Source organism: Streptomyces mirabilis, assembly GCF_018310535.1.
In the GTDB taxonomy this organism is placed as follows: domain Bacteria; phylum Actinomycetota; class Actinomycetes; order Streptomycetales; family Streptomycetaceae; genus Streptomyces.
The window spans coordinates 5381492-5439162 of sequence record NZ_CP074102.1 but is presented as its reverse complement, the minus strand read 5'-3'; the positions used below and the strand labels follow the sequence as shown (position 1 = coordinate 5439162).

Below are 57671 nucleotides of genomic sequence, written 5' to 3'. Positions count from 1 at the left end.
CGTGGACGGGCTCCTCGTCGGGGGTGACGTGCACGGGCTCGTCGTCCGGGGTGACGCCCCCGGAGGCCGCCCCCTGCCCCGTCCGCTCCGCGATCAACCGGGCCGCGAGTCGTGGGGTCCCCGCCTCCTCCAGGATCTCCCGCATTCCGATCTCGATCCCGAACTCGGCCTCCAACTGCCGCAGCATTCCTATGAGCTGGAGCGAGTCCGCGCCGAGCCCGACGAACGTCCGCTCCGCCGTGATCTCCTGCGGCGCGTATCCGAGATGGCGAGCGCTGAGTGCCAGCACCCGTTCCAGTACGGCCTGTTCGGTCATGCCGTCCTCCGTCCTGCGGTCGTCGGCCAAGGGGGTGGGCGGCGGTCCTGTCCAGTACGACCGGTGCTGGAAGGGATACGGCGGCAGCGGGATCCGGCGGGCGTCGCAGCCGTCGAGCAGGGCCGCCCAGTCGAGCCGGTGGCCCGCGCAGTGCAGCCGGGCGACGGCCGCCCAGAGGGTGCCCAGGCCACGGTCGTCGCGGCGCTGGGTGGGGACGGCGGCGGTATCCGGCCGGGCGCGCCGGACGAGCCCGGTGAGGGGCGCGTCGGGGCCGATCTCCAGCTGGACCGGCCGCCCGGGTGTCCGCTCCAGCGTGCGCAGTACGGCGGCGAAGTCCACCGGCCGCCGGGTCCCCCGTACGAGGTGGTCGGCGTCCGGCAGCCAGCCCACCGGGTGCCGGACCCCGTCCGGACCACTGACGAACTCGGTCCTGGTGGGCCGCAGTCGTATCTTTCCGCAGGCGTCCCGGAACTCCGCCAGGACCGGGTCGAGCAGCGCGGTGTGGAACGCGCGGTCCACCGGCAGAGGCTCCGCGTGCGTGCCGCGTTGCGCGAGCCGGGCGCGGGCGGCGGCCACCGCCTCGGGCGGTCCGCCCACGACGTACTGCCCCGGCCCGTTGACCACGGCGAGTTCGAGTCCGTCGACCTCGGTGACCAGCCCCCGTACGACGTCCTCGGCGGCGAACACCGCGAGCATGCCCCCGGCCGGGGTGCCGTCGCGCATCAGCCGCCCCCGTTCGCAGACCAGCCGCAGCCCGTCCTCCAGCGTCAGCGCCCCGGCCACGCACAGGGCCGCGTACTCCCCGGCGCTGTGCCCGGCCACCGCGACCGGTTCGACGCCGAACCGCCGCCACAGCCGCGCCTGCGCGACCTGCAGGGCGAAGAGCGCGGGCTGAGCGAAGGCGGTGTCCCAGACCCGCGCTCCCTGCGGGGGACCACCGTGGGTGTCGCCCAGCAACCGGTCGAGGAATCCTTCCTCGCCCGTCTCGTCCCGGTGGATCCCCGCGCACTCCTCCAACGTGCGGTCCACCACCGGGAACCGCTCGGCGAGCGCCGCGCCCATCCCGTCGTACCCGCTGCCCTGGCCGGTGAAGAGGAACACCGGTCCACCGCCCGCCTCCGCCCCGGCGACACCGTGCGCGTACGCCCCCGCCTCGCCCCGTACGAAGGCGTCCAGCGCCGCCGCCGTGTCACCGGCCTCCGCGGTGACCACCAGTCGGTGTTCCAGGTGCCGTCGCCCGAGCGCGGTGGTGAGGAGCAGGTCGGCGGGGTCGGTCTCGGGATGTTCGGTGAGGTGGTCGCGGAAGGCCCGTGCGGAGGCGAGGAGCGCCTCTGGGGTGTGGCCGGACAGCGGCAGCAGTGCGGGGGCCTGCCCACGGTCCGGCGGGCGGGGGGCCGGGGCCGGCGCCTCCTCCAGGATCACGTGGGCGTTCGTCCCGCCCATCCCGATGGAGTGCACCCCGGCCCGGCGCGGGCGGCCCTCCTCGGCGGGCCAGGGCAGCGCGCGGGTGGGCAGGACGAAGGGGCTCCCGGTCACGTCCAGGGCCGGGTTGGGGCGGGTGTGGTTCACCAGCGGCGGTATCTCCCCGTGCCGCAGCACCAGCGCCGCCTTGATCAGCCCCGCAAGACCGGCCGCGCTGTCCAGGTGGCCGATCGCCGACTTCGTGGAGCCCAGCGCGCAGAAGCCGGTGCGGTCGGTGTGCAGCCGGAACGCCTCGGTGAGGGCGGTGAACTCGATCGGATCGCCCTTGAGCGTGCCGGTGCCGTGCGCCTCCAGGTAGCCGACGGAGTCGGCGGGCACCCCGGCCGCGCGCAGCGCGCCGAGCACGGCGTCGCGCTGGCCGCTGGAGCCCGGCGCGGCGAACCCGGTCCGGTCGGCGCCGTCGTTGGTGACGGCGGACCCGGCGATCACCGCGTACACGGTGTCGCCGTCGGCGAGCGCCCTCTCCAGCGGTTTGAGGACGACGGCGGCGATGCCGTTGCCTCCGACGGTGCCGTCCGCGTCGGCGTCGAAGGCGCGCACGGCCCCGGAGCGCGAGATCGTCGAGCCGCGTACGTGCCGGTGCCCGGTGACCTGGGGCACGTGCAGGGCGGCCGAGGCGACGACCATGAGGTCCGCGTCGCCGAAGTGCAGGGCCTGGCAAGCGAGATGGACGGACACCAGGGACGACGAGCAGGCGGTGGCCACGTTCAGGGCCGGGCCCGTCAGTCCGAGCCGGTGGGCCGCCCGAGGGGCCGCGAAATCGGGGTAGTTGCCGACCTGCGCCTGCTTCTGCCGCTGCCACTCCCCCGAATCCGCCTCCTCCCGCAGGTTGTTGGCGAGATAGCCGTGCAGCGAGTACAGCCGGTAGCCGGTGCTCCCGCACACCCCGATCCGCACCCCGGCGCGCGGCTGTGCGTACCCCGCGTCCTCCAGGGCGTGGTGCGCGCACTCCAGGAACAGCCGCTGCTGCGGATCGGTGACCGTGGCCTCGCGGGCGCTCATCCCGAAGAAGGCCGCGTCGAAGCCGTCGATGCCGGGCAGCGGGGCGCTCGCGGCCACGAAGTCGGGCGCGCCGTACTCCTCGGGGGCGAACCCGGCCGCCGCCAGCTCGGCGTCGGTGAACCGCCGTACGTGCGTCACGCCCGCCCGGATGTCCCGCCAGTACCCGTCGGGGGTGTCAGCTCCCGGAAATCTCAACGCCATCCCGACGACTGCCGTACGCACCGCTCGTCCCCTCCTTGCCGGCGCCGTGGACCGCGTACAACCGGAGCAGGTAGATCCCCGCGACCACGATGGCGAGGCCGTGCGACCAGGCCACGACGGTGAACGCGGAGAACGATTCGAGGGCCGCCGACACCCCGATCATGCCGATCCCGAAGCCGAGGTTCTCGACCGTCGCCGTGAGCCCGAAGGCGTGGCCGCGCAGGGTCTCCGGCAGGGTCTGCAGATGCGAGGTGTACGACACCTCGGTGAGCCCGTCCGCGGCGCCCGCGACGAGGGCGATCAGCACGGTCGCCGCCATCGGGAACCCGGCGAAGCCGAGGATGAACGCGGAGGACATGACGATGGTGCCGAGGCCGAAACCGAGCGCGCCGACGGCCCGTCCGGAGCGTTTGGCCCAGCGTTGGATGACCTGTTGCGCCAGGACGTTGCCCAGCGCCCAGAACAGCCAGAAGCGGCTGACGAACGCGGCCGGGTCGTCCGGGTGGAGCGTGCTGGAGTAGACGGGCAGGGCCGCGTTGTGCGAGGAGGAGCCGAGGGCGTCGACGGTGCGCAGGCACATCATGAGGCCGAGCGCGGGCACGGTGGCCAGCGCCGTCGTCGCGGCCCACATGCCGCGCTTCTCGCGGGGTTCGTCGGACGCCCGCGGGGGCTCGGGGGCGCGTTCGATGCCCGGCAGCCACGCGACCGCCGCCGCGCACACCACGAAGCTCGCCGCGTCCACCAGGAACGCGGCGGTGAAGCCGAGCCAGGGCACCACCACACCGGACGAGGCGAACCCGGCGACCATCGCCAGCGAACGCCCGCCCACCATCAGTGAGTTGGCCCAGGCGCGCCGGTCCGCGCCGACCAGGTCGGGGATGGAGCTGCGCAGCGCGACCATGAACACGGTGCTGCACGCCCCGACGGCCGCGGACACCGTGAACAGCACGCCGGTCCGCAGTCCCCCGTCCGGCGTCACTACCAGCAGGAACATGACAACGGCTTGGGTGATATTGGCCCACAGCATGACCGGCTTGGCCCCGAACCGGGCCTGCACGCGCCCCGCGACCGTCCCCGCCAGGAACCCCGCGCCCAGCCGCACCGCCATGAACAGTCCGATGGCGAGGGCGCTGTGGGTGGTGGCGTAGACGAACAGGTTGAGCGCCACCATGTTGAGGAAGGTGCCGTACGAGGAGACGGAGTAGCCGGCGACCAGGACGCGGTAGCGCCCCTCGGCCGTCACCGGTGCCGCGCCACGAGCCGTCCCCGGACCGCCGCCCGCCCCCACGCGCCGGATGGCGGCGCGGCACCGGCGATGTTCACGACCCGGATCAGGTGACGCATGTTCCCTCTTTCCTCGGCGCGGACGGCACAGGTGTCCGGAGGCATCCTCCCCCTGTGGGGCGGAGGGGATTCCTCTGTCCCGGGACTCCCTGAGACGGGACGTCCGCCGGGTCGCGGAAAGTTCCGGCCGGCGGGCACCCCCGCGCGGGAAGCGCGCCCGGAATCTACCCGGTCGGCAGCAACTTCTCGCGTCCGCGGGCCCGGTACTCGGCCAGCAACCCCTCGATGTCCGGCTCGCGCAGTCTGCGGTACGCGGACTCCCCCGGCGGGCGCCACCACACCGGGTCGGCACAGCGGAAGCCCTCGCGGCGCAGCCCCACCCGGTGGATCTTGTTGGTGGCGGTGACGGGCATCCGCGTCACGATCCGGACGAAGCGGGGTGCCATCTTGGTCCCCAGGTCGGGCTGGGCGAGGAGGAAGGCCGCGAAGGCCGACGGGTCGAAGCCGGCCCCCTCGCGCGGCGCGATCGCCGCCATCACCTGGTCCCCGGCCACCGGGTCGGGGATCGCGTACACCGCCACGGCGGCGGCGTCCTCGTGGCGGGCGAGGATGTTCTCGATCATCGCGGCGGCGAGGTTCTCGCTGTCGACGCGCAGTCGGTCGTCGGCCCGCCCGGCGAAGTAGAGGAAGCCATCGCTGTCGCGGTAGAAGAGGTCCCCGGTCCAGTACCAGCCCTCGCGGCGGCGGTCGGCGTCCGCGGCGGGGTTGCGCCAGTAGCCCTCGAAGGGGTTGGGTCCGCGGTTCACCAACTCCCCTATCGCCACATCCCCGTTGAGAAGCCTCCCGTCCTCGGCGAAGACGGCGGGCGGGCACTCGGCCCCTGTCTCCGGGGCGACCACCGCGAGGTCGTCGCGGGGCGCCGCCCGCCCGATCGCGCCGGCCGGGGCGCCGGGCGTCCACTGGATGGCGGCGCCGCCCTCGGACGAGCCGTACCCCTCCACCAGCCGTACCCCGAAGCGCTTCTCGAAGGCGGCCGCGTCCACGGCCCCGGCCTCCGTCCCGAACCCCATCCGCAGCGGGTTGTCACGGTCGTCGCCGCGGGCGGGCGTGGCCAGCAGGTACTGCACCGCGCGGCCCACATAGGTGAAGTACGTCGCCCCGCAGGCCCGTACGTCCGCGAGGAACCCCGACGCCGAGAAGCGCCGCCTCAGCGCGATCCCCGCGCCCGCCGCCAGCGCGGGCGCCCAGTCGGCGATCACCGCGTTGCCGTGGAACATCGGCATGCAGATGTAGTGCGTGTCGTCCGGGCGCACCCCGAACTGCTCGACGAGCGAGCGCCCGGCGGCGGCCAGCCGTCCCTGGGTGCAGATCGCGGCCTTGGGGGCGCCGGTCGAGCCGGAGGTGAAGTAGAGGAGGAGGCGGGCGTCCGGCGACACGGAGGGCGCCGCGTCCGGCTTCGCGCCCTCGTACGGCGCGAGGAGTTCCCCGTACGCCTCGGTGTCGCTGACCAGGACGCGTACGCCGGGCAGTTCGAGGCCGTCGAGGAGCGGCAGGTGGGTCCGCTCGGTGACCAGGACACGGCACTCGGTGTGCAGGATGTCGCGGGCCAGTTCGGGGCCGCGCCGGGTCGGGTTGATCCCGGCGACGGCGGCACCGGAGAGGGCCGCCGCGCTCAACCACATTGGATATTCGGGGGTGTTGTCGAGCAGCACCCCGACGTGCGGTGCGGCGCCGGGCGGCAGCAGGTCGGCGAGGAGCGCCGCCCGCGCCGCCGCGCCCGCCGCCACCCCGTGATGGCTCAGCACCCGCCCCTCGAACCACAGTCCCGGCCGGTGGTCGCCCCACCGTTCCTGTACGAGTTCCGCGACGGTACGCCTCATGGACCCCATGGGGGCGCACGATAATTGACGGATCGTCAGAAGGGGAGGTCCGTGCCTTCGAAGCCGTCTCCGCCGGACGAGTCGTCCATCGAGAAGAACCCGTGGACACCCACCATGAAGCCGATGCAGAAGAGGATGATCACCGTACAAAAGATCAAGATGCCCACGGTTCCCGCAGCCAGCTTGCCCCGGCTCGGCGTGCGAGCCGTGGCCTTCTCCGGGCGCTCGGCGACGTAGTGGACGGTGACGATGTCGCCCTCGATGATCGTCGCCGGGCCATTCTTCTCCTCGAAGCGGACCGTGCGGCCGTCGCGCGCCATGAACTCGTACACGTGGTGCAGGGTCGTACTCACAGAGGTGTCGCCCCCGCCACCGCTGGTCGTCGTGAAGGACCGCAAACAGCGCGCCTCGGCGGTCAGCCCGCTGCTCCAAGCCCGGTTCATGTCCAGTGAGCGGCGGATCACCGCGACCGCCATGGATATGGCAACGGCCATGATCAGTCCTGGCACGGCATAGAAGAACACGTCCACGACATTCCCCCGTTGTCCGGTACAGCTCCACGCACGCCGTCATGGTCATGTCGACGTGCGTGGAACCTACCCGTGGGGGGTGCGCGAGCTCCTCAAGAGAGGCTCAGAACATTTCCGGTCGGGACGCGCTCAGAACGTGACGTCCGCGCACGAGTAGAACGCGTTCGCGGTGTCGGCGATCGTCCACACGCCGAGGATGACATGGTGACCGCTCAGTCCGGAGGGCAGCGTGCCGGTGTGACTGAACGTGGACGGCGGGCGCTGCCCGTTGTACGGGACGGTCAGGAACGGGGTGGTGTTCAGGTCCGCCCTGGTCAGTGCGTGGTTCTGGTTCCAGCCGGACTTGGTGACGAAGTACTTGAAGTCGGTCGTGGCGTGCACGGCCGTGAACTGCCAGCGGAAGGTGTAGCTCTGCCCGCCGGTGACCTTGGTCGTCGGCCAGGCCGCACCCGAGGGGGTCTTGGGCTGGTCGAGCTGGCCGAAGTTGGTGTGGTTCGCGGAACAGATCTGACCGTCCGCGGGACCCGCCGCCGGGAAGCCCTTCGGGCCCTCGACGCTCTGGGGCTCCCACTGGATGTCGCCGCAGTTGGCAACGCTGCCCCCGTTGGCGGCGCACAACTTCTGCCGGCTGAGGGGCTGGTCGGTGTAGCCGTGGGCGTCGGCTCCGCCGGTGGAGAGCACGAACGTGCCCGCCGTGGCGAGGCCCACGACAGCGGCGTACACCTTGGCTTTCCTGGTGGTACGGACCCTTGTCGCATGGGTCCCGGTCGTCCGTATGCGCATGCTGCCGCTCCTGGAGGACGTGGGGGAGGTTCTCGTGAGCCGTGCGCGCGATTTTCAGGTCTAGACCAAGTCCCAGATTATTGCCGCGACTTGAACATGTCCAGACCAATCACCAAGCTGTCGGTCCCCGTCACGGCCCCGCTGTCGGACCCCTTCACGGCGAGGCCTCCCTGCGCCCCGTGTAGAACGCCACCGTCAGGTCCTTCACCAGTGCCTTGCGCTCGTAGTCGTCGAGTTCGACCAGCCCGCGCATGGTCAACCGGGTCACCGTGTCCTCGACGGAGTCGACGACGGAGGTGAGCACGGTGTCGCGGTGCTGGGCGTCCAGGGTCGCGATCCGGCGGCGCTGCATCACGGCCGCGACCTCGGGGGCGTACTCGATCCGGGTCGGCTGCGCCGAGAACACCTCCAGGCCGACCGGCGCGGTGTCCGCGGCGATCATCCCGGTGAGCACCTCGCCGACCGCGTCCGTGTTGCGCAGAGTCGCCACGTCCTTGATGACGGCGGGCGGCGCCTCGGCCGGCAGCTGCGAGAGCATCCTCGACATCGCCGCCTCCACGCACTCGCGCAGATACGTCTCGTGGTCCTCGACGCCGAGCACGGCCCGCGCGGTGTCCTTGACCCGCCACACCACGAGCACCACCACCCGCAGCGCGACCCCGTTCGCGTCGACCACCGACATCGGCTCACTGCGCCAGTGCCGCAGCCGTACGTCGACCCGGCGCCGCAGCACCATCGGGTTGATCCACAACAGCCCGGTGCGCCGGACCGTGCCCCGGTAGCGGCCGAAGAGGCCGAGCACCCAGGCCCGCCCGGTCCGGCCGCGGGAGAGCCCGCCGAACCCGAACAGTCCGAGCGCGCCGGCCCCGGCGTACGCGGCCCACTGCGCGGGGCCGAGACCGGCGCCCGCGTACCAGGGCAGCCCGATCACCCTCCCCGCACTGTGCGGAAGCACACCCGACCACCAGGTGGTGAGTACACATCCGGCCACCCCGCAGGCCCCGGCCAGCACACCCGCCACTCCGGGCAGCACCCGTGCGGGGCGCTCCACCAGTTCGGGGTCGACCTCCGGCACCGGGCGCGGGGCCCGGCCCAGCATGGGACGCCGGATCCGGGGCTGTTCGCCCGTGCCGCGCCGCCGCCCCACCACGGCGGGCGAGAGCGGCACGGACACCGGTTCGGGGTCGTCCCGGAAGAGCAGATGGACGGGGATCTCGGTGGTCGCCTCGTTGTGGATGAGCCGGGCGGACCGGGAAGCGCCGCCCTCCGGCGTTCCCCCGGACTCCGGGGTGGGTGAAGTCGTCGTACTCATAGCTGCCTCCATGCCTCCGCGCGTGGAAGAGTGATCCCGGCCCTGTCACAAGAAGAGCCGGCGCCAGGTCTCCGGCCCCGGACAGCCGTCCGCCGCGCCGCCGCGCCAGCCCTGCGCCCGCTGGAACGCCTCGACGCCCCGCCGGTCCGCCTCGCCCCAGCGCGGCCCCGGACCCGACGTGTAGTACTTGCCGAACCCCTTCTTGACGAGTTGCTCCCCGAGCCGGGTGACGAACTCGTTGTCGGCGCCCGGCCGGAACAGCCCGCGCCCCGGATAGCCGGGCACGGACGGCACGGACGCCGCGGACGGAATAGACGACACGGACGGATTGGTCGGGACGGAGGGGGCGGCGGCGGGGGCGGCGGGCACGGACGGGGCCGAGAACCCCTTCGTCCCCGGTCCGCCCACCGACGGGGCCCCCGGCGCGGGCCTCCCCGTCGCCGAAATGTCCCTGCCCTTCCTCCCCACCAGGTAGGACCAGGTCTGCGGCCCCGGCAGCCCGTCCGCGTCCGTGCCGCGCCAGCCCTGCGCCCACTGGAACGCCTGGGTGGCCCGCCGGTCCGCGTCCGACCAGCTCGATCCGGATCCGGCCGAGTAGAAGCGGTCCGCGCCGCGTTCCACGAGGAGCCGGCCCAGCCGGGTGACGTGAGGGTTGTCCGCGCCGGGGCCGAAGAAGGACCGGCCCGGGTAGCGGCTGCTCGTGACCCCCGGCGCCGAGGCGGCCGCGCCGCTCTTCCCCTCGGCCAGCCCCTTGTAGCGGTAGGGCACATAGCGGTCCGAGTTGGTCCAGTAGGCGTACGGAGTGGACTGCCCGCGGGTGTGCGGGCGCGTCTGTTCATAGGCGAGGTAATACGTGTGGGTGTAGTCCGACCAGCCGCCGAAAAGAACGACGTGCGAGCCTTTCTCGGGATCCGCCGGATTGTGGAAGAGGAGTATGTCGCCGGGCTGCAACTGGTCGCGCGAAATGCGTACGCCGAACGTGTTGAGACTGCCCGTCCCCTCGTTTCCCGGCAGGTTCCAGGCCATCGAGACAAAGCCCGAACAGTCCTGCCGGTATCCGTCGGCCCAGTACTCGGACATGCTGTACGGCACCCGCGAGGCGACCCACTTCTTGGCCCGGTTGATGATCGCCGCCCGGGTGGTCGCGGGGAGCTCGCCCCCGACCCCGGGCCTCGCGGGCCCCGCCGGGCCCCCGTCCACGCCGTGCAGCGGGGCCTTGTCACCCTGCGGGGTGGGCTCGTCACCTCGGGGGTCGCCCGGCCGGGCGGGTCCGTGCGCCGCGGCCACGGCCGGCACCGACTGGCCCGCGGCGAGGACGGTGCCCGCCGCCGCGGCCAGCAGCAGCGCGCCCCGCGCCGCCGGGTGTCCCACGGGCCCGGGCAGTGCGGAAGGGGGAATGACGCGCCGCCAGTGCTCGCATCCGGGGCAATCGCAATCGCTCGCGGGATCGAATTCCTCGAACACCGGAGTCTCCATGAGATTCCCCTCACACCACAGGTCCATATCTCCGCACTTCTGCACACTCGCCAGTTTCGCAACTGTCGTCTCTTGTCGCATGTTGACGGTCCGAATGATGTACAGGGACCACTTTCGGCCGGTCCGGGACGCCTCACCGCTCACTTCACGGCACCCCCGTGGTCCGGAGCACCCTCCCCGGTCAGGTAGAGTTCTCGGGTCAGCAGGCGCCGCTAGCTCAGTTGGTTAGAGCAGCTGACTCTTAATCAGCGGGTCCGGGGTTCGAGTCCCTGGCGGCGCACCGACACCGAAGGGCTCCTCACCAGCGTGAGGGGCCCTTCGGCTTTACGGGCGGGGCGAGTCCGCCACGGGGACAACCAGTACAAAGAGGTGCACAGGAGCGCATACGGGTCGGTCATATGCGCCCGGCGTATGGGGCGGTGACCCCATCTTCGTACACGCGTCCCAATTAGCGCGTATGACCGGTTAACACCGCGTTTCGCATCTTGCGATCATGATGAACACCGTAGAACCCTGGGCTTCAAGGGACTGTCGATACCTGACAGTTGGGGGTATGGCCGGTTGCGACCATGGGGGGTTGGGGGCCCCGTTCATGAACCGATGCCGAGGGGGGCATCATGCAACCGGAAGGTCGCATTTCCATGTCTCCGTTGTGTGGAGGATGTGGTGATGCCGACCTGCCAGCATGCGTCCGTGACGGTCAAGGGGGACTCGAACGGGCGACAAGAACCGACGAACACGCACCTGGACGTGCGTGCGGGGGGAATGACTCATGACGTCGACGCCGACGGGCGCCCGGCAGAACTTCGACCCGTCTGAGACGACCCAGCTCCGGATGCCATCGCACCGGACCGGCAGCAACTTCCGCAGGATCAAGAAGACCCTGCCGAGATACGACTACGAGCACTACAGCCGACTCGCGGGTCCCCTCACACAGCCCGATCCGAACAAGCCGTACAAGGTGCAGTACCGCTCGCTGCTGTCCCAGGAGCCGCACCGCATACGAGCCGCTCTGATGCTGGGCGCCGCGCCGCTGCTGTCGCTGATCCTGCTGGGCTGGCTGCTCCAGCCGGAGCACTGGACCGAACGCGACTACCCGGCCTACGACTTCCTGCCGGTGCTCGACATCGTGATGCTGGTCTCGATCGGTCTGATCGAGTTCTTCCGCTGCATGAACGTGCTGTCGAACGCGCACGCCACCCTGGTCGCCCGCGACCCGATCCCGGTGGTCCCTGAGACCGGCACCAGAGTCGCCTTCCTCACCTCCTTCGTACCCGGCAAGGAACCCCTCGCCATGGTGACCAAGACCCTGGAGGCGGCCGTCAAGCTGCGCCACCGGGGCCTTCTGCACATCTGGCTCCTCGACGAGGGTGACGACCCGGAGGTGAAGGAGGTCTGCGAGCGCCTGGGCGTGCACCACTTCTCCCGCAAGGGCGTCGCGAAGTGGAACCAGGCCAAGGGCCCGCACCGCGCCAAGACCAAGCACGGCAACTACAACGCCTGGCTGGAGGCGCACGGCGACGAGTACGACTTCTTCGCCTCGGTCGACACCGACCACGTGCCGCTGCCCAACTACCTGGAGCGGATGCTCGGCTTCTTCCGCGACCCGGACGTCGGCTTCGTCATCGGCCCGCAGGTCTACGGCAACTACGACAACCCCATCACCAAGGCCGCCGAGTCCCAGCAGTTCCTCTTCCACGCGCTGATCCAGCGGGCCGGCAACCGCTACGGCGCGCCGATGTTCGTGGGCACCTCCAACGCCGTACGCATCAAGGCGCTCAAGCAGATCGGCGGTCTGTACGACTCGATCACCGAGGACATGGCGACCGGCTTCGAGATGCACCGCGCGAAGAACCCGGCGACGGGCAGGAAGTGGCGCTCGGTCTACACCCCGGACGTCCTCGCGGTCGGCGAGGGCCCGAACGCCTGGACGGACTTCTTCACCCAGCAGCTGCGCTGGTCCCGGGGCACGTACGAGACGATCCTCAAGCAGTACTGGAAGGGCTTCTTCTCGCTTCCGCCGAGCAAGCTCTTCAACTACACCATGATGATCATCTTCTACCCGATGTCCGCCCTCAACTGGATCCTCGCGGCCCTCAGCTGCGCACTCTTTCTGGGCCTGGGCGCATCCGGTGTGAACATCGACCCGACGGTCTGGCTGATGCTGTACGGCAACGCCTCCGCGCTGCAGATCGGCCTGTACGTGTGGAACCGCCGGCACAACGTCTCCCCGCACGAGCCCGAGGGCTCGGGCGGCGTGGCGGGCATGATCATGTCGGCGCTCTCCGCGCCGATCTACGCCCGCTCGCTGATGGACGCGGTGCTGCGCCGCAAGAGCAAGTTCGTGGTGACCCCCAAGGGGGATTCGGCCAGCCCCGACACACTGTTCGGGACCTTCCGGATCCACCTGTTCTTCATCCTGGTCTTCGCCGGCTCGATCGTCGCCGGACTCCTGCTCGGGCACTCCCACCCCGCGATGATCACCTGGGCCTCCTTCGCCCTGCTGATCACCGCCTCGCCGATCCTCGCCTGGCAGTGGTCGCTGCGCCAGGCGAAGAAGAAGCCGTCGGTGCCGCCCGCCTCACCCGAGGAGACGGTGCCGCTGCCCGCTCAGGCCTCGGCACCCCAGCAGGAGCAACACGCGCCGCACGCGCCGCACGCGCCGCACGCCCCGCAGCACAAGCCCAGCTGGGCGGCGGCACAGGGCGGCGGGAGCGGCGGAGGCAATGACCAGACCATGCAGATTTCCCTTGGGGGACGTAAGAAATGAAAGACGGTGCCCGTCGCCGCCGTGCTCGTCGTCTTGCGATAGGCGGGGCGGTGGTGCTCGCGCTGGCCGGGATGAACGGGCCGTGGGTGTACCGCTTCAGCACGGAGAAATACCACGACTACACGATCAACAAGCCCGAGTACAAGGCCAAGAACGGGCACTGGGACATCATCCAGTTCCCCAAGGAGTACAGACAGAACACCATCCACGCGGCCCTGCTGCACACCGGCAAGATCCTGTTGATCGCGGGCTCGGGCAACAACCAGGACAACTTCGACGCGAAGAAGTTCGACACGCGGATCTGGGACCCGGTCAAGGGCACCATCAAGAAGATCCCGACGCCGGCCGACCTGTTCTGCACGGGCCACACCCAGCTCGCCAACGGCAATCTGCTGATCGCGGGCGGCACCAAGCGGTACGAGACCCTGAAGGGTGACGTCACCAAGGCGGGCGGCCTGATGGTCGTCCACAACGAGAACCCGGACAAGCCGATCACGCTGCCCGCGGGCACCAAGTTCACCGGCAAGGAGAACGGCAAGACGTTCGTCTCCAAGGACCCGGTGCTCGTCCCGCGCGCGACGAAGGTCTTCGACAAGGCGACCGGCAAGTTCCTGCGCAACGACCCGGGCCTCGGCCGTATCTACGTCGAGGCACAGCGCAGCGGCCAGAAGTACGAGACGGGCACCCAGGACAACTACCGCATCCAGGGTCTGACCGGCGCCGACGCCCGCAACACCTACGGCATCGCACAGAAGCTCGCCCTGGACAAGAAGGACTTCCAGGGCATCCGGGACGCGTACGAGTTCGATCCGGTCGCCGAGAAGTACATCAAGGTCGACCCGATGAACGAGGCCCGCTGGTACCCGACGCTCACCACCATGAGCGACGGCAAGATCCTCAGCCTCTCCGGTCTGGACGAGATCGGCCAGCTGGTCCCGGGCAAGAACGAGGTGTTCGACCCGAAGACCAAGAAGTGGACGTACACCAAGGGAATCCGCCAGTTCCCGACCTACCCCGCGATCTCCCTGATGCAGAACGGCGAGATGTTCTACTCGGGCTCGAACGCGGGCTACGGACCGGACAACGTGGGCCGCGACCCCGGCATCTGGGACGTGGCCACCAACAAGTTCACCAAGCTGCCGGGCCTGAGCGACCCCAACATGATGGAGACGTCCGGCACGGTGCTGCTGCCGCCCGCGCAGGACGAGAAGTACATGGTGATCGGCGGCGGGGGGGTCGGCGAGTCCAAGCTGTCCAGCAAGAAGACCCGGCTGATCGACCTCAAGGACAAGAGCCCGAGGTTCGTGGACGGGCCCGAGCTGGAGAAGGGCACCCGCTACCCGCAGTCCTCGATCCTGCCGGACGACACCGTCCTCGTCTCCGGTGGCTCCGAGGACTACCGGGGGCGCAGCGCCTCCAACATCCTCCAGGCGCGGATCTACAACACCAAGTCGAACACCTTCGACCGGGTCGCCGATCCGCTGGTGGGCCGCAACTACCACTCGGGCTCGATCCTGCTGCCCGACGGCCGGGTGATGTTCTTCGGCTCCAACTCGCTCTACGCGGACAAGGCCAACACCAAACCGGCCACGTTCGAGCAGCGCATCGAGATCTACACGCCGCCGTACCTCTACCGGGACTCGCGGCCCGATCTGACGGGCGGTCCGAAGACGATCGCGCGCGGCGGCTCGGCGACGTTCACCTCGCAGCACGCGTCGACCATCAGGACGGCCCGGCTGATCCGGCCGAGCGCGTCCACGCACGTCACCGACGTCGACCAGCGTTCCATCGCGCTGGACTTCAAGAAGACCAAGAACGGGGTCACGGTGACCGTGCCGAAGAACCGGAATCTCGTGGAGTCCGGTTGGTACATGCTGTTCGTGACGGACGACCAGGGGACCCCGAGCAAGGCGCAGTGGGTCAAGGTGCCGTGATCTCTGAGAGTTGTACGTGACCGGGGGCGCCCTTCGCGAGAAGGGCGCCCCCGCTTGAATGCTCGTTCTTGGCCGCGAAGGGGAACGTTTCCGATCCCGGGCTCTCTGCGGTCCGCGCGCCCGAGAGGGCGCGAGCGAGTCAGGAGAGCCAGTCGGCGTATCGAGTGGGCGCGAGGTGAGCGTCCTTGTCGGTGAGGACGTCGCCCTTGACGACGGCGAACATGCCGGCGGTGGGGTCGGTGACGACGGTACGGTTGTCGCCCTTGCGGGACAGGGTGATCCGGCCCAGCTCGTCCAGGGCGAAGATCTCGGGGCCGGCAATGTTGCGAACGCCATTGAGCGGGGCGCCCGCGGCGACCTCCGCGACCGCGTCGGCCACGTCCTTGGAGGCGATCGGCTGGATCGGCGTGGCGGGCAACCGGACGGTGTCGCTGTCGGCGGTCCAGGACAGGACGGCGTCCATGAAGTCCATGAACTGCGTCGCCCGGACGATCGAGTAGGGGATCGGCCCGGCCGCAAGGATGTTCTCCTGGAGCGCCTTGGCACGGTAGTAGTCGAGCTCCGGCACCTGGTCCGTGCCGACGATCGAGAGGATGACGAAGTGGCCGACGCCGCCCTTCCGGGCCGCGGCCAGAAGGTTGTCCATCGAGGTCTGGAAGAAGGCCGGGGAGGCTTCGTCGAAGGTCGGGGAGTTCGTCAGGTTGACGACGACGTCGGCTCCCGCCACCGCCTCGTCCAGTCCCTGGCCGCTGATGACGTCGATTCCGGTCGACTGCGAGTGCGGTACCGCCTCGTGTCCGGCGGCGTTCAGATTCTTGACGACCTGCGACCCGATCAGTCCGGTACCGCCGATGACCGCGATCTTCATGACACGCCTTTCGTTGGAATTGTGTCCGCAATATGACATATGAACCACTGTGTGTACGGCAAGGAACGGCGCTTCGACCGACTGAAGGCGGACGGTGTCAGCAACCGTCGACGAACGTGACCGTCTCTTCGAGTGGCACCCGGCCCGTACGGGCGTATCCCACCGTGACGTCCTCGAACCCGATCGACATGCCGCAGAAGAGGATGAGCTCGTCCGGGGGTGACAGGACCTCCGCGACGGTCCTGTGATACTTCGCCCATGCCATCTGCGTGCAACTGTGCAGCCCTTCGGCGCGGAGCAGCAGCATGACGGTCTGCAGATACATGCCGACGTCGGACCATTGGGCCGGGCCCAGGTCGCGGTCGATGTAGCAGAACAGGGCGGCGGGCGCACCGAAGCAGTCCCAGTTCGCGGAAGCGGCCCTCTGGCGCGCCTCCAGGTCCTCGCGCGGAATACCGAGTGCGCCGTAGCGCTGCTCACCGAAGGCGGACCGGCGTTCGCGGTACGGGGACTTCAGCGCGGGCGGGTACTGCTCGTACTCCGGCTCGTCCCAGGGGTCGCCCGCGGCCAGGCGCTCGCCGGCGCGCTTCTTGAGCTCGGCCAGCGGCCGGTCGGTCAGCACGTAGGCGCGCCACGGCTGGAGGTTCGATGCGGACGGTGACCAGGCCGCGGCGGACAGCACGCGCTCCAGCGTCTCCCTCGGGACATGCCGGTCGGTGAATCCGCGCACTGCCCGGCGGCTCGCGACCGCCTCATAGACGTCCAAGATCACCCACCTCCGATCTGCTCGATGCTCATTTCCGTTACAGTCACGACAGTATCATTCAATACTATCTCGTGTTTGACTATCGCTGAGTACGGATCTTCAGCCCCTGGTTCCCCGCCTCGGGCACTGCTCTTTGGAGAAAGCCATGGCCACGCTGCTGCACATCGACTCGTCCGTGTTCCCCGGCGAGGCGTCCTCGTCCCGTTCGGTCGCGGACGCCTTCCGCAAGGCCTGGGAAGAACAGCACCCGGAGGGCACGGTGATCTACCGCGACATCGCCGCCGACCCCGTCCCGCACATCACCGCCGCCGCCCACACCGCCGGTTTCGCCGCCCCGTCCGAACACACCCCGGAGCAGTCCGCCGCGTTCGCCGCGCGCGTGAATCTCATCGAGGAGCTGGAGCAGGCGAACGCCGTCCTGATCGGCGCCCCCATGTACAACTACTCGATCCCGTCGACCCTCAAGGCATGGCTGGACAACGTGATCCTGCTCGGCCGCACCGCGGGCGAGACCCCCTCCGCCCAGGGCACCCCGGTCACCGTCGTCGCCAGCCGCGGCGGCTCCTACGCGCCGGGCACTCCGCGCGAGGGCTACGAGTACGTCCAGAACTACCTGGAGGCCGTCCTCAAGGGCATGCTCGGCCTGGACCTCGACTTCATCGTCCCGGAACTCACCAGCGCCCCCCGCAACCCGGCCATGTCCGAACTGGTCCCCCTCTACGAGGCCTCACGCGAGCGCGCCTTCGAGGACGCGACCACCAAGGGCAAGGAACTCGCGGAGCGCCTCGCCGCGTAACCCCCGGGCCCTGGACGCCGTGTGACGCCTCGCCCCGGGACGTCACACGGCCCCAGCGTGAATGCGTCCCGTGATTTCGCGACTCCGGGACTGCGCGGGTGGGGCAGGCAACCGTCATGCGGCGCGCTTACGCCTCGCCGCCCGCGGGATGGGCGAACCGGGTCAGCAGATCCGTCAGCTGCTCGGGCTCGCCGGGCCCCAGTTCGGCAACCAGACGCTCGGCCAGCGGCTCCGCCGCCACATGTGCTGCGTCGAAGAGCTCGACGCCCTGAGGCGTGATCTCCACCGCCCGCACCCGCCGGTCCCCCGGAACGGACTTGCGCACGGCCAGCCCCTTACGCTCCAGGTCGTCCACGACCCGCATGATTCCCGCCTTGTCCGACCCCGTCGCCGCCGCCAAGTCCCGCTGCACCGTGGGCCCGCGATCGATCAACACGATCAGCACGGCAAAATGCCGCAACTCGATGCCGAGCGGCCGAAGCGCCTCCTCCATCACCGCGGCCGCGCGCCAGTGCGCCCGGCGCAGCAGCAGGCCGAGAGCGAAAGGCGAGGCGTCCCCGGGGCGGTCGGTCACACGCGAGGCGGTGGTTCCGTGAGGAACGTCGGCGGTCATGAGGCCACAGTACAGCCGTCCATTCATTCGATACGGTATCGTTTGAAACCAAATGCGGTCGGCTCAGCCGCTGGCCTTTGCGAGCTTCAACGCATAATCGGCCCACCATTCACCGGCCTTGGGCCCCCCCTTGCACTCCCCGTCCGACTCCCCCGGCCGCTTGACCCAGAGATACGCGTCGACGAGCGGATCGGCGGTCTTCGTCGTCGGGGTCTCGCCCAACGCGCGCCCCGGCGGGTTGCACCAGTTCTCGTCCGCGTCGCCGGCCGTGTAGGGACCGTTTCCGTTGCGACTGGTGTCGATGACGAAGTGCTTGCCGCCGACCTTCGCGGACAGTTGCTTGCCGTACGCGATGGAGTCCTGGGTCGAGTAGAAGTTGGAGACGTTGACGGAGAAGCCGTCGGCCTGGTCGATGCCCGCCCGCTTCAGCGGCTGGAAGATCTGGTCGGGGTGGCCCCAGCCCGCGTTGCCCGCGTCGAGGTACACCTTCGTGTTCTTCAGGGCCTTGAGCTTGGTGACCGCGGTCTCGAGGAGGAAGTACCGCTCCTCCTGGAACTGTGCCGGAGTGCACTGGTTGACCAGGTGCAGAATGGCGTCCGGCTCCAGGATCACCGTGGCGGGCCGGTCCTGGATGCCGCGGGCGACCCCGTCGATCCAGGCCTTGTAGGCGTCGCCGTCCGCCGCGCCGCCCTGCGAGAACTGGCCGCAGTCGCGGTGCGGGATGTTGTAGAGGACCAGGATGGCCGCCCGGTCGGCCTGCTGCGCCGCCTCGGTGAAACCGCGCGCCTCCTGCTCGGGGTTCTCCGGCCCGATCCACTCGCCGGTCGGCTGTTCGGCTATCTTGCGGATCTGCCCGGCGTCGTCCTTCTTGCCCGCCTTGACGTACGCGGCGACCTGCTCGGCCGCGTTGCCCGCCGGGTTGACCCAGAACGGGTCGGAGTTCTTGGGCTGTTGTGTGACCTTGGAACCGGAACCGTCGCTCTTGTCGCCGCCGCCCCCGGAGGAACACCCCGCGAGCACCAGCAACGCCCCCACCACCGCGACGGACGCCCGAGCCCCGGCCCCCTTACTGCCGTACATGCAACTCCCCCTCGGGTGCACTGTCCTTGGGGTCAATCGTGACATAGGTGGCGCCTCGCCCACGAGATCGCCCACCCCTTGTCGGTGAGCTGTTACAGCCCTGGGGACGGGTCCTAGGCCAGAACGCTCATACGTTCTAGAGTTGCCTCAAACGGACCCAGAACCTCCCGCGCCGACCGCCGGGTTACTCCCGCAGCCCGTGCGCGCGCGGTCGAGGACCAGCCCGGTCGGCGGCTCCTGGGGGAGCGGGCCGCCGACCGGGCCAGGTGGAACCGGTGACCGGGCACCGGCCGCGGTCACCGGACGCATCGTCTGCGGGTCACCCGATTCATCGTCCGCGGCCCGTGAGGTACGCCGACACGACCACGTTCGCGGTGTAGGTGCGGCTCACCCGGTCGAAGGTGCCGCCGCAGGTGACGAGCCGCAGCTCGGCCCGCCCCGACTCCCGTGGCCCGTAGGCCTGTCGGGCGTCGAAGTGCTCGCGCGGGAAGACCTGCACGTCGTCCACGGTGAACTCGGCGACCGTCCCGTCGTCGCGGACCACCCGGACCGTCTGCCCCGGCCGTACCGTGCTGAGTTTGTAGAAGACCGCGGGCCGGGTCTGGGTGTCGACGTGCCCCACGAACAGCGCGGTCCCGGCCGCCCCCGGCCGCACTCCGGCGGCGTACCAGCCGACCACGCCCGGTTGGTCGAAGGGCGGTGGGTCGATCGCCCCCTGCCCGTCGAGCCCGCGGCCCACGACCGGCGCCTGCACCCCCATCGAGGGAATGTCGATGCGCTGTGGCGCGGCGTTCGTCAGCGGCTTCAGCGCGGGCGGCAGCAGTACCTCGGGCGGTCGTCCGACCGCCGCGATGTCCCCCGTCGTCGGCGCCGATATCCCCTGCCGTACGTCGGTCAGCTCACGGCCCCACAGCCACAGCCCGAGCAGCAGTACCGCCCAGGCGACACCGGTCAGCAGCCGGCCGGCGCCGGAGGAACGCCCGTGTTCGGGCATGTCGTCGGACATGTCAGTCTCGGGTGTCGTGGCCCCGGCGCGCGCTGCGGACCGCGACCGCCACCGCGGCGGCGCTCGCGAGGACGAGGCCGATCACCGCGTGCTTGGTGCCGGGGCTCGACGAGCGGGCGTCCACGGAGGCGAAGTGCGCGGTGCCGCCGCCGCCCGCGTGCACGGGGGCGACGGGCGAGGCCAGGCCGGTCGGGACGGCGAGGGCGGACCTCAGGGAGGTCGGACCGCCCGGCGCGGCGACCGTGACCGTGCCGGTCACCCGGTCCTGGCGGCCGTCACAGCTGACCTTGACCTCGTAGGTACCGGCCGTGGCCGACGAACGGACGCGGGTGTCACCGACGAGCACCCCGCCCTGGCCGGTGAGCCGCGCGTCCGCGACGAACGCCGTAGAGACCGCGGTACCGGTCGTCCCCGTACAGCCCAGCGCCCGCAGCTGGATGTCGCTGCCGGGAGCCGGGGACACGGGAGAGACGGAGACGCCGCCGTCGGCCGCGTAAGCGGCGGGAGTGAACGCCGCCGCGAGCACCGCACCGGCACAGAGAGTGAGTCGCGCACAGAGAGCGAGTCGACATGAACCCATCGTGAACCTCCAGATACCTGGAGACTCCCCCGCCGGGCCCCGGGACGCATCCTCAAACGCCCCCGACTGCTCCAAACGGGTCTCGAATGGTTTGGCGCGCGCCGGTGGCCCTCGGTCCGGACGGCGTCAGATCCGCTCGACGAGGTCCGCGATCGAGTCCACGATCCTGGAGGGCCGGAAGGGGTACTGCTCGATCTCCTCGCGGGTGGTCAGCCCGGTGAGGACGAGATAGGTCACCATGCCCGCCTCGAGGCCGGCCAGGACGTCCGTGTCCATCCGGTCGCCGATCATCGCGCTGGTCTCGGAGTGCGCCCCGATGGCGTTGAGCCCCGTCCGCATCATCAGCGGGTTCGGCTTGCCGGCGAAGTACGGCTGCTTGCCGGTCGCCTTGGTGATCAGCGCGGCCACCGCGCCGGTGGCGGGCAGCGGGCCCTCGGTGGACGGGCCGGTCTCGTCGGGGTTGGTGGCGATGAACCGGGCGCCCCCCTTGATCAGCCGGACCGCCTTGGTCATGGCCTCGAAGGAGTACGTACGGGTCTCGCCGAGGACCACGTAGTCCGGCTCATGGTCGGTCAGGACGTACCCGATGTCGTGCAGCGCCGTGGTCAGGCCCGCCTCGCCGATGACGTACGCGGTGCCGCCGGGCCGCTGGTCGTCCAGGAACTTGGCGGTGGCGAGCGCGGAGGTCCAGATGTTCTCGACCGGCACGTCCAGGCCCATGCGCCGCAGCCTGGCGTGCAGGTCGCGAGCGGTGTAGATCGAGTTGTTGGTGAGCACCAGGAACGGCTTCCCGGACTCCCGCAGCTTCTTCACGAAGGCATCCGCGCCGGGGATCGGCACGCCCTCGTGGATGAGGACGCCGTCCATGTCGGTGAGCCACGACTCGATGGGCTTGCGCTCTGCCATGGTGCTGGTTCTCCTGCCGTCCTGGCGTACTGCCGTCCTGGCGTACATACGCACACGATCCGGGGGCGCCGGAACGACGATGTGCCGACGCCCCCAGCCTAGTCAGGGTGGAGTGTCAGCTTCCCGTGGCCGTCTTCCAGTCCTCGACGTACGAGGTCAGGTTCTTGTCGATGTCGACCCAGTCCGGCTCGAAGAGCGCGACGCCGTCCATGAGCTTGGTCAGGGCGATGGCGTTCGCGTCGGTGGCCTTGACGTCCTTGCGTGCGGAGAAGCCGCCGCCGATCTCGCTGACCTGCTGCTGCGCCTTGGCGGAGAGCATGAAGTCGAGGAGTTTCCTGCCGTTGTCCGTGTGCGGGGCCTTGGTGACGAGTCCCGCGGCGTACGGGAGGGCGAAGGTGGTGGGCTTCCCGGCGGCGTCGGCGGCCTTGTCCGTGGCCTTCGGGAACCAGATGCCCAGGTTGGGCATGTCCTTGGACTGGGCGTAGTTCATCTGGACGTCGCCGTTCGCGACGAGGAGTTCGCCCTTGTCGACCTTGGGCGCGAGCTTCCCGGTGGAGGCGGACGGGCCGACGTTGTTGGCCTGGAGCTTCTTCAGGTAGGCGAGCGCCCGCTCCTTGCCGCCGAAGTCGTGGATCGCCTTGACGAGCACGGCGGTTCCGTCACCGGCGACGCCCGGGGTGGAGTACTGGAGCCGGTTCTTGTACCGCGCGTCGAGCAGCTCGTCCCAGGTGGTGGGGGCCTGCTTCAGCTCCTTCTTGTCGTAGACGAAGCCGAAGTAGTTGTTGACGACGCAGGTCCAGGTGGCGTCGGCGGCCTTGTCGCCGCCGGCGACCTGGTCGGAGCCCTTCGGGGTGTACTTCTGCAGCAGCCCCTTGCCGTCGGCCTGCTGGATGAACGGCGGGAGGGTGACGAGGACGTCGGCCTGCGGGTTGCTCTTCTCGCGGACGGCGCGCTGGACCATCTCGCCCGAGCCGCCCTCGACGTACTTGACCTTGATCCCGGTCTGCTTCTCGAAGTCCTTGAAGACCTGGTCGTACCAGCCGTCGCCGTTCTCGCCCTTGAGGCCGTCGGCGCTGTAGACGGTGACGACCTTGGCGTCGGAGGCGGCGGTGTCGCCGCCGCAGGCGGTGAGGGTGGCGGCGAGGGCGAGGCTGCCGACGACGGCGGCGATCGGCCCGAGGCGGTGGAGGTTTCTGGGCATGGCGAGATGAACTCCTTGCGATGTTCGGAAGGTTGGCTGGTCAGGACCGGATCGGGGTCAGCGGTAGGAGGCCTTGGTGCGGATCCGGGAGACGGCGAACAGGACGAGTACCGTCGTGGTCATGAGGACGACCGCGAGCGCGGAGCCGGTGAGGAGGGCGCCGCGGTCCGAGGCCGCGTAGATCTGGACGGGAAGCGGGGTCCAGTCGGGCGGGTAGAGCATCATGGTGGCGCTCAGCTCGCCCATGGACAGGGCGAAGCAGAGCCCCGCGGCGGCGGTCAGCGAGGGCAGCAGCAGCGGCAGCCTCACCCGCCACAGCACGTACGAGGGCCGGGCGCCGAGCGAGGCCGCGGCCTGTTCGTAGACCGGGTCGAGACGGGCGAGGGCGGCCGACACCGACTGGTGGGCGAAGGCCGTGACCAGCACGGTGTGCGCGAGGATGACGATCCACCGGGTGCCGTTGAGCAGCATCGGCGGTTTGGAGAAGGCGACGAGGATCGCGAGGCCCACGACGACCGAGGGCACGGCGACCGGCAGCATGAACAGGGCGTCCAGGACCCGCCTTCCGCGCCTCTTGAGCGCGTGCGCGGCGAGCGCCGCCCAGGTGCCGACGACCAGCGCGAGCAGGCTCGCGGTGACCGCCGTGACCAGGCTGGTGGTGAGGGCCTGGAGGGACGCGCCGCGGGTGGCGGCGGTGTAGTGCCCGGTGGTGAAGCCGGACGGGAGCGCGCTCGACCAGTTCGTGGCGAACGACGCGGCGAGGACGACCAGGAGCGGCAGGGCGAACAGGGGCAGGAAGAGCAGGAAGAAGACGGCCCAGGTGGCCCACTTCCCCTTGCGGCTATGCACCAGCACGGCGGCTCACCACCCGGTAGAGGCCGTAGAGCCCGACGGAGACGAGGACGTTGACGACGGCGACCACACACGCGCCCGGATAGTCGGACTCCAGGATCGCCTTGCTGTAGACGAGCATCGGCAGGGTCGTGACGCCCTTCGCCCCGGTGAACAGGACGATCCCGAACTCGTTGAGGCAGAGCACGAGGACGAGGCTGCCGCCGGCCGCGAGCGCGGGCAGCGCCTCGGGCAGGATCACCTGCCGCACGATCCGGGCGGGCCGCGCCCCGAGGGAGGACGCCACCTCCAGCTGGGCGGTGTCGATCCCCGCGAAGGCGGCGAGCAGGGGCCGCATCACGAAGGGGGTGAAGTACGTGATCTCGGCGAGGAGGACGCCCCACGGGGTGGTGAGGAACTGGAACGGCCCCTCGGCGGCACCGGTCACGTCCGTCCACATCCCGTTGGTCATGCCCACCGTGCCGTAGATGAACAGCAGCGCGAGCGTGATCAGGAAGGACGGGAAGGACAGGAAGACGTCGATGAACCTGGCGACGGCCTTCCCGCCGGGAAACGGCACGAACGCGATGACCAGGGCGAGCACGAACCCGAGGACCAGGCACCCGACCGTGGAGCCCAGCGCCAGCCACACGGTGGTGCCGAGCGCCTCCCGGAACGCGCTTGAGGCGAACACGTCGCCGTAGGCCTGCGCCGAGGTACCCCCGGTGTCCGGCCGGAACGACTGCTGGACGACCAGGGCGAGCGGATAGAGAAAGACCACCCCGAGAACGGCGACGGGGGGCAGCGCCCACGCCCAGGAAGGAAGGCCCGTACGGGACTTGGACGTCGCCTTCGCGGGAGCGGCGACCGCGGCGCTAGCCATCCCGGCTCACCCCTTCGGCCACTCCTGCGGAGAGCAGCACCGCGTCCTCGGGTGCGAAGTGCACGGTGATCTCGTCCCCGAGGGCGGGCGGGTGCCGCAGTTCCCGCAGGTCCGTCTTGACCCGGTGGCCGCCCACATCCACGTACAGCCGATGGGTGGCGCCCCGCCACTGCACCTCGGCGACCGACCCGGTGAGGGCGTTGGGTCCCTCACCGAGCCCGACGAGGTGCGGACGTACGCAGAGCGTGGCGCTCGCGCCCTCGACTGCGCCCCCGGTCGGCACCTTCAGCTCGGCCCCGGCGAAATTGACCCCGGCCGCCCCCACGGTCACCGGCAACAGGTTCGCGTTGCCCACGAAGGACGCCGTGAACTCGGTGCGCGGCGCACGGTACAGCTCCTGCGGTGTGCCGACGTCCTGCAATCGTGCCTTGTCCATGACCGCGATCCGGTCGGCCAGGGTCAGTGCCTCGACCTGGTCGTGGGTGACGTACAGGATCGACACGTCGGGCAACTCCCGGTGCAGCCGGGCGAGTTCGGCGAGCATCCCGGAGCGCAGCCGGGCGTCGAGCGCGGACAGCGGCTCGTCGAGCAGGAGCACTCCGGGCCGGATGGCGAGCGCCCGCGCGATGGCGACGCGCTGCTGCTGCCCACCGGACAGCTCACGCGGGTAGCGCCGCGCGTACGCCGCCATCCCGGTCATCTCCAGCGCCTCGGCCACCCGCCCGCGCATCTCGCCCTTGGGGGCCTTCTGCGCCTTGAGCCCGAAGGCGACGTTGTCCTCGACCCGCATGTGCGGGAAGAGCGCGTACTGCTGGACGACCATGCCGATGCCGCGCCGGTGGGGCGGCAGCGCGGTCACGTCCCGGTCGCCGATGAACACCCGGCCGACGGCGGGCCGCACGAACCCGGCGACGGCCCGCAGCGCGGTGGTCTTCCCGGACCCGGACGGCCCGAGCAGCGCCATCACCTCGCCGGGCTCGACGGCCAGGTCGAGGGAGTCGAGGACCGTGGTGCCGTCGTACGCGACGGACACCCGGTCGAAGCGGATGCCGCTGCCGCCACTCATCGCCCGGCTCCGCGGGCGGTCGCGTGGGCGCCGAGCAGTGCGGGCAGTTCGGCCACCGAGCCGAGTACGTGCCCGGCCCCGGCCGCGCGCAGCACCTCGTCGCCGTGCGCCCCGGTGAGCACACCGGCCACCACTCCCGCCCCGGCGCGTACACCACTGAGCATGTCGTACGAGGTGTCGCCCACGACCGCGACCTGCTGGACGCCCTCCGCCGCCTTGGTGCGCAGGAAGGCCTCCAGCACCATGTCGGGGTACGGCCGCCCGCGGCCTCCGGCGTCGGCCGGGCAGAGCGTGAGCGGCACCAGCCCCTGCCAGTCGAGGGCGTCGAGGATGGCGTCCTGGGTGACGCGGGCGAACCCTGTGGTCAGGACGACGGTACGGCCGCCCGCCTGGAGCTCCTCGATCGCCTCGCGCGCCCCGGCGATCGGCGCGAGGCGCCCCCCGTCGACGAGTTCCCCGTACGCCTTCTCGAAGGCGGCGTTGGCCCTCCGGGCGAGCGACTCCTCGCCGAACAGGTGCCGGAAGACGGAGATCTTGGACTCGCCCATGGTGGCCCGGACGTGGTCGAGCTTCTCGGCGTGGTCGGCGGACCCGGGCTCGACGCCCAGCTCCCCGGCGGCCACGGCGAAGGCCTGCTCCACCAGGCCGCCGTCGGCAACCGTGGTGCCCGCCATGTCGAGCACGACGAGTCGTATGTCCTCGGTCATTTACTTCACCATCCCAGCTCGTTGGCGGTCGTTTCGGCGATGGCGGGCGAGCAGGTCATGCCGCGCCCGCCGGGCCCGGTGACCAGCCACACCCCGTCCCGCACCCGCTGCCGGTGCACGACTCGGCCCGGGTCGGTGCACTGCGCGTACACCCCGGCCCAGCGGCGCCGGATCCTCGGCAGCGGGCGGCCGAGGAAGGACTCGACGACCTCGGTGAGGTGGTCGTAGGGGTCTTCGAGGGTGTCGAAGGCGAAGGGGTGCTCGTACTCGTGGGTGTCGCCGATGGTCAGCCCGCCGTCCGCGCGCTGCACCATGAGCAGCTGCATCCGGTGCGCGGCGGCGATCGGGGCCTGCGGCTGGTGCGCGTCGAGCTCGTCGAGGGCGGGGCTGCGGTACGCGGGGTAGTACCGGAAGCTGTCGGCGTCGGCGACGGAGGTGGTGAGCGGCTCACCCAGCGGTTCGGTCTGCATCATCTGCAGCCGCACCCGCCGTACGGGCAGCTCGGCCCCGGCCAGCTCCCGTACGAGACCGCCGAGCCAGGCCCCTGTGCACAGCACGACGACGTCACCGGTGTGGACGTCCCCGTGGTCGTCGCGCACGGCGTGCTCTCCGACCACGTCACGGACCTCACGCCCCGGCAGGAAGGTGTAGTTCGGGGACTTCGACAGCTCGGCGCGGAGGGCGAGTTGGGCCGTGCGCGGCTCGACGGCCGCGTCGCGCTCGCAGAACAGGGCCGCTTCGAACGCACCCCGCAGGGCGGGGTTCACGGCGCGCGCCTCGTCCGCCGTGAGCAGCTTGTAGCCGCGGGCGGCGGCGTCCTCGCGGGCCAGGGCGGCCTCGGCGACGGCGAGTTCGCGCGGGTTGCACACAGGGGTCAGCGACCCGCACGCCCGGAAGCCGAGGCCCGGGACGCGCGCCCCGATCTCCCCCCACAGCTCCCGCGCCCGCAGGGCGGTCTCCAGCTCCTCTCCTCCGGCACGACCACTCACCCAGATCTGCCCGAAGTTGCGCAGCGAGGCCCCGCGGGCCTCCGCCTCACGCTCGATCTGTACGACCTCGTGGCCGCGTTCCACTGCGTGCCAGGCGTGCAGGGTACCCACCACGCCGGCTCCGACGACTATCACTCTCACGACGGCCACGCTCCTCGGGAAGGGGGAATCAAAGGGGTCCGGACAGCAACCAGATGGTGAACCGCCCATCACGTTTGGGCTAGACCCGTTATCTTCTCGTGATATTACGTGGCCGAAATGACGGGCCCGAGACCGCCCCGGCACACCGCGCGTCGGCCGCCGAGGTGCGCGGAACCCCAGCTGCCGAGGTGCGCGGTGAACGTCAACCGCCCAAGTGGGCCGTGAACGAGAAGCGGTCCCCCCGGTACAGCGTCCGCACCCGCTCCAGCGGCCGCCCCTTCGTGTCCCGCGAGACCCGGTGGATCAGCAGCATCGGCAGCGCGGGCGGCGTACCGATGAGCAGCGCCTCGCGCGGCGTCGCCAGCACCGTCTCGATCCGCTCGTCCGCGTCACCGAACGCGATGCCGAGCCGGTCGTGGAGGTAGGCGTAGAAAGAGGAGTCGGGATCGAAGTCACGGTCGAGGTCGGGCACCCGGGCCACGGCGACGTACGTACTCTCCAGCCCGACCCGCTCGTCGTCGGCGAGCAGCACGCGCTCCATGTGCCAGACGGGCTCGCCGCGCGTCAGCCCCGCCTCGGTGGCCAGCGCCTGCGGGCAGGGGAAGCGGTCCAGCGAGATGAGCGTACGACCGGGGGTGCGCCCCTGCCGCCGTACGCCTTCGGTGTAGCTCGCGAGGGAGAGCGGCTGCTCCAGTTTCGGTCCCGCGACGACCGTGCCGCGCCCGTGCCGCCGCAGCTTCCCTTCGAGCAGCAGCTCCCGCAGGGCCTGCCGTACCGTCTCGCGGGCGACCTCGTACTTCTCGGCGAGATCACGCTCGGTGGGGAGGGGTCCCCCTTCGCCCAACTCCTCGATCAGCACGGCGATGTGCGCCTTGACCGCGTAGTACTTCGGGATACGGCCGTGTTCCGGGATGCCGGAGCGGACGGGGGCGCCGGGCGATTGGTCGTTCGGGTAGTCCACGGGGGGGATGGTCGCAGATGCGGTACGGGCGGTGCGCCGGTGGGAGGGTTCAGCGACGCCGGGACCGGGACCAGCGGGAGGCCGCCAGCAGCACGCCCCCGGCGGCGAGCAGGGTGGCGCCCACCGCCAGGGCGGCTCCGCGCGGCCCGGTCATGGCCAGCTCGTCCGCGGACGAGGACCCGTCCCGTTCCTTTCCTGCGGCGTCACCGTCATGGTCACCGCCGTCGCGGCCGCCGTCACCGCCGTCACTACCGTCACCGGCGCCGGTGGGGCTGCTGGTGCCGGTGCCAGTGCCGGTGACGCCGCCAGTGCTACCACCGGTGCTGCTGCCGGTGCCGGTGCCGCTGGCGTCGGGAGCCGCGCTCGTACCGCCGCCGCCTCCGCCGTCACCTCCGCCATCGCCGGCGCCACCGCTTCCCCCACCGTCACCACCGTCCCCCGTGCCCCCCGTGCCCCCGGTGCCCCCTGCGTCCACAACGTCGCCGTCGCTCGTCTTGCTCTCGTCGTCGATCCGGAAGCGGTACGCGTTCGACTCCCCCACCCAGTCCCCGTCGTTGTTGTGGCGCTGCACCACGGCCGCGTTGGCGACGACGTCGTTCGGCACGGCGGCGTCGGAGGTCACGGAGAGCCGGACCTTCACGGTGAGCGTCCGGCCGGGTCCGACCGTGAACCCCGGGAACCCGTCGTCGAACGCCCCGACGTTCTCGTCCTGGTCGCTCTTCTCGAACTCGACGGGATGCGTGCGCTCCCCCTCGTAGAACTCCAGATGCGTCTGTTCCGGCCGCAGCACCCGCTTGCTGTCCACGAGTACGACGATCGGGTGGATGTTGCCGCAGGTGTGCGCGGTGGTGTTGGTCAGGTCGATGTACCAGGTCCGGAAGTCGCCGCCGACGTCATAGGCGTCCGGACCGCCGTGGATCCGGGTCTTGATCGGGAAGGCCCGGGTGTCGGGCGCGGCACAGGTGGGGCGGGGGCTCGCGCTGGGCCCGAGAGGCGTGAGCGCCTGTGCGGCGGGCGGCGGTGCGAGCCCGAGGCCCAGGGCGGGGGCAACGGCGGTCAGGGCTAAGGGGCTGGTCTTGCGCAGTCGCATGAGGGGCCTTTGCCGATCAAGGGCGGCGGGAGGGGGATCGGGAGCGTCGGGCGGTGAGGGCGACGGCGTACAGGGCAACGGCCCCGTGACCGTCCCACACCGGTCGGCGCCCACCGCCCCGCCACGCCCGCGACACACCCCGCCCGACCCCCGAAGTCCCCCTGAACGGCCGAGCCACCCGGCCCCGGAGGTCACCCTGGACGGCCGAGCCACCCGGCCCCGGAGGTCACCCTGGACGGCCGAGCCACCCGGCCCCGGAGGTCGCCCCGAACAGCCGCGCCGCTCAGCCCTCCCCGCGCCCGAACAGCGGCGCCAGCAGCAACTGTGCCGCGCCCTCCGCGACCCCGCGCGCCCCACCGGGCGCCACCCGCACCGGAACCGCCCCGTCGTCCACGCCCTCCAGCCGAGCCCGTTCCTCAAGAACGGCACCGACACCCCGTACGAAGGCCTCCTGATGCGCCGCGACGGTACGCCCGCCGAGCAGCACCAGGTCGATGTCCAGCAGCCCCACCAGATTCGCGGCGCCCACCCCGAGCACCCGCGCCGCCTCACCCACGGCACCGCGATCCACCGCGGCGAGGCACAACGCCTCGATGCAGCCACGGTTGCCGCAGCCGCACGGCGGCCCGTCCAGCTGAATGACCTGATGCCCGAACTCCCCCGCCCCGGTACGCGCCCCCCGGTGCACGCCCCCACCGATCACGAGCCCCGCCCCGAGCCCCGTACCGAGATGCAGATAGGCGAAGGATTCGAGAGGGCTGGAGGGGCCGGTAGAGCCGGCGGAGCCGGAGGAGTCAGCGGCGCCGGGAGAGTCAGCAGACCCGGAAGAGCCGGCGAAGACACCCCCCGACGCCCCGGCTCCACTCCCCCTCCCCCTCTCGCTCCCGCTCCCCACCACCGCGATCCCCAACGCGGCCGCGTTCGTGTCCTTGTCCACCACCACGGGCACCCCGAGCCGCCCGGCCAGCGCATCCCGCAGCGGGAACCCGTCCCACTCGGGAAACCCGGTGACGCGATGCAGCACACCCCGGGCATGGTCGAGCGGCCCCGGCAGGGCGACGCCCACGCCCAGTACGGACACCCCCGCCCCCGCGAGCAGCGCCTCGACCTCCGCCGCCGCCGACTCGACGACCGCCTCCGCCCCGGCCCCCAGATCGAGCGGAACCCGCCGCTCGGCGACCACCGCGCCGGTGAGGTCGCACAGCACGACCGTCACCTCGTCGCGGTCCAGGTGGAGCCCGACCGCGTGCCCGGCCTCGGGCACGAGCCGCAGCACGGTTCGCGGCTTGCCGCCGGTCGACGCGCGGCGCCCCGCCTCCGCCGCCAGCCCGTCCGCCCGCAGCCGAGCAGTGATCTTGCTGACGGCCTGTGGGGTCAGCCCGGTGCGTTCGGCGAGTTCGAGCCGGCTGATGCCGCCCTCCCCGGCCGTGCGCAGCAGATCGAGCACGAGCGCGGCATTGTGGCTGCGCAGGGCGAGCAGATTCACTCCGGAGTCGGCGTTGGTCCTGTTCACGTACGCCATTGTCCCCCGCGCTTGCACTTTGGCAACAGCGTTGCGAAAGTGGACGTCATGACTGGTACTCCTCCCCTCCGCGTGGCCCTCGTCGGTTACGGCCTCGCGGGCTCCGTCTTCCACGCCCCGCTGATCGCCACGACCGAGGGCCTGGCCCTGGACACGATCGTCACCTCGAACCCGGAGCGGCAGGAGCAGGCCCGCGCCGAGTTCGGCGACGGAGTCTCGTTCGCCGCCACGCCCGAAGAGCTCTGGGCGCGCGCCGACGAGCTGGACCTGATCGTCCTCGCCTCCCCGAACAAGACCCACGTCCCGCTCGCGACCGCCGCCCTCAAGGCGGGCCTGCCGGTCGTCGTCGACAAGCCCCTCGCCGGTACGGCGGCGGAGGCCCGCGAGCTGGCCGCGCTGGCGGACGAGCGCGGCCTGCTCCTGTCCGTGTTCCAGAACCGCCGCTGGGACAACGACTTCCTGACCCTCCGCAAGCTGCTCGACGAGGGCGAGCTGGGCGACGTATGGCGCTTCGAGTCCCGTTTCGAGCGGTGGCGCCCGCAGCCCAAGGGGGGCTGGCGCGAGTCCGGCGACCCGGCAGAGATCGGAGGTCTCCTCTACGACCTCGGCAGCCACGTCGTCGACCAGGCTCTCGTCCTCTTCGGCCCCGCGGCCTCGGTGTACGCCGAGACGGACGTCCGCCGCCCCGGCGCGCAGACCGACGACGACACCTTCATCGCGATCACGCACACCAACGGCGTCCGCTCCCACCTCTACGTCTCCGCGACGACCGCCCAACTCGGCCCGCGCCTGCGCGTACTGGGCTCGCAGGCGGGTTACGTGAAGTACGGCCTCGACCCGCAGGAGGCGGACCTGCGCGAGGGCAGGCGTCCCGGCGCGACCGCCGAGTGGGGTGTCGAGCCCGAGTCCCTGTGGGGCCGCGTCGGCTCCGGAGAGTCCCCGCTCACGGGCGGCGGCCGCCCCGAGCCCACGCTCCCCGGCGCGTACCCCGCCTACTACGCGGCCATCGCCGCCGCCCTCCGCGACGGCGCCCCGAACCCGGTCACCGCGCAGGAGGCCGCGGCCGCCCTCGACGTCCTGGAGGCGGCCCGCCGCTCCGCCACCGAGGGCACGGCGGTGTCCCTGTGAGCACCGAGGACACCGCGCGGCCGCTCGCGCAGCAGATCACGGAACTGGAGTCCCAGGAGCGGCAACTGGTGCTCCCCCACTTCACGTACGACGACGCGTGGACCCTGGGCACTCTGCTCGTGAGCATGGCCCGCGAGGCCGCCGCTCCGGTCGCCATCGACATCCGCCGCGGCGGCCAGCAGCTCTTCCACGCGGCCCTGCCCGGTTCGACCCCGGACAACGACGCCTGGATCGACCGCAAGCGCCGCGTCGTCGAGCGCTACGGCTGCTCCTCGCTCCTCGTCGGCACCCGCTTCCGCGCCAAGGGCACCACCTTCGAGGCCTCCTCCCGCCTCGACCCCGACACCTACGCGGCCCACGGCGGCGCGTTCCCCCTCGCGGTCGAGGGCGCGGGCGTCATCGGCACGGTGGTGGTCTCGGGCCTCCCCCAACTGGAAGACCACGCCATGGTCGTCAAGGCGCTCCACCAGTTCCTGGGAAGGTAAGTCCTACACCCGCGCCCCTGTCCTCTCAGGGGCGCGGGGAACTGCGCAATCTTTTGGAGGACGCGCGGAACTGCGGAACCTTGGCGGCACAGGTGACCGCAGGCTTTCAGGGGCGCGGGGAACTGCGCGACCAGCCACAACGAACCGGCACCCGACAACGCACCCCAAACCCACCCGCACCCCCCACCAAACCCAACGGAGTGCCTACGCGGGTTTGAACTCCTGCCGCTGCCTGCCCAACCCCCCGATCTCCAACTCCACCACATCCCCGGCCCGCAGATACGGCTTCGGCTCCGGCTGCCCCAAGGCAACCCCCGCCGGCGTCCCCGTATTGATGACGTCCCCCGGATAGAGCGTCATGAACTGACTGACGTACCGGACCACTTCCGCCACCGAAAAGATCTGCTCGGCCGTGGTCCCGTCCTGCTTCAGCTCACCGTTCACCCACAGCTTCAGCGAAAGATCCTGCGGGTCGGAAACCTCGTCCGCCGTCACCAGCCAGGGCCCCAGCGGATTGAACGTCTCGCAGTTCTTCCCCTTGTCCCACGTCCCCCCGCGCTCGATCTGGAACTCCCGCTCGGAGACGTCGTGCGCCACCGCGTACCCGGCGACACGCGCGAGCGCCTCCTCGTGCGACTCCAGATAGCGGGCGGTACGCCCGATGACGACCGCGAGTTCGACCTCCCAGTCGGTCTTGACCGACCCGCGCGGCACGAGCACGGTGTCGTCCGGCCCGGCCACCGTGTCCGCCGCCTTGAAGAAGATCACCGGCTCGGCAGGCGGCTCGGCCCCGGTCTCGCGAGCGTGATCGTGGTAGTTGAGCCCAATGCAGACGATCTTGCCGATCCGGGCGAGCGGCGGCCCGACGCGCAGCCCGTCCGCGTCCAGCACGGGCAGTTCCCCCGACTCCGCGGCCGCACGGACCCGCCCGAGCGCCGCGTCGTCGGCGAGCAGCGCCCCGTCGATGTCCGGCACGACACCCGACAGATCCCGGAGAATCCCTTCGGCATCGAGCAGCGCGGGCCGCTCCGATCCCGCCGTACCGACTCGCAGCAGCTTCATGATCACAATCTCCCTCGATCGCGGGCAGCCACCGATGGGTGCAGCCATCGGAGGACTGGTCGATCCTCCAAGCTGCACGTCCACTCCGCAATACCCCGTTCACGGACTGGACCGCCGCCGCACCCTCAGGGATACAGGACCGCCCGCTCCACGGCACTCCAGGCCGTACTGGTCACCACGTACAACGCGGCGGCCAACGGCACCACCGCCACGGTGATCAGCGTGAAGAAGGACAGGAACGGCGCAAACGCGCTCACCGCACCGAGGCCGGGCACTTCCGCCCCGCCGGCCGCGGGCGCCGACGCGGCCATCGTCCGCTTCGTACGCCGGTAGTTGAAGGTAGCCACCGCGCCGACGACCACGAACAGACCGAGGTAGACGAGCCCGGCGGCACCGAACACTCCACCGCTCCCGAGCGCGTCGACCCACCGGTCGCCGAGCGGTGCGGCGAACAGCTGGTGGCCCAACAGCTCATTGGCCTCACCGCCGACGGTGGAGCTGGAGAACAGGTGGTACAGGAGAAAGAAGGCCGGCAACTGAAGAAGTCCGGGCAGAATCCCGGACAGCGGCGACACCTTCTCCTTCTCGTGCAGTTCCAGCACCGCCTTCCGCAACCTCTCGGGATCCTTCCGATGCTTCTTGCGCAGCTCGGCGATCCGCGGCTGCAACGCGGCACGCGCCCGCTGTCCACGCGCCGCCGCCCGGGACAGGGGATGCACGAGCAGTCGTACGAGCGCGGTGAACAGGACGATCGCGGCGGCGGCAGCGGAAGCGTGGAACAGCGGTTCGAGCAGATCGGCGAGCCGCTCGACCAGCCCGGCGAAGGCGGACATGGGTGCGGGCGTGGAAGCAGACGTGAAGGCGGACGTGGAGGCGGACATGAAGGTGGACATGGAGGTGGACATGGAGGTGGACATGGATGAGCCCTCCGGGGGTCTCGTCGTGCCGGAATGAGAAATGACGCGTCGGCATGACGACCCGCGCGGGGGTACGCAGACAGGGGTTGGCAGACAGGGGTTGTTCGACTGGCGAGTTCCTGCTGGGATCCCTACGCGGCGGCCGTCAGGAGGGCCCGCCCGGGCGCTCGGGGGCGCGGACGCCCCGAGGCGTCGGGATCACGTTGAGGCAGGAACGCCGTACGGTGCTCACGGTCGCGGATCGCCGTACGAACCCGCGTACGCGGGACGGCGGACGCGCGGCGCGAGCCGACGAGGGCGCAGATGGCGAGCGCGGCTCCGGCCGCGGCGGTCGCGGTGAACGCGACGGCGACAGCTGCCGGGAGGCTGCCGGCGTCCAGCACGGCGAGTTCGAGGAGCAGCACGAGCAGAAGGGCGACAGGGCGCAGATTTCGCGCGTTCGCCGAGCTCCGGACCACGGACCGCCCCTCCTCTCGCCCTCTCGTACGCGGGCTCACGTCCCCCGTACCTGCTCACGCGTGACCGGTGTCGGTCTTATCCGTGACCGGTGTCGATCGGCTCCAGCAGCCGCTTCGGCTTGAGCAGCGCCCGGCTGACCGGATCCGCCGGGTCCGGATCGAGTCCGGGTCCCGGCACCATTTCGACGTCCGAAACGGGTACGACGGTTCCACACGTGGCACATTCGCCGTACGGGCCGAGCTCCGTACCGCAGGTCGCGTGGCGGAAGTAGCGCAGCCGCGCCTCGCCAAGGTGCTCGCGGCCCCACCGCCCGAGCGAGCGCAGGGTCGGCCACAGGGCGATGCCGCGGTCGGTGACGACGTACTCGTCGCGCGGCGGCGACTCCTGGTAACGGCGCTTCTCGAGGATGCCCTCGGCGGTAAGCGCCTGGAGTCGGGACGCGAGGACGGCGCGCGGGATGCCGAGGTGGACGAGGAAGTCGTTGTAGCGCCGTACGCCGTAGAGCGCGTCGCGCACCACGAGGAGCGTCCACCGCTCGCCGACGATCTCGAGCGCGCTGGCGATCGAGCACTCCTGCGTCGCGTAGTCCTTGCCGAGAGCCATGACCCCACTGTAGCCACTTTTCGACCTGTCAGTTCAATGAACGAACCTAAGGTGCTACGGTCGACCCACGGGGCTGGTTCATTGACTGAACCTACCCTTCTGCTGATCCGCTCCGGAGCCCGAAGGGCAGACCATGTCCCAGCTCGATCACGCCACCACCGCGAAGGCGTCCTCGGCACCCCCCGGCACACCCCTCGAGACACCCCCGCGGGCGACCGCCACCCTCGCCGTCACCAGCGCCGCCACCGCCGTGGCCCTGATGACGTACACCGCGCCGATGGTCACGCTCCCCGACACCGCCGCCGCGCTGCACACCCCCGTCTCCGCCCAGGCCTGGCTGCTCAACGGCACCCCGCTGGGCCTCGCCGCGCTGCTCCTGGTCGCGGGCAGCCTCGCCGACGACTACGGTCGCCGCCGGATCTTCCTCTCCGGCACCGTCGCCCTCGGCATCACCACCGCGCTCGGCGCGCTCGCGACCTCCACCTGGCTGTTCACGCTGGCCCGCGTCGCGCAGGGCGCGGCGAGCGCCGCGATCCTCGCGAGCAGCCTGGGCCTGCTCGTGCACGCCTTCCCGACCGCCCGCGGCAGGCTGCACGCGACCGGCGTGTGGGGCGCGTTCGTCAGCGGCGGCATAGCCCTGGGCCCACTGCTCGCCGGCGCGATCGCCCAGACCCTGAACTGGCGAATCGCGTACGCCGTCCTGGGCGCCGCCGCGCTCCTGGTCGCCCTGCTGGGCACCCGCGCCCTCACCGAGTCCCGGGCCTCCCGAGGCGGTCGCCCCGACCTGGCCGGCGCCTTCACCTTCGGCCTGGCGCTCGTCGCCCTGGTGGCCGCGCTCACCCTGGGCCGGGACGGCTGGCTGCGCCCGTCGGTGGGCCTCCTGCTGGCGGCGTTCGCCGTCCTGACGACGGCGTTCGCGTTCGTCGAACACCGAACCCGTACGCCCATGATCGACCTCTCCCTGCTCCGCCACCGCCGCTTCCTCGCCTCCTCCGCGAGCGGTCTGTTCACCGGCCTCGCGGTGATCGGCCTCTTCAGCTTCCTGCCGGCGCTGCTCCAGCAGACCCTGGGCCTGTCCGCGCTGGACACGGCGTGGCTGTTCCTGCTCTGGTCCGGGCTGTCCTTCGGGGTCGCCCTGCAGGCGCGGCGCCTCGCGGGCCGGATCTCCCCGCGCCACCAACTCGCCCTCGGCTTCGCACTGCACGCGGCCGGCGTCCTGACGATGCTCGGCGCGCTCGACGCCGGTTCATGGACCCGCCTGCTGCCCGGCTTCCTCGTCTCCGGCGTCGGCAGCGGGCTCCTCAACGCCGCACTGCCGCTCGTCGCGGTCGAGTCCGTCCCCGCGACCCGCGCCGCGATGGGCTCGGGCGCGCAGCAGACGTTCCGCTACATCGGCTCGTGCGCCGGCGTGGCCCTGACCATCGCGATCGTCACCTCCACGGGCGGGCTCGCGCACGGCGCGGACATCGCGATCGCGGTCTCGGCGGGGCTGGCGCTGGTGGCGGGCGCGAGCGTGCTGGCCCTTCGGGAGCGGGGCTGACGTTTGCCGGGCGGGGCCGGTCCCCGGGCGGGGCCGCTCTCCGGGCAGGGCGGGGCCGCTCTCCGGGCAGGACGGTTCCGTCGGATGACGGGAGCGTTCCCCGGACGGGACCGTTCCCCGGACGGGACCGTTCCCCGGACGGGACCGTTCCCCGGGTGGGGCGGTGATCGCGGTCAACGGGGGCGCATGGAGGTCAACGTGCCCCACACCACGAGCCGATACCGGGAGGTGTACTCGGGCGTGCAGGTGGTGAGGGTGATGTAGTACCCCGGCGCGCTGTACCCGTAGGCGGGCCGAACGGTACTGCGCGGCACCTCCCGAATGACCCCTCCGTCATTCGCGGAGGTCTGCGCAAGCGTCTTGTCGACGACGTAGACGTAGCGCCCCGCCGCCGTCTCGACATCGATCTCGTCCCCCCGCCGCAGCCGGTTGATGTACCGGAACGGCTCCCCATGAGTGTTCCGATGCCCCGCGAGCGCGAAGTTCCCGGCCTGTCCGGCCTGTTGGGTGTGCGGGTAGTGCCCGACATACCCCTTGTTGAGGACATCCCGCTTGCTGACACCCTCCGCGACGGGCACACGAAGACCGAGCCGGGGAATGGAGAGAACGGCGTACGCCTGGGACGACCGGGGCGTTCCCTGAGCCTGCCCACTCCCGGTGGACGCCCCGGAGCCACGACCGGAGGACGCACCACCCCCCGCCGGGGCACCCGAGACACGCCCCGCACCCGACACCCCCGCACCCGCGCCCTGTGCCTCTCCCTGTCCCTCCCCCGCGTCCTCCCCGCTCCCCCACCCCTTCTCCAACGCCTGGACCTTCCTCTCGGCGCCCTCCCGGGCCTGCCGATTGGTCCACCAGAGCTGATGCACGACGAGAAGCAGGAGAAGGAGACCGACGGTGACGAGAACCTCGCCCCCGCCCCACACCACCCGCCGGTACGCGGCCCGTCGCCGCCGAGTGCCGTGATCCACGACACCCGGAGCCCCGAGGCCGCGCCGCACGATGCCAGGAGCCCACATACCGATGCCTCGCCTCTCCGACCGGGCCCGCAAGATAAGGGCTGCGCCCCGAACTCACCAGCCCCATGACCGCCCGAACCGTTCGTCGGCACCCAAGGGCAACGAAGAGATCCCGCCCTCTGGCCTGCAGGTATCTCTCCCTCGAACGGCATCGGCAGTACGGTGTCCCCCATGCGCCCCGACACGTCTGCCGAGCACGTCGACCACAACGCCGAAGCAGCGCGCCTGGAGCGGACCGCAGGCCTCTACCCCGAGGACGCCGAACACCTGCTCGTGCAGGCAGCGGCCCACCTCGAACTGGCCGGCGACCGCCCTGGAGCCACCGCGCTCTACGACCGCCTGCTGTCGTCCTCGACGCCCCTGGAGCATCCCCACCTGGTCCGCGCCCTCAAGGCCTCGAACCTGTGGGAGTACGGCCACGAGGCCGAGGCCCGGGCGATCATCGACGGCATCCGCGCCGCGTCACCCCGGGACCCGGCCCCCTGGGTGATCGTGGCCGAGGCCCTGGAGTCCCACGACGAGCTGGAAGCGGCGCAGGAGACGTTCACCCAGGCCGCGCAGCTCCTCCTCACGGAGACGTCGGAGCCCCCGTACTCCACCCACCCGCTCCTCTTCGGCCGCCACCGCGTCCGCCGCATGCTGGGCGCGGCCCACGACAACTGGGACACCCTGGCCGACACCCTCCACTCGTCCCCGGTCTCCCTGGACGAACTCCACGACCCGAAGCGCGTCTGGTCCCTCGGCTCGGACAACCCCGCCGAACTCCAGGCGGAAATCTCCCGTCTGAGGGCGGAGCTGGGCACGTTCAGGGAGGCACTGTCCCGCCCGTTCCCGGTGGCGATCCTCCACTGGCCGACCACCGAACTGACGGAACTCCTGACGGCGTACCCCACCCTCTCCTCGGAGTACCCGTCCCACGAGGAACACCTCGCGACCATAGAGGCCTCGCTACGGGAACTGGCGACTTCCGGCACCCCGAACCTCGGCATCGTCACGGGCACGGTCCCGTCGTACGAGGCTTTCGCCGCGTCGGAGGCCTCGTCCCCGTCGGACGCGACGCTGCTGCCGCAGTACGCGACGACGCTGGCGGCGCGGGGGTTGGCTGTGGCTTGGCCACCGCAGCGGGGGGTTGAGTGCTGGTGCGGGTCGGAGCGCGGCTATGGGGAGTGCCACGGAACCACCGCCGAGTAGCCACCGCCGAGTAAGGCGACTCTCTTTCCCCGGCTTCCCGGCCTCGGGGCCGGGGGTACCGGGGGTACCGGGGGGCATCAGCTTGCCCCCCTGGCTCCCGAAGTGATGGCGTCGCCCTGCCTGGCGAACCCCAGGTGTCCCAGGTGACGCCCCGGTGAAATCAATCGCAAGGATCTGAGCACCCCCGGCGCCCCGGGAACCCGACCGCCACCATGGCCCTCCCAGCCTCTTCTTCTGCGGGAGTCGACCGTGAACGGTTCCTGGCAACTCGCGTTCGCCGTACTGGGCTTGGCCCTTCCCGGGATCGCGGCGCTCTGGGAGTTCGTCCTCGTCGGCCGCAAACGGCTGGGCTACCGAGTCCAGATGGACACGACCGCCCGGGACGAACGCGCCTTACCGTACGCCGGGGCGCTTCATCAGATGCAGCGGGCCAACGGCGGCCCGCTGCATGACCCGTCCTTCGTGCTGCTGCGGATCGAGAACAGCGGCTGGGCCCCCATCGTGGAGAACAGCTATCTGGCGCCCGACCGGGGCCACGCGGGCATCCAGGTCAAATGCCGGGGCCGCCGCGTCGTCGGCATGGTCGTGACCGAACTCAGCCGCAACGAGCTGCGCGGCTTCTTCACGCCGAGCAGCGACGACCAGCACCCCACACCACGCGTCCCCGGCCTCGGGGTCACCGACGGCGTCATCGAACTGCCCAAGGTGAAACTGAACCGCGGCGACCACTACAAGGTGCTGGCGGTCCTGGAACGCGAGGAGAGCTTCACGGACGAGGAGTTCCCCGAGCCCGAGGTCGTCGCGAGCATCGTGGGCGGAGTACGCCGCGGGAAGATCAAGAAGACCGAGTACTACCCGTTCGCCTCGAAGCCGGTCAGGTGGGTGCTCGCCCTCCTCGTCATGGTCAGCGCCGTCCAGTCCATCCTGACGTTCACCAGGCACGATGCCACGGCCGCACCACTGGACTGCGCCACTGGGACGCTCACCCTGTCCGGCTCCACCGCGTTCGCGCCAGTGCTCCAAGAGGCGGCGAAGCAGTACCACAGGACCTGCCCCGACGCCTTCATACCCATCACCGACGACACGTTCCACGGCGTGTCGGGGCTCGACGCCCTGGCCGCGGCGGGCCGGAAGGCCAAACCGACGGGCAGCCAGGGACTGGGTGACCGGCTGACGTTCAGCGACGGCCCCAAGAGCGACGGCCGTCCGCAACTGCTCCCCAGACCCGTCGCCCTGTCCCTGTTCGCCCTGGTCGTCAACAAGGACGCCGGCGTCCAGGACCTGTCCCTGAAACAGATCAGGGACATCTACGCCGGAAAGATCACCAACTGGATCCAGGTGAAGGGCAACAACGTGCCCATCCACCTCGTCAGCCGCAACCCCGGCTCAGGCACCCGGACCACACTGGAACGCCAAGTACTGGACAACAAGCCCCTGTTGGCGGTCACCGCGAGCGACTGCACGGCGCTGGACGAGAACAAGCCCGGCCGCTGCGAGGTCAGCGACACCGAGACCCTCCTGAGCACCGTGGCCTCAACACCCGGAGCCCTCGGCCACAGCGAGGTCGGCGCCGCCACCGCACACGACGACGTCCAGCAGATTCGCATCGACGGCTACCCGGCCACCCTTGAAGGCGCGGACGAGGGCGCGTACCCGTACTGGCAGACCGAGTACGCGTACACCTACGGAGAGCCGCCCGCGAACTCCCTCGCCGCGGGATTCCTGCGCTACCTCGCCAACGAGGTCGGCAAGGACATCATCCGCTCCCACGGCGACCGCCCATGCACCGAACTGGCCAAACCGCTGCTTTGCCGTCCGAGTTAGGCTCGGGGTTTCATGTGGGGCGGTGTCGGGGCGCGGTCACCAAAAGGTGGACGGTGGCTGATCCGCCGTTTCCCAAGTTCGCAGGACTGATCACTCACGGCCTCGTCGCCGGGTTTGTCAGGCGACACAGTGGCCCACGCCGGCGCTCTGTCGGCGGAATCATCACCGCGGAGAACCCATGATGCCTGCGCCGCGACCTTGGTTGCGTCCTGAGAAGTGGGGTACGGGGTCCCGCCTGATCCGGTCCTACTCGCGGGTTGCGCCCTCTGGCCACAGCACGCGTACCGGGACCCCGTTCCGTTCGGCGTACGACACCACATCGGCAGTGCCCCCGTACCCCCACGCCGGCTTCCCGTCCCAGACAGCGAACAGTTCCTCGGCCAAGCCCACCAGGATCTCGCTGCCCGCCATGTGCGCGTCCGAGTCCGACGCCGCCATGCCCGTGTGATGCACCTGTGCCGCACGACGCATCAACGCGTCGTAGACCGGCCAGTGACTCTCCGGGAGACCTTCGCGGTACTGCTCAGCGGGAACAACGACTTCGAGAGCTCCGCCGTGCTTCAGCACCGCCTCCGCGAACCACGCATCCGGGCCGTCCGCGATGCACGAGACCCCCACCAATTCAGCCGCATCGATTTCGCGAACAGCCACCTCGAGAAGCCGGCGAACCTGCCGCTCAACGTCTCGGCTCAAACCCCGATGCCCGGTAATCCCCACACGCATGGCCGATCCCCCTCCTGCAGGTAGACGCCGTGAAGGCGTTCATCGAAATCCCGTACCACCTTGGGCAGTGACACCAACGACAGCGACCGGCGGACCGCACGGGAGCGTTCAACGATCCGGCCGGAGCGGTACTGGAGCCCCGTGTCCAGCGCCCGGGGAGCCGGGGCGAACGCCCACTCGATCTCCCCGCCGCGAGGAGCACCTCCCACCCCTGGACGCCTCCCCCCATCGGACGCGACGCCACCGGCGGCGCGAAGGTCGGCTGCGGCTCGGCCGCCGCAGAGGGGCCCTTCTGGTGCGTTTCGGGCCGGCAATACCGGCAAGGCCACGGGATCCCGAAAGCTTGAGACGGCATCACGCCTCCTGCGGTTCGCCCCCTGGAACGCGTCCATGGACATCGAGCGCATTTGTTCCGATCCCGTTACTCCTTCACAACTCGCTCACGCTAACGTCACATGCAACCAGCTGAACTGGCATGCCCGCTCGCATCCCGGGCATGTCCCGGCCCGCGAGGAACACCTGTATGCCGCCCTACCAACCGTCTTCGGACTGGCAATTCGACGTACCCACCAGCGGAAGCAAGCGGCTTCCCCCGGCAGCCAGGTCGTTCGAATCGCTCGCGCACCAGGGCTACGGCTTCGAGGCGGCCATCGCCGACCTGATCGACAACTCGATCGACGCAGGAGCCCACAACGTCGTCGTGAGCTTCCTGCGGGATACCGGCGAGCTCGGTGGACGAGACCGCCTCGTCGGCCTGCTCGTCATCGACGACGGCCACGGCATGGACGAGACGAGCCTGGACACGGCGATGACCGTCGGCGGGCGCGAGAAGTACGCCGCCGGGGCCCTCGGGCATTTCGGCGCCGGACTGAAGGCCGCCTCCCTCTCGCACGCCGATGCTCTCACCGTGATCAGCCGAACCAAGAGCAGCCCGTCGGCCGGCCGCCGCTGGCTCACCGCCCGCGCGCAGGCCGACTTCACCTGCGACATCGTCGATGCGACGTACTGCCAGGACCTGGTCGACCGCTACGACGGGATCATCGACTGGCACGGCACGATCGTGCGCTGGGACCAGGTCCGCGCATTCGAGACCATCACCACCGGTCAGACCGACCGCTACCTCAATGACGCGATCGAACGGCTCGAGACCCACCTCGGTCTCCACCTCCATCGCTTCCTCGCCCGCGATGGCTTCCACGTGGACATCGTCGTCGAGGATGTCCACACCCGGGAGGAACTCGACCACCGGAGCGTGGAGGACATCGACCCGTTCGGCTATCGGATCCCGGGCCGCCCGGGTTATCCCCGTACGTACGTCGCGCCTGTCGAAGGCGTCGGCGACGTCGCGCTCACCGCGCACATATGGCCGCCCAAGTCTCCCCTGGTCGCCTACCGAGGCATCGGCCCGCTCGCCGAGCGCCAGGGCTTCTACCTCTACCGCAACGACCGACTCGTCCAGGCCGGCGGTTGGAACGACACCCGCAGCCCGGAGGGCCACCTCGCTCTCGCCCGGATCGCCGTGGACCTACCGCCCGAGCCCAACGACGTGTTCGCCCTGACCGTCAAGAAGGACGGCGTCCAGGTCACCCCGGCGTTCGCCCGAGGGCTGGAGAAGGCGGCCGACCCCACCGCCGGCCACACCTTCACCGAATACATCCGTGAGGCGGAGACGACCTACCGCGAGGCCGCCAAGCGGCGTACCGAGGTCAAGCGCATGGCCGTCATCCCGCCCGGCAAAGGCATCGACCCGAAGCTGAAGCGGACGCTGCGGGACGAACTGCCGCAGCTGGAGGGCGATGATCCCGTCACCTTCGCCTGGGCCAAACTCGACGTGCCGCCCGGCGCCGACTCCGCCGAACTGGTCTTCACGATCGACCACAAGGAGCGCTTGGTCGCCCTCAACAAGGACTACCGGCATGCCTTCAACGGCGGCCGGCGCGGGGGCTCCAACGACGCCCCGGTCCTCAAGAGCCTTCTCTATCTGATGCTCAACGAGATCTTCCAGAAGGAGCGGGTCTGGGCCAATCAGACCGACAAGGTCGCCCTGTGGAACAGCGTCCTCGTCGCCGCGGTACGGGCCGAACTCGCCCGCACCGAGGGTTAGTCCACCCCTCTCCCCCGCATCTTCCCGTACATCAGAGAGGCCACCCAGCCGCCGTGACCGCCGAGAACACGCCCACTCCTGACCGCATCACCGACCTCCACGGCGAGGTCCTCGACGCGATGAGCCGACGCGGCCCCAAGCACTTCGCCAAGCTCGCCTTCGTGCTCGCCGACACCGACGAACCGGCAGACACGGACATGACCAGCTTCCACGACCGCATCCTGGCCGCGGGCCCCGGCGACGAGTTGCTCGTCCTCTGGCGCCGCAAGCTCACCGCATGGGACTTCGAACAGTCCCCCACGTGGTCGGCCACCGCGCCGCGCACCCCGGAGCGCCGCGCCGAGGTCTACGACAAGCTCGCGTTCGAAGCGGATCTACGCAAAGCGTTCGACGCTACAGTCCCGGTCCACACGGAACCGGGTCCTGTCACCATCAGCCGCGAGTTCCAGGCCTGGTACACCCGGGGGCAGGCGGCGAACCGCTCCTTCTACTGGACTTCGTACGAGCGACTGCTGCGCCGCAAGGGCTGGAGCGACGCGGCGGTCTCCAGTCTGGACGAGGCCGCCCATGCGGTCGTGGAACGGCTTGCCGACCCCACCCGTGACGACCCTTATGGCGCGCGCGGACTCGTCGTCGGCTACGTACAGTCCGGCAAGACCGCCAACTTCACCGGCGTCACCGCCAAGGCCATCGACGCGGGCTACCGCCTGGTCATCGTCCTGGGCGGCACCCTGAACCTGCTGCGCGGCCAGACCCAGCGCCGTCTCGACATGGAACTGATCGGCCAGGAGAACATCCTGGGCGCCGCCGACCCGAACGACCCGGACGCCCTGGTCGGCATCGACTACCAGGACGACGAGGACTGGCCCGCGAAGTTCGTCTCGTTCGGTGCCCGCCCCTCCATGCTCGGCGCCTTCGACATCGAGCGTCTGACCTCGCGCGACCGTGACTACATGGCACTGGAACGCGGCATCAGCGCCTTGGAGTTCAAGAGGCCGGACCGCACCCGTCCCCTGTACGACTCGGCGAACCTGCATATGACTCGCGCACGCGTCATGGTTGTGAAGAAGAACAAGTCGGTGCTGGAAAATCTGGTCAAGGACCTCAGGAAGATAGGCCCGACCCTCGGCGAGGTACCGGCCCTGATCATCGACGACGAGTCCGACCAGGCCTCGGTGAATACGACCGACCCGAAGAAGTGGGAGGAAGGCAAGGTCACCCGCACCGCGATCAACGGCCAGATCAGCAAGCTCCTCAAGCTCCTGCCTCGCGCCCAGTACGTCGGCTACACCGCGACTCCCTTCGCCAACGTGTTCATCGACCCGGGTGACGGGGAGGACATCTTCCCGCGCGACTTCCTGATATCCCTCCCGCGTCCCACCGACTACATGGGCGTTCAGGACTTCCACGACCTGGACACCTTCGGCGACGGTGAAGGCGAGGCCGAGAAGAAGCATGTCCGGGGCATCTACGACTCCACGGGCGACCGACTCCAGGAGGCCCTGGACGCCTTCGTGCTCACGGGCGCTCTCAAGCTCTACCGCGAGGAGCACGGCGTTCCCTCCGACCCGTTCCGGCACCACACGATGCTCGTGCACGAATCGGTCCGCATGGCCGAGCACGCCGCGCTCGCCCTGCGCATCAACACCCTGTGGCACAACGCCGCGTACACGGGCCCGGAGGGTCACACCCGCCTGGCGTCCCTCTTCGACAAGGACTTCCACGCCCACGCGGACGGCTCCCTGCCCACTCCCACGACGTACGCGGACCTCAAGCCATACGTTTCTAAGGCCCGCCGTCTCATCAACCAGGGCGGCAGCCCCGTCATGGTCATCAACGGTGAGAGCGAACGCGACTACACACAGCCCGACCTGGACTTCGACCGCACCCCGAGGGTCTGGAAGATCCTTGTCGGTGGCACCAAACTGTCCCGAGGCTTCACGGTCGAGGGCCTGACGATCACGTATTACCGCCGCACGACGCAGCAGGCCGACACCCTGATGCAGATGGGCCGCTGGTTCGGCTTCCGACACGGGTACCGGGACCTCGTGCGCCTCTACATCGGCCGCGAGGAGGCCCTCGGCCGCGGTCGCAACGCCAAGACGGTCGACCTGTACGAGGCCTTCGAGGCGATCTGCCGGGACGAGGAACTCTTCCGCGCCGAGCTGGCCCGCTACGCGCCCTTGGTGGACGGTCGCCCCCAGGTCACCCCCGCCCAGATCCCACCCCTGGTGACCCAGCATCTGCCATGGGTGAAGCCGTCGGCTCGGAACAAGATGTTCAATACGGAGCTGGTGGAGGTGCGGTCGCCCGGGACCTGGGTGGAGCCGACCGCCTACCCGGAGACCTCGGAGGGAATGGCCCACAACACCGAGTGCTGGGAGCCGGTGCTCGCCGCGCTGAGTCAGGACCCGGTGCGCCTGTCGGTCGGGGACGGCCCCGAGTACGAAGCGCGCGTGGGGACGGTCTCGCACGACACGCTGATGAAGGTCCTGTGCGACCTGCGGTGGTCGATTCCGAGCCAGTTCTCGCCGCACCTGGAGTTCCTGCTGGAGACAGGGCAGCAGGAGACCACGATCGACGACTGGCTCGTGATCACTCCGTTGCAGACCTCCGCCAGGCGCGTGGAGGCCCGCATCCTGGGGCACGGCCCGTTCACCCCGGCCCGTCGTACTCGCAGGCGAGGCTCTCTCTTCGGCGCGCTCAGTGAGCCCAAGCACCGTGCCGCCGCCCTGCGCGTCGCGGGCGCCGTCGAGACGGCCGGCAACACGACGGTCGAGCAGCACGTCCGCCCGCGCCGAGGCGCGCTGCTGCTCTACCCGGTGATCGAGTCCGAGCCGCGACTCGCCTCCGACGGGGCGATGGCGCCTGGTGATCTGGTGATGGCCTTCTCTTTCGTCGCCCCGAAGTCGTCGGTGGGATCCGAGCGCCCGCTGGTCCGGTTCCGTGCGATCGACTCCAGCCGGCAGGATGCGATCGTCATCGACCGAGACGACGTACGTATTTGAGGTCCGACAGCATTGGACAACGTGAGGCCCTCCTCTCCCGGCGTCTCCGCGCGCATGTCCCGACAGGCCAGCAAGGATACGAGCGCCGAACTGGCCGTACGGCACCTCCTGCACGCGGCGGGCCTGCGCTACCGCGTGGAGTACCCGGTACCAGGCATGGCGCGGCGGCGCATCGACGTGGCGTTCACCCGTGCCAAGGTGGCCGTCCTGATCGACGGGTGCTTCTGGCACGGGTGCCCGGATCACGCCACGCAACCGAAAGCCAACGCCGAGTGGTGGCGTACGAAGCTCGACCGGAACATGGCCCGCGACCGGGAGACGACGGAGCACCTGACCGCGCAGGGGTGGATGGTGTTGCGGTTCTGGGAGCATGAGACTCCCGAGGAAGTAGCCGCGCGGGTGAGAGCGGCTGTGGAGTGGCGTCTGACAGAACGCACGAGAAGGGGGAAAAAATGGGGGATTTGACCTTCGTCGATGTGTGCTCGGGAGCGGGCGGCCTCGCCCTCGGACTGGAGCAGGCGGGGTTCGAGCCGCGCCTGCTGCTGGACGACGACGAACTCGCCGTCAGCACGCTGCGGGCCAACCGGCCGCACTGGAACGTCCTTCAAACTGACCTGATGGACTTCGACCCGGCCGAGCATCCCGTGAGCCACGACGTGGACCTCCTCTCGGCCGGCCTGCCACGAGTGAAGTCCAGTGCGACTGTCGGACGCGCCGATTCGCGTGCGGAGGAACAGTTGCTGAAGGCCACGGTCTATCTCGTCCATGCGATCAGGCCTCGTGCGGTACTCATCGAGAACGTTCCCGGGCTCGCGCACTCGAACGCTTACCAGCAGTTTCGTGATTTCGCCCGGGTCGAACTGGCCCACCTCGGCTACGAGTTCAGTTGGTTCGTCGTGAACGCCGTCGACTTCGGCGTACCCCAGAACCGCAAGCAGGGCGTCCTGGTCGCCATCGAGCGGCAGTGGGCCGAAGCGTTCCGGCCGCCGACACCGACCGTGCAGCAGCCGGCGACGGTCGGTGCCGTTCTGGGGCCCTCCATGGCCTCGCGCGGTTGGCAGGATGCTGCCCGTTGGGCCGCCCAGGCCGATCGACCGGCTCCGACTCTCGTCGGCGGTTCGAAGAACCGGGGCGGCGCGGACCTGGGACCGACTGGTGCCAAGCAGACCTGGGCGACCATGGGTGTCAACGGTCACACCGTGAGTGACGACGTTCCCGACGCGGACTTCGTATGGGATCCCGAACTCGGCAGGGACAACATGGTGAAGATCACGGCTGGGCAGGCAGCGCTGTTGCAGGGCTTCCCCGAGACGTGGGAGATCACCGGGCGCAAGACTGCCCGATACCGCCAGGTCGGGCACGCGACACCACCGCCGGTGGGAGAGGCACTGGGGAGGGCTGTCGCCGCAGCGCTGATTCTGGATCCAGCAGTCCCCGCTGCCGGCTAGACTTCCGCCACATGACCAGCACGGCGTCCCACAAGGCCATCCTCGACCAGCCTTTCGTCCTCGACCTCTTCGCAGGTCCCGGAGGGCTGGACGTCGCCGGTCACTCGCTCGACATCCCGAGTCTCGGTATCGAGTGGGACAGGAGCGCGTGCCTGACCCGGTACGCCGCCGGGCTGGACACCCTTCACGCCGATGTGAGCGCGGTACGCAGGGATGCCTTCGAGTCATTGCCGCCGGAGATCAACGTGCTCGCTGGTGGCCCTCCGTGCCAGACGTACTCAGTGGCCGGGCACGGCGCCGGGCGCCAGGCCTTGGACAGGGTCAAGGAGTACATCGAGAGGCTGATGACAGGCGACTCCGACAAGGAGATCGACGAGGAACTCGGGGCTCGCCCCGATCCACGCACCGGATTGGTCCTCGAACCTCTCCGGTACGCGATTCAGGCAACGCGGAGCCCGAACCGTGAGAACCGACCGTACGACGTCATCGTCCTGGAACAGGTCCCAGCAGTGGCCCCGCTCTGGGAGCACTACGCCAAGGTGCTGGCCGAGACAGGGCTCCCCGATGGGACCAGATACAAGGTTGTCGTCGATGTTCTCGACACCGAGACCTACGGGGTACCGCAGACGCGGTCTCGCGCGGTGTTGATCGCTCGGCGCGAAGGGCTCGGTGAGCCCTCGCTCCCTTCCCCTACACACCGTTCCTACGACGCGAAGGAATGGAATCGGAAGAACGGGACGAGCGCACCTGACCAGGTCCGTCAGCCGACCCTCGACGAGGGCAGCACGTCAGGGGACGACGAGGACAGGCTCCCCTGGAGGTCGATGCATGATGCCCTCTCGGACCCGGTGGGCTCGCATCCAGGGCGTGTCACTCCCTTCTTGGTCCGCTCGAACTACGGGAGCTCCGGAAACCCGGGGAGACGTGGTGTGCGCACGGACAAGCAGCCCGCCACCACCGTCACCGGCCGCATCTCCCGCTTCGTGGTCTTCGAGCACCTCGACGAGAACATCGTCTACGAAGGCCCGCGGTTCAGCATGAACGAAGCGGGGATGCTGCAGAGCTTCCCGCCGGACTATCCATGGTCCGGTACGGCTCAGGCCCAACAGGTGGGCAACGCCGTACCGCCCCTCTTCGGTGCGCACCTACTGAGCGCCGCTCTCGGGCTCCCCAAGCCGACTCCGGAGGCACTGAGAAAGCCCTGGCAGCCGACCACGGAGGAGCAGCGGGCCAAGCTGCGAAACAATGGCTGCGGGGCCGCCGACAACTGCACCGACAGGTGCCCGCAGGCCAAGGACCAGGTGCCGCCGCCCTCATCCATGCGCCTGTCTAAGAGCAAGAAGACGTCAGCGAAATAGTCCGAGCCCGGCGCCAGGTCAATCCCCGAGCTTCCTCCCCCTGACCGGCGCAGTCTCGAACAGCTCTGCAAAGTAGCTGGTGAGCGCAGCCACGGACTCCTCCGGGACAGGGTCCTCGTCGGGCCCCTTCGGGAGTTCGTACCGCTCGACCGGTGGTGCCGATTCCGCTTCCGCGATCCAGTCGCGCAGATGGGCGGGGTCACGGGGCCGGTCCGGCCCGAGGAGGTCGTAGATCAGGGTCGCGCCGGCCGCGTTGATCGCGACGCTGAGGCCGAAGATCTCTCGCCCGGTGGTGACTTGCCCCCGTTGCAGAAGGCGGACCAGGGCCTGGGCGGTAGGTCGGTGGTCGATCAGCTCCATCCGGAGAACTGTGTGGATAAGGTCCTGGTTCCCGCAGGCGGCCTCGACCGGCTCATAGTCCGGTCCGTTCCGGAAGAGCTCAGCCGCCCACCACAGACGGGAGAAGCACTGACGGTCCGCAGGGCCACGGAAGCGTTCCGCGGCGATGCGCCTTTCCGGCCTCTTCGCCGTCGGCTCCGACAAGTGCCGCCACGCCACGTAGTCAGGGGCCACCGCCAGGGCCAGGTGGTTCCACAGACGCTTGTCCGCCGCTTCTCGCCGCGTCAGGCGCAGCGTGGCATGGAGTCGTGGCGCGAGCCATGCGTCGGCTCGGGTGCGATCCTCCCGGAACTCGAACATGGCGTCCTCCACCAAGCTTCGGATCGGCTCGACCCACCACCTGGCGTCGTCCTCGGGAAGCGGCTCGACGACCTTGGCGAGATCGATGCCGCCGTGGACCTGCTCACCTTTGAGCAGTTCCTCGGTGAGGAACGGATCGACGGCCGAGGTGGCGAGCAGCGCCAGGCGCTCCGGCACATGGTTCGGTTGGGTGATCACGTCTCACTCTCCCGGTTCATCTGTTCCAGACTGCGAATAACGTAGGCGAGCGCCTTGGTGGCATCGGCACGGCGGATCGCCGCGTAGTGGATACGGGTCTGGAGCTCGACCCAGCCCGAGTCGCCGGTGCGCCGGCGATGGACCTGTCGCATAGCCTCCTCGACATGGACGCCGGGAACGACGTCCGGAAGCATCTCCCGGAGCACCTCGCCCTGCCAGTCGGTCGGGAAGACCGGGCCGCCGCCGGGCTCCACCTCCAGATCGCCGATGGCACCGTGGAACACCGCGGTCCACACATCGGTGGCCATCTGCGCGACCAGGAGGTCACGCACCTTGCTGTCCACACCCGAGCTGTTGCTGTCCAACAGACCGATAACACCCTCGACATCGGTGTTCACGAACACGGTGGGGACCCTGGCCGAGGTGTCCACGATCCAGGGCGCATCGGCGTAGGCCTGCAGCCACTCCCTGGAGCTTTTCCGGAACGACGTCGTCTGGACGTCCAGTTGGAGACCGCGGACCGGCTCGTCGGAGACGGTGTCGACGATCCAGCTCCGGTCGGTCTCGGCGATCGATCTACCGCGTACTCCGTCCACGGTCCCGACGGCGTACACGGCGAGGGAGGCTCGCCCCAAGTGGTCATCACGAAGCAGTTCCACGGAGCCCGACCAGTCCCGGCCGTCCTGCGCGTCACACGTGAGCGCCATGGAGGTGCGGACATTCGTCTCGCCGTCCGTCAGCACGGCGAGGACATACAGATCGGACCACGCCGCGTCCGGCGCGTTCGCCCCGGGTGGCAGCGTCGCCGAGAGGCCGATCGTCGCGCTCACCCAGTCCGTGTGACCAGCGATGCCGAGCGCGACGGCCTGCTGCTGGGTCGAGTACGCGGTGGTCTCCAACTGGTCGCGGGTACCGTCGGAAAGCCTGAGGGAGACCGAGGTCACCCTGAGCGTGATCGGCCGGTTGAGCCTCTTGTACGGGTAGATCTTCACGCGTCACTCCCCCTTGCCGGCACGGAGTTCGAGGACGAGACGAGTGAGCGTGGTCCTGACCGGGTGACTGGTGACATCCGTGGACCCTCGGAACTTCGCGCGACGCACACCGGGGCTGAAGTGCAGCGTCCCGTCCTCCACCTCACAGCCCTCGACGGCCACGAGCTCAGCCCAGTCCAGCTTCGGGCGGCCGCCAGAGCGCACGTCCAACTGGGCGACCGGCACCATCGGGACGACCTCGTCACCACGCGGGATGCTCACCTCCGCGGTGATCTGCCACTCCCCGCCGTCCCCGATCGTCGCGTCGAGTCCGTCCAGCACCGGAACCACGGGCCCGGCGGGTGCCTTGGCCTTGGGCTTTGTTCTCACGGTCAACGCCTTGCGCACGGCCTCCCCGCCCTCACGGCTGCTGCGCTTCGGCCGTGCGACAAGTTCCCTGACCGCATGGTTGACCTCGGCGCTCAGCGCGCTGATCCGCCGATACGCGGACGGGGACCAGCGCAGCGTCAGCTCCTCCGTCTGTCCCCAGCGGTCGTGCTCAGGCGGTTCCGCCGCACGCAGGAATTCCTCGGCCTCCTTCGCGAAGGGGGCCGCTTCCCCGGCTGCCTCACCCACCAGCAGAACGGCCTGGAAGGGGTTGGTCCCGAGCGGCAGCCTCTGAACCCCGGTCCTCTTGACGGTCATGCGGTTGCCGCGCAGCGAGTGCACCTGGTTCTTTCCCCCGTCGCCGTCCCTGTCCCCCTCGGCCTCGGTGACCAGTAGGACCGCCTGGTGGGTACCGAGCGTCCCATGAGCACCGCCGGAGGGCGGCAGCTTCAGCGGCACGCTCCGCGCCGCCACCTGCCCGGCCTCGGTGAGACGATCCACCGTGGTGCCCTCGTAGTGCGCCCTGAGGGCACGAGTCCGGGCGGGCTGCTCGACGGACGGGTCCACCTGCTTCTCCGGCACGACCTCCTTGCCGTTCTGCAAAGCACGGACAGAGACCTCCAGAAGGGGGAGCCTGCTGCCGCCGCCGGTCATCGCAGCCCAGAAGTCACGTCCCAGTGCTTCTACCAGACGGCCGTGCATCTTGCGGATGTCACGCGTGTCCTCGTCGCCCTCCTCGTCACCGATCGACTCGTCGTCGGCGTCGGACGTGTTCCCCTCCAGACTGGCCACGTCGTGCGCGCCGACGATGAGGAAAGACGTACCGGGTTCGTCGCTCTCTCTGGCCAGATGCAGGCGTGCCACCGTCTCCTCGTCCGCCCACCATGAACGGGCGACCATGGCACCAGGTGAATCGGGGTCTGGGCGCCCGAACCATGCGGGGCCCGCGTACGACTCGCCACCCACCTCACGCCAGGGCAGTTCCAGACGGCCGATGACCCGTCGCTCGGTACGGCCCTCGTGGGGCACGGACAAGGTGGAGTTGATGAGTACGAGTCCGAGCGCGCTGGTGGCCCACAGCGTCGCCTTGCCCAGGCCGTACGAACCACCCGCGCCGGGCCCGGACTTGAGGCTCTCCAGTTGCCGTCTGACCACGGCGGCGAACTTGCCGTCCGCGTAGTCGCCGCCGATGAGCCCGGAAGCGTTGTAGTCGTCGACACGCAGCAGGACCAGACGGCCCTTCTCGTACATGTCGCGCACCCCGGCGTCCACGACCCGACCGACCTTCTGGTTACCGGCGACCTCCGAGACAGCGGAGTAGTGCGGAAACAGATCGTTCCAGAGGATCGCCTCACGGAAGGAGTCCAGGGCCTCACCGGTGAGCTCGTGCAGGGTGTAACGGACCCGGACCGGACGACCGTTCTCCGTAAGGCGCTCGTCCAGGCTGTTCTGGCAGGTCTCGCGGGCGAGGACCTGCACGTCGGCATCGAAGGCGAAGGCAGCGGCATTGCCCAGGTCACGACCACCGTCGGAGTAGCCGGGCCGGTGGTACCAGGTGACCGGGAGGCCGGCCTGGGTGTCGGTGGTGCGGGTGTGCACCGTACCCACGTCCGTGCCAAGTGCCTTGGCGATGTCCGTCATGACGGTCGGGCGAGGAGTCGACCTGCCGGTGATCCACGCGGACACGGCGGCCCGAGTCAGCTGGAGCTCGTCGGCCAGTTCGGCCTGTGTCTTCCCCGCGAGCTTGAGCTGGCGGGCCAGCCAAGGCCCGAACTCCTCACCTGTCTCCACGCGTCACCTGCTCTTCCTCGGAGTCCATGCAGATCATGTGCTGTGGACCACGAGGTTAATTTGACACGCACGGAAGCGTCAACCAACAGTTGATCGACCCCATCGTCCGGACCCCTTTGACTCGGTGTCCAAGTTACCCCGAATTGCCAAGTCTCTCCCCTTATGCGCCACTTCCATAAATGGAGCGACCAACTCCCCCCGGATAAATGGGAGTTGGGGTTGCACCTTCGGGTGACTCTCGATACGGTTGTTGACGATGGGGATCCCATCTCGCTCACGAAACCCGAAATCGGGAAGGCTGGGCGACCCGGGGAGAAGTGCACCCAAATTCAGCCCCGCAACAGGAGACCGAGGCACACACCAAGTCGCCACTCCACCACCGCAGAAGCATTTCGACGAAAGGGCTGGCGGCACCGGGCCAACACCCACTAGTGTTCTCAGCCAACAAGAATCCCAATGGGGATTCGCTATCGATTTCATCCATTTTCGCGGGGGACGTGTGCCCAATTCACCCCTGTGCAACCTGAATAGGGGTGCGCCATTCATGATTGAGCAGGGATACAACGACTTCTTGTTTTCGTCTCGGGAAATGAGTTCATTCGAACTGGCAATCAACGCGGCCAAGACCGAGGCCGAGGTGATGAAGATTCTCCAGGACTACGACCTGTCCGAGAAGGACTTTCCCGACGGCAGGATTCCCGGTCTGCCGCCGGACGAGTTCCCCACAACCTGAGCGAGGTAGCACAAAGGAGCAGGTCACAGCCCCAAGCCGTTCCTCTCGGCAGGCCCGAACCCCCAACGCCTTCACGTTCTCCGAAGGCACTGCGACGCCAATACACCAGCACCACGACAGGCACACGCGCCGGCTTCGACGAAGCCGGCGCGGCCGGCCCCATCGCTGAAATTTCACTCGGACTTTCACAACTCAGGAGTGCAGAGCAGTGCCGCCTTCGTCCTCTTCCGTAGTCCAAACCGTTCTCGAACAGTCCTCACGCGTCCTGCAGACTTACGCGGTGGACGCTGGTCTCGTGGCCGAGCACGCCAATGGTGAGCGCCGGATCACCCAGGGCGGATATGGCGACCGCCAGCTCTTCGAACTCGTCCAGAACGCGGCAGACGAAATGGCTGACGAGCCGGGTGGACGAGTTTACATAATCCTCACGGACACCCATTTGTACTGCGCGAACGAGGGTAATCCGGTCACCCCTGAGGGCGCGGAGACAATTCTTCGAATGAGCATGTCGAAGAAGCGTGGAGGGCAGATCGGACGCTTCGGAGTAGGCGTCAAGTCGGTCCTCGTGGTAACCGACGCGCCTGAATTCTTCAGCAGCACGGGAAGTTTCGGATTCGACCGCGCCTGGTCGTACGCGCAGATCAAGGCCGTACCTGGCGTGACGGCACGCTACGGCCCGGACTTCGACGCCCCCGTGCTGCGGATGGCCCGACCTCTCGACGTGCAGGCCGAGCGCGCTGCCGATCATGTCCTGAACGAGCTGTTGGACTGGGCCACCACAGTCGTTCGACTGCCTCTGCTCCCCAGGGCCGACGACCGGCTGGGCAGGGACATGCACGGCGGTCGCGCCAAGGACCACGGCGAGCCTCGCGAGGAATTCCCGGTGGGCTTCCAGCTCTTCTCCCCGCACGTCGCGAAGGTCGTGCTGGAGGACCGCCGGCCCCGGCCCATGGTCCGACGTACGCTGACCACCCGACAGACCGACGACCTGCACACCGTGGTCGAGGAGCGGACCGGAAAGGCCGTCACCACTGACCGGTGGCGCGTGTTCAGCACCACCCACGAGCCCGGTCCGAGTGCTCGCGCGGATGCCGGAGAGCTGCACGACCGGCTTCTGCTCGACCTCGCCTGGGGTGTCCCGGCCCTGGAGAAGGACCCGGAGAGCGGCCTGTACATCAGCCCGCGGTCGCGCGGACGCGGCAAATTCTGGTCCTTCTTCCCGACCAAGTACGAAATGTCGCTGAGCGGCATTCTCAACGGAGCCTGGAAGACCAACGAGGACAGGCAGAACCTGCTGGACTCCTCCCCCTTCAACCAAGAGATGATCAGGGTGTCGGCGAAGCTTGTCGTCGACTCTCTCCCCTCCCTGGCACCGGCCGAGGACCCCGCCGCCTACCTCCCCCTGCTGCCCGGCCGCGTCAAGGAGGCGATCAGCTGGGCCGACGAGTTTCTGACCAGGGAGGTCTGGGCCCGCACCACGGACCGCCCCTCCCTGCCCGACCAGGACGGCGTCCTGCGCGTCCCCACACAACTGCGGATCCCCCCGCGGCTCGACAGGGACCTGAGGAAACTGTCCGGTTGGCTGCGGATGTGGAACGAGTGCCCCGGGCGCCCCTCGAACTGGCTGCACCCGAGCGCGGAGGCGGACGCCCTCCGTTCCGGCAAGGTCGAACACATCATCGGCGCGGCCGGACACGAACGGACCGGCGTCCGTGAGTGGCTGGAGGCCTTGGTCGAGAGCGGGACCCCCGAAGCATCTGCAGTGGCCATCCGAATCCTCGCGGACATGATCGAGGCCCACTCCCCCTACGCCGAGGAGGCCCGCACGGCCCACATCGTGCTCACCGAGGAGCACGGTCTCATCGCCCCCGTACACGGCAAGGTGTTCCGCCGCGCTGACCAGGGCGGGCTGCGCGAGGCACTGGTGTATGTGGTCGACAAACTGGCCGAGGATCCGTCGCTGGCTCACGCGCTCAACATCCTGGGCATTCGCGAGGCCGATGTCGAGGGCCGGTTCGTCAGCGTCCTCGACCAGGGCTTCGATCACTACAGCGACTCGGACTGGGAGCGGTTCTGGGAGCTGTTCCGTCAGGCGGGGGTGCGTCGCCTGGCCCACAAGGTCCTGGAGCGGGTGCCCACTGCGCGCTCGACGCTCCGGGTGCGGACCGCCGACGGCCGGTTCCGGCCGGTCGAGAACTGCATGCTGCCGGGTACGGTCGTCGACGCGACGCGCGATCCGAGCATCGCCGTCGACATGGCGTTCCACTCCGACGACACCCCGTTCTTCCCCCAGGTCGGTCTGCGGGAGCGGCCGTCCGGCGGGGTGCAGCCCCAGGCGGACGAGGCATGGTTCGAGGAGTATCGCGCGGCCGTCCACGCCGCCTACCTGCGCGGCCTGGACAGTCGCGCCCCGCGCCCCATGCTGAACCGGATGAAGGTCGAGGGCGCCGCGATCGGTGGCCCGCTCCACCTCTTCCGAGCTCTCTCCGAGGAATCACGCGCCGCCTTCCTGAAGGAGTTGCCCGACGACGCCGTGGTGGACAACTGGACGCTTCAGATCGGCGCGCAGACCAGTACTCGCCAGGCGGTGATCTCGCCGATCCGGTGGATGCTGAGGAAGTTCGGCACGGTGGCCACCTCCCAGGGGATCAAGCCGCTGAAGGAGGCCGTCGGCTCCCAGCTCGCCGGCTACCGGGACGTACTGCCGGTCGCGGACATCTCCTCCGAGAAGGCTCGCAGGCTACGGCTCCCGACCACCGTCGACGAAGTTCCCGCCGACCGTTGGGACGCGCTTCTCGACGAGGTCACCCACAGCGAGGACGACTCCTTCGTCGGCGCCACGTACGTGATGCTGACCCGGTTCGGCGCGGACTTCCCCGAGAACTCCCTGACCCGTTGCCGGATCGGCGAGGTCTGGGACACCCGTCCCGACGACGAGATCACGATCGCCGTCGGAGCGGCTCAGTACCGGGCGCTCCGTGCCGAACAGCTCCCTGCGCTCCTCGTACCGACCGCCGAGGATGCCGAGCTGATGATCGAGAAGTGGG

At 69.8% G+C, this 57671-nt stretch carries 47 protein-coding genes and 1 tRNA gene (2 of these 48 running past the window's edge); 16 read left to right on the top strand and 32 right to left on the bottom strand.

The genetic code is table 11. From position 1 onward, the window contains the following. The 7 genes from SMIR_RS24015 to SMIR_RS23985 form a co-directional block, all read right to left on the bottom strand. Positions 1 to 3022 carry the 5' portion of a type I polyketide synthase gene (locus SMIR_RS24015; protein WP_349636906.1) on the bottom strand. The gene continues 131 nt to the left of window position 1, outside the view, so only the first 3022 of its 3153 coding nucleotides appear in the window; the start codon lies at positions 3020 to 3022; the stop codon falls past the left edge of the window. Then, positions 2976 to 4172 (bottom strand): MFS transporter, encoded by a 1197-nt coding sequence (locus SMIR_RS24010; protein ID WP_422664522.1) that lies wholly within the window; start codon positions 4170 to 4172, stop codon positions 2976 to 2978. Before SMIR_RS24010 ends, SMIR_RS24015 begins: the two co-directional genes overlap by 47 nt. 337 nt (positions 4173 to 4509) lie before the next feature. After that, entirely contained in the window at positions 4510 to 6174 is a 1665-nt protein-coding gene (locus SMIR_RS24005) for a long-chain-fatty-acid--CoA ligase (RefSeq protein WP_212727373.1), read from the bottom strand. A 26-nt stretch (positions 6175 to 6200) separates the two neighbouring features. Then, entirely contained in the window at positions 6201 to 6695 is a 495-nt protein-coding gene (locus SMIR_RS24000; RefSeq protein WP_212727372.1) for a DUF3592 domain-containing protein, read from the bottom strand. A 129-nt stretch (positions 6696 to 6824) separates the two neighbouring features. Continuing rightward, positions 6825 to 7478 (bottom strand): lytic polysaccharide monooxygenase auxiliary activity family 9 protein, encoded by a 654-nt coding sequence (locus SMIR_RS23995; RefSeq protein WP_168491912.1) that lies wholly within the window; start codon positions 7476 to 7478, stop codon positions 6825 to 6827. 154 nt (positions 7479 to 7632) lie between these two features. Continuing rightward, the gene (locus SMIR_RS23990; RefSeq protein ID WP_101404977.1) at positions 7633 to 8790 is read right to left on the bottom strand and encodes an SPFH domain-containing protein; all 1158 of its coding nucleotides are present in this window, start codon (positions 8788 to 8790) and stop codon (positions 7633 to 7635) included. Positions 8791 to 8835: 45 nt separating this feature from the next. Beyond that, entirely contained in the window at positions 8836 to 10266 is a 1431-nt protein-coding gene (locus tag SMIR_RS23985) for a peptidoglycan-binding protein (RefSeq protein ID WP_211118716.1), read from the bottom strand. Between the two features lie 206 nt (positions 10267 to 10472). Between SMIR_RS23985 and SMIR_RS23980 the strand changes: the two genes are divergently transcribed. The 3 genes from SMIR_RS23980 (at position 10473) to glxA (ending at position 14970) form a co-directional block, all read left to right on the top strand. Then, positions 10473 to 10546, top strand: a tRNA-Lys gene (locus tag SMIR_RS23980). A gap of 492 nt (positions 10547 to 11038) precedes the next feature. Next, positions 11039 to 13036 (top strand): glycosyltransferase family 2 protein, encoded by a 1998-nt coding sequence (locus SMIR_RS23975; RefSeq protein ID WP_212727371.1) that lies wholly within the window; start codon positions 11039 to 11041, stop codon positions 13034 to 13036. Next, positions 13033 to 14970 (top strand): radical copper oxidase GlxA, encoded by a 1938-nt coding sequence (gene glxA / locus SMIR_RS23970; RefSeq protein WP_168491920.1) that lies wholly within the window; start codon positions 13033 to 13035, stop codon positions 14968 to 14970. The genes SMIR_RS23975 and glxA overlap by 4 nt, the downstream gene beginning before the upstream one ends. A gap of 139 nt (positions 14971 to 15109) precedes the next feature. On the opposite strand, the gene SMIR_RS23965 is transcribed toward glxA, so the two are convergent. Together SMIR_RS23965 and SMIR_RS23960 are read right to left on the bottom strand one after the other, a co-directional pair. Further along, positions 15110 to 15838: an SDR family oxidoreductase gene (locus SMIR_RS23965; protein ID WP_168491922.1), complete on the bottom strand. Its 729-nt coding sequence runs from the start codon at positions 15836 to 15838 to the stop codon at positions 15110 to 15112. 97 nt (positions 15839 to 15935) lie between these two features. Continuing rightward, complete coding sequence (locus SMIR_RS23960; RefSeq protein WP_168491924.1) at positions 15936 to 16604, bottom strand: nitroreductase; 669 nt, start codon at positions 16602 to 16604, stop codon at positions 15936 to 15938. A gap of 145 nt (positions 16605 to 16749) precedes the next feature. Here SMIR_RS23960 and SMIR_RS23955 point away from each other — a divergent pair, with 145 nt between their 5' ends. Then, positions 16750 to 17400, top strand: a complete 651-nt coding sequence (locus SMIR_RS23955; RefSeq protein WP_212727370.1) for an FMN-dependent NADH-azoreductase — start codon at positions 16750 to 16752, stop codon at positions 17398 to 17400. A 127-nt stretch (positions 17401 to 17527) separates the two neighbouring features. Here the strand turns inward: SMIR_RS23955 and SMIR_RS23950 are convergent, their stop codons facing one another. From SMIR_RS23950 to SMIR_RS23885, 14 genes are all read right to left on the bottom strand, one after another. Further along, a complete protein-coding gene (locus tag SMIR_RS23950; protein WP_168491929.1) occupies positions 17528 to 18013 on the bottom strand; it encodes a MarR family winged helix-turn-helix transcriptional regulator in 486 nt (161 codons plus the stop codon). A 63-nt stretch (positions 18014 to 18076) separates the two neighbouring features. Further along, positions 18077 to 19093: a glycoside hydrolase family 6 protein gene (locus tag SMIR_RS23945; RefSeq protein ID WP_212727369.1), complete on the bottom strand. Its 1017-nt coding sequence runs from the start codon at positions 19091 to 19093 to the stop codon at positions 18077 to 18079. Between the two features lie 328 nt (positions 19094 to 19421). After that, a complete protein-coding gene (locus tag SMIR_RS23940; protein ID WP_168501051.1) occupies positions 19422 to 20087 on the bottom strand; it encodes a class F sortase in 666 nt (221 codons plus the stop codon). A 13-nt stretch (positions 20088 to 20100) separates the two neighbouring features. After that, the gene (locus SMIR_RS23935; protein WP_212727368.1) at positions 20101 to 20679 is read right to left on the bottom strand and encodes a hypothetical protein; all 579 of its coding nucleotides are present in this window, start codon (positions 20677 to 20679) and stop codon (positions 20101 to 20103) included. A gap of 126 nt (positions 20680 to 20805) precedes the next feature. Next, positions 20806 to 21585, bottom strand: coding sequence for an HAD-IIA family hydrolase (locus tag SMIR_RS23930; RefSeq protein ID WP_168491935.1), 780 nt, complete (start codon positions 21583 to 21585; stop codon positions 20806 to 20808). 115 nt (positions 21586 to 21700) lie between these two features. Beyond that, complete coding sequence (locus SMIR_RS23925; protein ID WP_212727367.1) at positions 21701 to 22786, bottom strand: 2-aminoethylphosphonate ABC transporter substrate-binding protein; 1086 nt, start codon at positions 22784 to 22786, stop codon at positions 21701 to 21703. 57 nt (positions 22787 to 22843) lie between these two features. Next, entirely contained in the window at positions 22844 to 23641 is a 798-nt protein-coding gene (locus tag SMIR_RS23920; RefSeq protein WP_168491938.1) for an ABC transporter permease, read from the bottom strand. Then, positions 23628 to 24500 carry a 2-aminoethylphosphonate ABC transporter permease subunit gene (locus tag SMIR_RS23915; protein WP_168491940.1) on the bottom strand — a complete coding sequence of 291 codons (873 nt, stop codon included), beginning with the start codon at positions 24498 to 24500 and terminating at the stop codon, positions 23628 to 23630. The genes SMIR_RS23920 and SMIR_RS23915 overlap by 14 nt, the downstream gene beginning before the upstream one ends. Next, positions 24493 to 25566, bottom strand: a complete 1074-nt coding sequence (locus SMIR_RS23910; RefSeq protein WP_168491942.1) for an ABC transporter ATP-binding protein — start codon at positions 25564 to 25566, stop codon at positions 24493 to 24495. Before SMIR_RS23910 ends, SMIR_RS23915 begins: the two co-directional genes overlap by 8 nt. Further along, on the bottom strand, positions 25563 to 26273 hold the full coding sequence (locus SMIR_RS23905; protein WP_168491945.1) for an HAD family hydrolase: 711 nt from the start codon (positions 26271 to 26273) through the stop codon (positions 25563 to 25565). The genes SMIR_RS23910 and SMIR_RS23905 overlap by 4 nt, the downstream gene beginning before the upstream one ends. A 5-nt stretch (positions 26274 to 26278) precedes the next feature. After that, on the bottom strand, positions 26279 to 27403 hold the full coding sequence (locus SMIR_RS23900; protein WP_212727366.1) for a TIGR03364 family FAD-dependent oxidoreductase: 1125 nt from the start codon (positions 27401 to 27403) through the stop codon (positions 26279 to 26281). A gap of 202 nt (positions 27404 to 27605) precedes the next feature. After that, positions 27606 to 28364 (bottom strand): GntR family transcriptional regulator, encoded by a 759-nt coding sequence (locus SMIR_RS23895; RefSeq protein WP_168491949.1) that lies wholly within the window; start codon positions 28362 to 28364, stop codon positions 27606 to 27608. 49 nt (positions 28365 to 28413) lie between these two features. Further along, positions 28414 to 29454: a hypothetical protein gene (locus SMIR_RS44630; RefSeq protein ID WP_212727365.1), complete on the bottom strand. Its 1041-nt coding sequence runs from the start codon at positions 29452 to 29454 to the stop codon at positions 28414 to 28416. Between the two features lie 283 nt (positions 29455 to 29737). Continuing rightward, complete coding sequence (locus SMIR_RS23885; protein ID WP_212727364.1) at positions 29738 to 30976, bottom strand: ROK family transcriptional regulator; 1239 nt, start codon at positions 30974 to 30976, stop codon at positions 29738 to 29740. Between the two features lie 48 nt (positions 30977 to 31024). Here SMIR_RS23885 and SMIR_RS23880 point away from each other — a divergent pair, with 48 nt between their 5' ends. Together SMIR_RS23880 and SMIR_RS23875 are read left to right on the top strand one after the other, a co-directional pair. Continuing rightward, a complete protein-coding gene (locus SMIR_RS23880) occupies positions 31025 to 32104 on the top strand; it encodes a Gfo/Idh/MocA family oxidoreductase (protein WP_168491953.1) in 1080 nt (359 codons plus the stop codon). Then, complete coding sequence (locus tag SMIR_RS23875; RefSeq protein ID WP_212727363.1) at positions 32101 to 32589, top strand: heme-degrading domain-containing protein; 489 nt, start codon at positions 32101 to 32103, stop codon at positions 32587 to 32589. Before SMIR_RS23880 ends, SMIR_RS23875 begins: the two co-directional genes overlap by 4 nt. 204 nt (positions 32590 to 32793) lie before the next feature. Here SMIR_RS23875 and SMIR_RS23870 read toward each other — a convergent pair whose 3' ends face one another. The 4 genes from SMIR_RS23870 to SMIR_RS23855 all read right to left on the bottom strand — a co-directional run bounded on the left by SMIR_RS23870 (position 32794) and on the right by SMIR_RS23855 (position 35630). After that, entirely contained in the window at positions 32794 to 33651 is an 858-nt protein-coding gene (locus SMIR_RS23870) for a fumarylacetoacetate hydrolase family protein (protein WP_168491955.1), read from the bottom strand. 125 nt (positions 33652 to 33776) lie between these two features. Next, positions 33777 to 34484 carry a YidC/Oxa1 family membrane protein insertase gene (locus SMIR_RS23865; RefSeq protein ID WP_212727362.1) on the bottom strand — a complete coding sequence of 236 codons (708 nt, stop codon included), beginning with the start codon at positions 34482 to 34484 and terminating at the stop codon, positions 33777 to 33779. A 215-nt stretch (positions 34485 to 34699) separates the two neighbouring features. Continuing rightward, complete coding sequence (locus SMIR_RS23860) at positions 34700 to 35026, bottom strand: DUF6412 domain-containing protein (RefSeq protein WP_168491957.1); 327 nt, start codon at positions 35024 to 35026, stop codon at positions 34700 to 34702. 76 nt (positions 35027 to 35102) lie between these two features. Next, positions 35103 to 35630: a winged helix-turn-helix transcriptional regulator gene (locus SMIR_RS23855; RefSeq protein WP_212727361.1), complete on the bottom strand. Its 528-nt coding sequence runs from the start codon at positions 35628 to 35630 to the stop codon at positions 35103 to 35105. A 133-nt stretch (positions 35631 to 35763) separates the two neighbouring features. On the opposite strand from SMIR_RS23855, the gene SMIR_RS23850 reads away from it, so the two are divergent. Continuing rightward, positions 35764 to 37170 (top strand): MFS transporter, encoded by a 1407-nt coding sequence (locus SMIR_RS23850; RefSeq protein WP_212727360.1) that lies wholly within the window; start codon positions 35764 to 35766, stop codon positions 37168 to 37170. A gap of 173 nt (positions 37171 to 37343) precedes the next feature. Here SMIR_RS23850 and SMIR_RS23845 read toward each other — a convergent pair whose 3' ends face one another. Then, positions 37344 to 38189: a class E sortase gene (locus SMIR_RS23845; protein WP_212727359.1), complete on the bottom strand. Its 846-nt coding sequence runs from the start codon at positions 38187 to 38189 to the stop codon at positions 37344 to 37346. 171 nt (positions 38190 to 38360) lie between these two features. On the opposite strand from SMIR_RS23845, the gene SMIR_RS23840 reads away from it, so the two are divergent. Together SMIR_RS23840 and SMIR_RS23835 are read left to right on the top strand one after the other, a co-directional pair. Then, a complete protein-coding gene (locus tag SMIR_RS23840) occupies positions 38361 to 39380 on the top strand; it encodes an SEC-C metal-binding domain-containing protein (RefSeq protein ID WP_168491965.1) in 1020 nt (339 codons plus the stop codon). A 249-nt stretch (positions 39381 to 39629) separates the two neighbouring features. Continuing rightward, the gene (locus SMIR_RS23835; protein ID WP_249938467.1) at positions 39630 to 41204 is read left to right on the top strand and encodes a substrate-binding domain-containing protein; all 1575 of its coding nucleotides are present in this window, start codon (positions 39630 to 39632) and stop codon (positions 41202 to 41204) included. 246 nt (positions 41205 to 41450) lie between these two features. On the opposite strand, the gene SMIR_RS23830 is transcribed toward SMIR_RS23835, so the two are convergent. Next, positions 41451 to 41927 (bottom strand): hypothetical protein, encoded by a 477-nt coding sequence (locus SMIR_RS23830; RefSeq protein WP_212727358.1) that lies wholly within the window; start codon positions 41925 to 41927, stop codon positions 41451 to 41453. Between the two features lie 523 nt (positions 41928 to 42450). On the opposite strand from SMIR_RS23830, the gene SMIR_RS23825 reads away from it, so the two are divergent. From SMIR_RS23825 to SMIR_RS23805, 5 genes are all read left to right on the top strand, one after another. After that, complete coding sequence (locus tag SMIR_RS23825) at positions 42451 to 44031, top strand: ATP-binding protein (RefSeq protein WP_212727357.1); 1581 nt, start codon at positions 42451 to 42453, stop codon at positions 44029 to 44031. A 119-nt stretch (positions 44032 to 44150) separates the two neighbouring features. After that, positions 44151 to 47039: a Z1 domain-containing protein gene (locus SMIR_RS23820; RefSeq protein ID WP_212728398.1), complete on the top strand. Its 2889-nt coding sequence runs from the start codon at positions 44151 to 44153 to the stop codon at positions 47037 to 47039. Positions 47040 to 47093: 54 nt separating this feature from the next. Beyond that, the gene (locus tag SMIR_RS23815; RefSeq protein WP_212728397.1) at positions 47094 to 47504 is read left to right on the top strand and encodes a very short patch repair endonuclease; all 411 of its coding nucleotides are present in this window, start codon (positions 47094 to 47096) and stop codon (positions 47502 to 47504) included. Continuing rightward, entirely contained in the window at positions 47492 to 48487 is a 996-nt protein-coding gene (locus SMIR_RS23810; protein WP_212727356.1) for a DNA cytosine methyltransferase, read from the top strand. The genes SMIR_RS23815 and SMIR_RS23810 overlap by 13 nt, the downstream gene beginning before the upstream one ends. An 11-nt stretch (positions 48488 to 48498) precedes the next feature. Then, the gene (locus tag SMIR_RS23805) at positions 48499 to 49845 is read left to right on the top strand and encodes a DNA cytosine methyltransferase (RefSeq protein ID WP_212727355.1); all 1347 of its coding nucleotides are present in this window, start codon (positions 48499 to 48501) and stop codon (positions 49843 to 49845) included. Positions 49846 to 49863: 18 nt separating this feature from the next. Here SMIR_RS23805 and SMIR_RS23800 read toward each other — a convergent pair whose 3' ends face one another. The 3 genes from SMIR_RS23800 to SMIR_RS23790 are packed head-to-tail and all read right to left on the bottom strand — an operon-like array spanning position 49864 to position 53891. Then, complete coding sequence (locus tag SMIR_RS23800) at positions 49864 to 50742, bottom strand: DUF6339 family protein (protein ID WP_212727354.1); 879 nt, start codon at positions 50740 to 50742, stop codon at positions 49864 to 49866. Continuing rightward, positions 50739 to 51734, bottom strand: a complete 996-nt coding sequence (locus tag SMIR_RS23795) for a hypothetical protein (RefSeq protein WP_212727353.1) — start codon at positions 51732 to 51734, stop codon at positions 50739 to 50741. The genes SMIR_RS23800 and SMIR_RS23795 overlap by 4 nt, the downstream gene beginning before the upstream one ends. 3 nt (positions 51735 to 51737) lie before the next feature. After that, positions 51738 to 53891 carry a helix-turn-helix transcriptional regulator gene (locus SMIR_RS23790; protein WP_212727352.1) on the bottom strand — a complete coding sequence of 718 codons (2154 nt, stop codon included), beginning with the start codon at positions 53889 to 53891 and terminating at the stop codon, positions 51738 to 51740. Between the two features lie 544 nt (positions 53892 to 54435). Here SMIR_RS23790 and SMIR_RS23785 point away from each other — a divergent pair. Beyond that, a complete protein-coding gene (locus SMIR_RS23785) occupies positions 54436 to 54624 on the top strand; it encodes a hypothetical protein (protein ID WP_212727351.1) in 189 nt (62 codons plus the stop codon). Positions 54625 to 54832: 208 nt separating this feature from the next. After that, a protein-coding gene (locus tag SMIR_RS23780) for a DEAD/DEAH box helicase (protein WP_212727350.1) crosses the window boundary here: on the top strand, positions 54833 to 57671 show its 5' portion. Its footprint extends 1925 nt past the window's final position; the window shows 2839 of its 4764 coding nt (coding positions 1–2839); the start codon lies at positions 54833 to 54835; its stop codon lies off the right edge, out of view.

What these genes read in the sequence shown, in the direction of transcription:
- SMIR_RS24010 (WP_422664522.1), bottom strand. Translation starts at nt 4,172, where the DNA reads ATGGTGGCGCTCAACCTGTTCGTCTACGCCACCACCCACAGCGCCCTC.
- SMIR_RS24005 (WP_212727373.1), bottom strand. Translation starts at nt 6,174, where the DNA reads ATGGGGTCCATGAGGCGTACCGTCGCGGAACTCGTACAGGAACGGTGG.
- SMIR_RS23995 (WP_168491912.1), bottom strand. Translation starts at nt 7,478, where the DNA reads ATGCGCATACGGACGACCGGGACCCATGCGACAAGGGTCCGTACCACC.
- SMIR_RS23990 (WP_101404977.1), bottom strand. Translation starts at nt 8,790, where the DNA reads ATGAGTACGACGACTTCACCCACCCCGGAGTCCGGGGGAACGCCGGAG.
- SMIR_RS23985 (WP_211118716.1), bottom strand. Translation starts at nt 10,266, where the DNA reads ATGGAGACTCCGGTGTTCGAGGAATTCGATCCCGCGAGCGATTGCGAT.
- SMIR_RS23975 (WP_212727371.1), top strand. Translation starts at nt 11,039, where the DNA reads ATGACGTCGACGCCGACGGGCGCCCGGCAGAACTTCGACCCGTCTGAG.
- glxA (WP_168491920.1), top strand. Translation starts at nt 13,033, where the DNA reads ATGAAAGACGGTGCCCGTCGCCGCCGTGCTCGTCGTCTTGCGATAGGC.
- SMIR_RS23965 (WP_168491922.1), bottom strand. Translation starts at nt 15,838, where the DNA reads ATGAAGATCGCGGTCATCGGCGGTACCGGACTGATCGGGTCGCAGGTC.
- SMIR_RS23955 (WP_212727370.1), top strand. Translation starts at nt 16,750, where the DNA reads ATGGCCACGCTGCTGCACATCGACTCGTCCGTGTTCCCCGGCGAGGCG.
- SMIR_RS23950 (WP_168491929.1), bottom strand. Translation starts at nt 18,013, where the DNA reads ATGACCGCCGACGTTCCTCACGGAACCACCGCCTCGCGTGTGACCGAC.
- SMIR_RS23945 (WP_212727369.1), bottom strand. Translation starts at nt 19,093, where the DNA reads ATGTACGGCAGTAAGGGGGCCGGGGCTCGGGCGTCCGTCGCGGTGGTG.
- SMIR_RS23940 (WP_168501051.1), bottom strand. Translation starts at nt 20,087, where the DNA reads ATGCCCGAACACGGGCGTTCCTCCGGCGCCGGCCGGCTGCTGACCGGT.
- SMIR_RS23935 (WP_212727368.1), bottom strand. Translation starts at nt 20,679, where the DNA reads ATGGGTTCATGTCGACTCGCTCTCTGTGCGCGACTCACTCTCTGTGCC.
- SMIR_RS23930 (WP_168491935.1), bottom strand. Translation starts at nt 21,585, where the DNA reads ATGGCAGAGCGCAAGCCCATCGAGTCGTGGCTCACCGACATGGACGGC.
- SMIR_RS23925 (WP_212727367.1), bottom strand. Translation starts at nt 22,786, where the DNA reads ATGCCCAGAAACCTCCACCGCCTCGGGCCGATCGCCGCCGTCGTCGGC.
- SMIR_RS23915 (WP_168491940.1), bottom strand. Translation starts at nt 24,500, where the DNA reads ATGGCTAGCGCCGCGGTCGCCGCTCCCGCGAAGGCGACGTCCAAGTCC.
- SMIR_RS23910 (WP_168491942.1), bottom strand. Translation starts at nt 25,566, where the DNA reads ATGAGTGGCGGCAGCGGCATCCGCTTCGACCGGGTGTCCGTCGCGTAC.
- SMIR_RS23905 (WP_168491945.1), bottom strand. Translation starts at nt 26,273, where the DNA reads ATGACCGAGGACATACGACTCGTCGTGCTCGACATGGCGGGCACCACG.
- SMIR_RS44630 (WP_212727365.1), bottom strand. Translation starts at nt 29,454, where the DNA reads ATGCGACTGCGCAAGACCAGCCCCTTAGCCCTGACCGCCGTTGCCCCC.
- SMIR_RS23885 (WP_212727364.1), bottom strand. Translation starts at nt 30,976, where the DNA reads ATGGCGTACGTGAACAGGACCAACGCCGACTCCGGAGTGAATCTGCTC.
- SMIR_RS23880 (WP_168491953.1), top strand. Translation starts at nt 31,025, where the DNA reads ATGACTGGTACTCCTCCCCTCCGCGTGGCCCTCGTCGGTTACGGCCTC.
- SMIR_RS23870 (WP_168491955.1), bottom strand. Translation starts at nt 33,651, where the DNA reads ATGAAGCTGCTGCGAGTCGGTACGGCGGGATCGGAGCGGCCCGCGCTG.
- SMIR_RS23865 (WP_212727362.1), bottom strand. Translation starts at nt 34,484, where the DNA reads ATGTCCGCCTTCGCCGGGCTGGTCGAGCGGCTCGCCGATCTGCTCGAA.
- SMIR_RS23855 (WP_212727361.1), bottom strand. Translation starts at nt 35,630, where the DNA reads ATGGCTCTCGGCAAGGACTACGCGACGCAGGAGTGCTCGATCGCCAGC.
- SMIR_RS23850 (WP_212727360.1), top strand. Translation starts at nt 35,764, where the DNA reads ATGTCCCAGCTCGATCACGCCACCACCGCGAAGGCGTCCTCGGCACCC.
- SMIR_RS23845 (WP_212727359.1), bottom strand. Translation starts at nt 38,189, where the DNA reads ATGTGGGCTCCTGGCATCGTGCGGCGCGGCCTCGGGGCTCCGGGTGTC.
- SMIR_RS23840 (WP_168491965.1), top strand. Translation starts at nt 38,361, where the DNA reads ATGCGCCCCGACACGTCTGCCGAGCACGTCGACCACAACGCCGAAGCA.
- SMIR_RS23830 (WP_212727358.1), bottom strand. Translation starts at nt 41,927, where the DNA reads ATGCGTGTGGGGATTACCGGGCATCGGGGTTTGAGCCGAGACGTTGAG.
- SMIR_RS23825 (WP_212727357.1), top strand. Translation starts at nt 42,451, where the DNA reads ATGCCGCCCTACCAACCGTCTTCGGACTGGCAATTCGACGTACCCACC.
- SMIR_RS23820 (WP_212728398.1), top strand. Translation starts at nt 44,151, where the DNA reads ATGAGCCGACGCGGCCCCAAGCACTTCGCCAAGCTCGCCTTCGTGCTC.
- SMIR_RS23815 (WP_212728397.1), top strand. Translation starts at nt 47,094, where the DNA reads ATGTCCCGACAGGCCAGCAAGGATACGAGCGCCGAACTGGCCGTACGG.
- SMIR_RS23810 (WP_212727356.1), top strand. Translation starts at nt 47,492, where the DNA reads ATGGGGGATTTGACCTTCGTCGATGTGTGCTCGGGAGCGGGCGGCCTC.
- SMIR_RS23805 (WP_212727355.1), top strand. Translation starts at nt 48,499, where the DNA reads ATGACCAGCACGGCGTCCCACAAGGCCATCCTCGACCAGCCTTTCGTC.
- SMIR_RS23785 (WP_212727351.1), top strand. Translation starts at nt 54,436, where the DNA reads ATGATTGAGCAGGGATACAACGACTTCTTGTTTTCGTCTCGGGAAATG.